This window comes from Bartonella mastomydis (genome assembly GCF_900185775.1).
GTDB lineage: Bacteria > Pseudomonadota > Alphaproteobacteria > Rhizobiales > Rhizobiaceae > Bartonella > Bartonella elizabethae.
The window spans coordinates 520108-577396 of record NZ_LT883138.1 but is presented as its reverse complement, the minus strand read 5'-3'; the positions used below and the strand labels follow the sequence as shown (position 1 = coordinate 577396).

63 protein-coding genes, 1 tRNA gene and 1 pseudogene (1 of these 65 cut by a window edge) are annotated in these 57289 nt (G+C 39.3%); 17 read left to right on the top strand and 48 right to left on the bottom strand.

Annotated features, from left to right (window positions below; all coding sequences use genetic code 11):
- Positions 1 to 170: 170 nt before the first annotated feature.
- The 16 genes from FJG96_RS05675 to FJG96_RS05595 form a co-directional block, all read right to left on the bottom strand.
- Positions 171 to 605 carry a hypothetical protein gene (locus tag FJG96_RS05675; protein ID WP_139413131.1) on the bottom strand — a complete coding sequence of 145 codons (435 nt, stop codon included), beginning with the start codon at positions 603 to 605 and terminating at the stop codon, positions 171 to 173.
- A 9-nt stretch (positions 606 to 614) separates the two neighbouring features.
- Positions 615 to 845 carry a hypothetical protein gene (locus FJG96_RS09060; protein ID WP_139413130.1) on the bottom strand — a complete coding sequence of 77 codons (231 nt, stop codon included), beginning with the start codon at positions 843 to 845 and terminating at the stop codon, positions 615 to 617.
- Between the two features lie 116 nt (positions 846 to 961).
- A complete protein-coding gene (locus tag FJG96_RS05660) occupies positions 962 to 1189 on the bottom strand; it encodes a hypothetical protein (protein ID WP_139412226.1) in 228 nt (75 codons plus the stop codon).
- Positions 1186 to 1848, bottom strand: a complete 663-nt coding sequence (locus tag FJG96_RS05655) for a lysozyme (protein WP_139412227.1) — start codon at positions 1846 to 1848, stop codon at positions 1186 to 1188. The genes FJG96_RS05660 and FJG96_RS05655 overlap by 4 nt, the downstream gene beginning before the upstream one ends.
- A gap of 68 nt (positions 1849 to 1916) precedes the next feature.
- Complete coding sequence (locus tag FJG96_RS05650; RefSeq protein WP_139413128.1) at positions 1917 to 3815, bottom strand: phage major tropism determinant; 1899 nt, start codon at positions 3813 to 3815, stop codon at positions 1917 to 1919.
- Positions 3816 to 3836: 21 nt separating this feature from the next.
- Positions 3837 to 4070, bottom strand: coding sequence for a hypothetical protein (locus FJG96_RS05645; RefSeq protein WP_139413127.1), 234 nt, complete (start codon positions 4068 to 4070; stop codon positions 3837 to 3839).
- Positions 4071 to 4079: 9 nt separating this feature from the next.
- Positions 4080 to 5201 (bottom strand): phage tail protein, encoded by a 1122-nt coding sequence (locus FJG96_RS05640; protein WP_139413126.1) that lies wholly within the window; start codon positions 5199 to 5201, stop codon positions 4080 to 4082.
- 7 nt (positions 5202 to 5208) lie between these two features.
- Positions 5209 to 6222, bottom strand: coding sequence for a phage tail protein (locus tag FJG96_RS05635; RefSeq protein ID WP_139413125.1), 1014 nt, complete (start codon positions 6220 to 6222; stop codon positions 5209 to 5211).
- Between the two features lie 9 nt (positions 6223 to 6231).
- On the bottom strand, positions 6232 to 7233 hold the full coding sequence (locus FJG96_RS05630) for a phage tail protein (protein WP_139413124.1): 1002 nt from the start codon (positions 7231 to 7233) through the stop codon (positions 6232 to 6234).
- A gap of 11 nt (positions 7234 to 7244) precedes the next feature.
- Positions 7245 to 7880 (bottom strand): transglycosylase SLT domain-containing protein, encoded by a 636-nt coding sequence (locus tag FJG96_RS05625; RefSeq protein WP_139413123.1) that lies wholly within the window; start codon positions 7878 to 7880, stop codon positions 7245 to 7247.
- Positions 7873 to 9987: a glycine zipper family protein gene (locus FJG96_RS05620; RefSeq protein ID WP_139413122.1), complete on the bottom strand. Its 2115-nt coding sequence runs from the start codon at positions 9985 to 9987 to the stop codon at positions 7873 to 7875. The genes FJG96_RS05625 and FJG96_RS05620 overlap by 8 nt, the downstream gene beginning before the upstream one ends.
- A 5-nt stretch (positions 9988 to 9992) precedes the next feature.
- Entirely contained in the window at positions 9993 to 11405 is a 1413-nt protein-coding gene (locus tag FJG96_RS05615; protein ID WP_139413121.1) for a hypothetical protein, read from the bottom strand.
- Between the two features lie 24 nt (positions 11406 to 11429).
- Complete coding sequence (locus FJG96_RS05610; RefSeq protein ID WP_139413120.1) at positions 11430 to 12365, bottom strand: hypothetical protein; 936 nt, start codon at positions 12363 to 12365, stop codon at positions 11430 to 11432.
- Position 12366: 1 nt separating this feature from the next.
- Positions 12367 to 12792 carry a hypothetical protein gene (locus tag FJG96_RS05605; RefSeq protein WP_139413119.1) on the bottom strand — a complete coding sequence of 142 codons (426 nt, stop codon included), beginning with the start codon at positions 12790 to 12792 and terminating at the stop codon, positions 12367 to 12369.
- On the bottom strand, positions 12792 to 14252 hold the full coding sequence (locus FJG96_RS05600) for a hypothetical protein (protein WP_139413118.1): 1461 nt from the start codon (positions 14250 to 14252) through the stop codon (positions 12792 to 12794). The genes FJG96_RS05605 and FJG96_RS05600 overlap by 1 nt, the downstream gene beginning before the upstream one ends.
- Before the next feature lies 1 nt (position 14253).
- The gene (locus FJG96_RS05595) at positions 14254 to 14961 is read right to left on the bottom strand and encodes a phage adaptor protein (protein ID WP_139413626.1); all 708 of its coding nucleotides are present in this window, start codon (positions 14959 to 14961) and stop codon (positions 14254 to 14256) included.
- A 64-nt stretch (positions 14962 to 15025) separates the two neighbouring features.
- Between FJG96_RS05595 and FJG96_RS05590 the strand changes: the two genes are divergently transcribed.
- Both FJG96_RS05590 and FJG96_RS05585 read left to right on the top strand, forming a co-directional pair.
- Positions 15026 to 15337: a type II toxin-antitoxin system RelE/ParE family toxin gene (locus FJG96_RS05590; protein WP_139413117.1), complete on the top strand. Its 312-nt coding sequence runs from the start codon at positions 15026 to 15028 to the stop codon at positions 15335 to 15337.
- Complete coding sequence (locus FJG96_RS05585) at positions 15318 to 15602, top strand: addiction module antidote protein (RefSeq protein ID WP_139413116.1); 285 nt, start codon at positions 15318 to 15320, stop codon at positions 15600 to 15602. The genes FJG96_RS05590 and FJG96_RS05585 overlap by 20 nt, the downstream gene beginning before the upstream one ends.
- A gap of 35 nt (positions 15603 to 15637) precedes the next feature.
- Here FJG96_RS05585 and FJG96_RS05580 read toward each other — a convergent pair whose 3' ends face one another.
- The 6 genes from FJG96_RS05580 to FJG96_RS05555 form a co-directional block, all read right to left on the bottom strand.
- Positions 15638 to 16018, bottom strand: coding sequence for a hypothetical protein (locus FJG96_RS05580; protein ID WP_139413115.1), 381 nt, complete (start codon positions 16016 to 16018; stop codon positions 15638 to 15640).
- 23 nt (positions 16019 to 16041) lie between these two features.
- Positions 16042 to 17166: a N4-gp56 family major capsid protein gene (locus FJG96_RS05575; RefSeq protein ID WP_139413114.1), complete on the bottom strand. Its 1125-nt coding sequence runs from the start codon at positions 17164 to 17166 to the stop codon at positions 16042 to 16044.
- A 92-nt stretch (positions 17167 to 17258) separates the two neighbouring features.
- The gene (locus FJG96_RS05570; protein WP_139413113.1) at positions 17259 to 18143 is read right to left on the bottom strand and encodes a hypothetical protein; all 885 of its coding nucleotides are present in this window, start codon (positions 18141 to 18143) and stop codon (positions 17259 to 17261) included.
- A 13-nt stretch (positions 18144 to 18156) separates the two neighbouring features.
- On the bottom strand, positions 18157 to 20175 hold the full coding sequence (locus tag FJG96_RS05565) for a portal protein (protein ID WP_139413112.1): 2019 nt from the start codon (positions 20173 to 20175) through the stop codon (positions 18157 to 18159).
- Positions 20160 to 21488 (bottom strand): PBSX family phage terminase large subunit, encoded by a 1329-nt coding sequence (locus tag FJG96_RS05560; protein WP_139413111.1) that lies wholly within the window; start codon positions 21486 to 21488, stop codon positions 20160 to 20162. The genes FJG96_RS05565 and FJG96_RS05560 overlap by 16 nt, the downstream gene beginning before the upstream one ends.
- Positions 21469 to 21801 carry a hypothetical protein gene (locus FJG96_RS05555; protein WP_139413110.1) on the bottom strand — a complete coding sequence of 111 codons (333 nt, stop codon included), beginning with the start codon at positions 21799 to 21801 and terminating at the stop codon, positions 21469 to 21471. The genes FJG96_RS05560 and FJG96_RS05555 overlap by 20 nt, the downstream gene beginning before the upstream one ends.
- A gap of 212 nt (positions 21802 to 22013) precedes the next feature.
- Here FJG96_RS05555 and FJG96_RS05550 point away from each other — a divergent pair, with 212 nt between their 5' ends.
- Positions 22014 to 22358: a hypothetical protein gene (locus tag FJG96_RS05550; protein WP_139413109.1), complete on the top strand. Its 345-nt coding sequence runs from the start codon at positions 22014 to 22016 to the stop codon at positions 22356 to 22358.
- A 19-nt stretch (positions 22359 to 22377) separates the two neighbouring features.
- Here the strand turns inward: FJG96_RS05550 and FJG96_RS05545 are convergent, their stop codons facing one another.
- The 10 genes and pseudogenes from FJG96_RS05545 to FJG96_RS05500 form a co-directional block, all read right to left on the bottom strand.
- Positions 22378 to 22905 carry a hypothetical protein gene (locus FJG96_RS05545; RefSeq protein WP_139413108.1) on the bottom strand — a complete coding sequence of 176 codons (528 nt, stop codon included), beginning with the start codon at positions 22903 to 22905 and terminating at the stop codon, positions 22378 to 22380.
- Positions 22892 to 23230, bottom strand: coding sequence for a hypothetical protein (locus FJG96_RS05540; RefSeq protein ID WP_139413107.1), 339 nt, complete (start codon positions 23228 to 23230; stop codon positions 22892 to 22894). Before FJG96_RS05540 ends, FJG96_RS05545 begins: the two co-directional genes overlap by 14 nt.
- 12 nt (positions 23231 to 23242) lie before the next feature.
- A complete protein-coding gene (ssb, locus tag FJG96_RS05535; protein ID WP_139413106.1) occupies positions 23243 to 23680 on the bottom strand; it encodes a single-stranded DNA-binding protein in 438 nt (145 codons plus the stop codon).
- A 600-nt stretch (positions 23681 to 24280) separates the two neighbouring features.
- Positions 24281 to 25162, bottom strand: coding sequence for an LbetaH domain-containing protein (locus tag FJG96_RS05530; protein WP_139413105.1), 882 nt, complete (start codon positions 25160 to 25162; stop codon positions 24281 to 24283).
- Between the two features lie 84 nt (positions 25163 to 25246).
- Complete coding sequence (locus tag FJG96_RS05525; protein WP_246046904.1) at positions 25247 to 26044, bottom strand: LbetaH domain-containing protein; 798 nt, start codon at positions 26042 to 26044, stop codon at positions 25247 to 25249.
- A 294-nt stretch (positions 26045 to 26338) separates the two neighbouring features.
- Positions 26339 to 26770, bottom strand: a complete 432-nt coding sequence (locus FJG96_RS05520) for a hypothetical protein (RefSeq protein ID WP_139413104.1) — start codon at positions 26768 to 26770, stop codon at positions 26339 to 26341.
- 201 nt (positions 26771 to 26971) lie between these two features.
- Positions 26972 to 27418 (bottom strand): hypothetical protein, encoded by a 447-nt coding sequence (locus FJG96_RS05515; RefSeq protein ID WP_180338246.1) that lies wholly within the window; start codon positions 27416 to 27418, stop codon positions 26972 to 26974.
- Positions 27378 to 28508: a DUF1376 domain-containing protein gene (locus tag FJG96_RS05510; RefSeq protein WP_139413102.1), complete on the bottom strand. Its 1131-nt coding sequence runs from the start codon at positions 28506 to 28508 to the stop codon at positions 27378 to 27380. The genes FJG96_RS05515 and FJG96_RS05510 overlap by 41 nt, the downstream gene beginning before the upstream one ends.
- Positions 28501 to 28848 (bottom strand): DUF1376 domain-containing protein, encoded by a 348-nt coding sequence (locus tag FJG96_RS05505; protein ID WP_139413101.1) that lies wholly within the window; start codon positions 28846 to 28848, stop codon positions 28501 to 28503. The genes FJG96_RS05510 and FJG96_RS05505 overlap by 8 nt, the downstream gene beginning before the upstream one ends.
- 23 nt (positions 28849 to 28871) lie before the next feature.
- Positions 28872 to 29069, bottom strand: a pseudogene (locus FJG96_RS05500) (hypothetical protein); the annotation flags it as partial.
- A 75-nt stretch (positions 29070 to 29144) separates the two neighbouring features.
- Between FJG96_RS05500 and FJG96_RS05495 the strand changes: the two are divergent.
- Complete coding sequence (locus FJG96_RS05495) at positions 29145 to 29915, top strand: hypothetical protein (protein WP_139413100.1); 771 nt, start codon at positions 29145 to 29147, stop codon at positions 29913 to 29915.
- Here the strand turns inward: FJG96_RS05495 and FJG96_RS05490 are convergent.
- The 3 genes from FJG96_RS05490 to FJG96_RS05480 are packed head-to-tail and all read right to left on the bottom strand — an operon-like array spanning position 29902 to position 31538.
- Positions 29902 to 30513, bottom strand: a complete 612-nt coding sequence (locus FJG96_RS05490) for a hypothetical protein (RefSeq protein WP_139413099.1) — start codon at positions 30511 to 30513, stop codon at positions 29902 to 29904. The genes FJG96_RS05495 and FJG96_RS05490 overlap by 14 nt on opposite strands.
- A gap of 8 nt (positions 30514 to 30521) precedes the next feature.
- Entirely contained in the window at positions 30522 to 31247 is a 726-nt protein-coding gene (locus FJG96_RS05485) for a hypothetical protein (RefSeq protein ID WP_139413098.1), read from the bottom strand.
- 9 nt (positions 31248 to 31256) lie between these two features.
- Positions 31257 to 31538, bottom strand: coding sequence for a hypothetical protein (locus FJG96_RS05480; protein ID WP_139413097.1), 282 nt, complete (start codon positions 31536 to 31538; stop codon positions 31257 to 31259).
- A gap of 112 nt (positions 31539 to 31650) precedes the next feature.
- Between FJG96_RS05480 and FJG96_RS05475 the strand changes: the two genes are divergently transcribed.
- The 9 genes from FJG96_RS05475 to FJG96_RS05435 all read left to right on the top strand — a co-directional run bounded on the left by FJG96_RS05475 (position 31651) and on the right by FJG96_RS05435 (position 36801).
- A complete protein-coding gene (locus FJG96_RS05475; protein ID WP_139413096.1) occupies positions 31651 to 31980 on the top strand; it encodes a helix-turn-helix transcriptional regulator in 330 nt (109 codons plus the stop codon).
- Between the two features lie 262 nt (positions 31981 to 32242).
- Positions 32243 to 32608, top strand: a complete 366-nt coding sequence (locus tag FJG96_RS05470; RefSeq protein WP_139413095.1) for a hypothetical protein — start codon at positions 32243 to 32245, stop codon at positions 32606 to 32608.
- A gap of 126 nt (positions 32609 to 32734) precedes the next feature.
- Positions 32735 to 33367: an LbetaH domain-containing protein gene (locus tag FJG96_RS05465; protein WP_139413094.1), complete on the top strand. Its 633-nt coding sequence runs from the start codon at positions 32735 to 32737 to the stop codon at positions 33365 to 33367.
- A gap of 14 nt (positions 33368 to 33381) precedes the next feature.
- Complete coding sequence (locus FJG96_RS05460; protein ID WP_139413093.1) at positions 33382 to 33864, top strand: hypothetical protein; 483 nt, start codon at positions 33382 to 33384, stop codon at positions 33862 to 33864.
- Between the two features lie 14 nt (positions 33865 to 33878).
- Positions 33879 to 34403: an LbetaH domain-containing protein gene (locus FJG96_RS05455; protein ID WP_139413092.1), complete on the top strand. Its 525-nt coding sequence runs from the start codon at positions 33879 to 33881 to the stop codon at positions 34401 to 34403.
- 77 nt (positions 34404 to 34480) lie between these two features.
- Positions 34481 to 35146: a hypothetical protein gene (locus FJG96_RS05450; RefSeq protein ID WP_139413091.1), complete on the top strand. Its 666-nt coding sequence runs from the start codon at positions 34481 to 34483 to the stop codon at positions 35144 to 35146.
- Between the two features lie 129 nt (positions 35147 to 35275).
- Positions 35276 to 35890 (top strand): lambda exonuclease family protein, encoded by a 615-nt coding sequence (locus FJG96_RS05445; protein WP_139413090.1) that lies wholly within the window; start codon positions 35276 to 35278, stop codon positions 35888 to 35890.
- Between the two features lie 69 nt (positions 35891 to 35959).
- Positions 35960 to 36424, top strand: coding sequence for a DUF488 domain-containing protein (locus FJG96_RS05440; RefSeq protein ID WP_139413089.1), 465 nt, complete (start codon positions 35960 to 35962; stop codon positions 36422 to 36424).
- A 101-nt stretch (positions 36425 to 36525) separates the two neighbouring features.
- Positions 36526 to 36801, top strand: coding sequence for a helix-turn-helix transcriptional regulator (locus tag FJG96_RS05435; RefSeq protein WP_139413088.1), 276 nt, complete (start codon positions 36526 to 36528; stop codon positions 36799 to 36801).
- Between the two features lie 3 nt (positions 36802 to 36804).
- On the opposite strand, the gene FJG96_RS05430 is transcribed toward FJG96_RS05435, so the two are convergent.
- Positions 36805 to 37977 (bottom strand): tyrosine-type recombinase/integrase, encoded by a 1173-nt coding sequence (locus tag FJG96_RS05430; RefSeq protein WP_139413087.1) that lies wholly within the window; start codon positions 37975 to 37977, stop codon positions 36805 to 36807.
- A 161-nt stretch (positions 37978 to 38138) separates the two neighbouring features.
- Positions 38139 to 38221 (bottom strand) — tRNA-Leu (locus tag FJG96_RS05425).
- A gap of 169 nt (positions 38222 to 38390) precedes the next feature.
- Here FJG96_RS05425 and trmFO point away from each other — a divergent pair.
- A complete protein-coding gene (trmFO, locus tag FJG96_RS05420) occupies positions 38391 to 39803 on the top strand; it encodes a methylenetetrahydrofolate--tRNA-(uracil(54)-C(5))-methyltransferase (FADH(2)-oxidizing) TrmFO (RefSeq protein WP_139413086.1) in 1413 nt (470 codons plus the stop codon).
- Positions 39804 to 40946: 1143 nt separating this feature from the next.
- Here the strand turns inward: trmFO and FJG96_RS05415 are convergent.
- The 8 genes from FJG96_RS05415 to FJG96_RS05380 all read right to left on the bottom strand — a co-directional run bounded on the left by FJG96_RS05415 (position 40947) and on the right by FJG96_RS05380 (position 52131).
- A complete protein-coding gene (locus FJG96_RS05415) occupies positions 40947 to 41225 on the bottom strand; it encodes an HU family DNA-binding protein (protein WP_005773674.1) in 279 nt (92 codons plus the stop codon).
- 232 nt (positions 41226 to 41457) lie between these two features.
- The gene (gene lon / locus FJG96_RS05410) at positions 41458 to 43884 is read right to left on the bottom strand and encodes an endopeptidase La (RefSeq protein ID WP_139413085.1); all 2427 of its coding nucleotides are present in this window, start codon (positions 43882 to 43884) and stop codon (positions 41458 to 41460) included.
- Between the two features lie 182 nt (positions 43885 to 44066).
- Entirely contained in the window at positions 44067 to 45341 is a 1275-nt protein-coding gene (clpX, locus tag FJG96_RS05405) for an ATP-dependent Clp protease ATP-binding subunit ClpX (RefSeq protein ID WP_005773676.1), read from the bottom strand.
- A 182-nt stretch (positions 45342 to 45523) separates the two neighbouring features.
- Entirely contained in the window at positions 45524 to 46156 is a 633-nt protein-coding gene (clpP, locus tag FJG96_RS05400) for an ATP-dependent Clp endopeptidase proteolytic subunit ClpP (RefSeq protein ID WP_005773677.1), read from the bottom strand.
- Positions 46157 to 46305: 149 nt separating this feature from the next.
- Complete coding sequence (locus FJG96_RS05395) at positions 46306 to 47115, bottom strand: glycosyltransferase family 32 protein (protein WP_139413084.1); 810 nt, start codon at positions 47113 to 47115, stop codon at positions 46306 to 46308.
- A gap of 10 nt (positions 47116 to 47125) precedes the next feature.
- Entirely contained in the window at positions 47126 to 48502 is a 1377-nt protein-coding gene (gene trkA, locus FJG96_RS05390) for a Trk system potassium transporter TrkA (RefSeq protein WP_120102357.1), read from the bottom strand.
- A gap of 4 nt (positions 48503 to 48506) precedes the next feature.
- Positions 48507 to 49865 carry a nitrogen assimilation response regulator NtrX gene (gene ntrX, locus FJG96_RS05385; protein ID WP_139413083.1) on the bottom strand — a complete coding sequence of 453 codons (1359 nt, stop codon included), beginning with the start codon at positions 49863 to 49865 and terminating at the stop codon, positions 48507 to 48509.
- Position 49866: 1 nt separating this feature from the next.
- The gene (locus tag FJG96_RS05380; RefSeq protein WP_139413624.1) at positions 49867 to 52131 is read right to left on the bottom strand and encodes a sensor histidine kinase NtrY-like; all 2265 of its coding nucleotides are present in this window, start codon (positions 52129 to 52131) and stop codon (positions 49867 to 49869) included.
- 180 nt (positions 52132 to 52311) lie between these two features.
- On the opposite strand from FJG96_RS05380, the gene rirA reads away from it, so the two are divergent.
- Genes rirA through FJG96_RS05365 form a run of 3 tightly spaced genes read left to right on the top strand, consistent with a single transcriptional unit; the run spans position 52312 to position 54451 of the window.
- Positions 52312 to 52746 carry an iron-responsive transcriptional regulator RirA gene (gene rirA, locus FJG96_RS05375; RefSeq protein WP_139413082.1) on the top strand — a complete coding sequence of 145 codons (435 nt, stop codon included), beginning with the start codon at positions 52312 to 52314 and terminating at the stop codon, positions 52744 to 52746.
- 29 nt (positions 52747 to 52775) lie between these two features.
- Positions 52776 to 53966 carry a bifunctional 2-C-methyl-D-erythritol 4-phosphate cytidylyltransferase/2-C-methyl-D-erythritol 2,4-cyclodiphosphate synthase gene (locus FJG96_RS05370; RefSeq protein WP_180338258.1) on the top strand — a complete coding sequence of 397 codons (1191 nt, stop codon included), beginning with the start codon at positions 52776 to 52778 and terminating at the stop codon, positions 53964 to 53966.
- Complete coding sequence (locus tag FJG96_RS05365) at positions 53963 to 54451, top strand: CinA family protein (RefSeq protein WP_005773685.1); 489 nt, start codon at positions 53963 to 53965, stop codon at positions 54449 to 54451. Before FJG96_RS05370 ends, FJG96_RS05365 begins: the two co-directional genes overlap by 4 nt.
- 365 nt (positions 54452 to 54816) lie before the next feature.
- On the opposite strand, the gene FJG96_RS05360 is transcribed toward FJG96_RS05365, so the two are convergent.
- From FJG96_RS05360 to lpdA, 3 genes are all read right to left on the bottom strand, one after another.
- Positions 54817 to 55278 carry a type II toxin-antitoxin system RatA family toxin gene (locus FJG96_RS05360; RefSeq protein ID WP_139413080.1) on the bottom strand — a complete coding sequence of 154 codons (462 nt, stop codon included), beginning with the start codon at positions 55276 to 55278 and terminating at the stop codon, positions 54817 to 54819.
- Between the two features lie 2 nt (positions 55279 to 55280).
- Positions 55281 to 56243, bottom strand: a complete 963-nt coding sequence (gene lipA, locus FJG96_RS05355; RefSeq protein ID WP_139413079.1) for a lipoyl synthase — start codon at positions 56241 to 56243, stop codon at positions 55281 to 55283.
- Positions 56244 to 56311: 68 nt separating this feature from the next.
- A protein-coding gene (lpdA, locus tag FJG96_RS05350) for a dihydrolipoyl dehydrogenase (RefSeq protein ID WP_139413078.1) crosses the window boundary here: on the bottom strand, positions 56312 to 57289 show its 3' portion. 483 nt of this gene lie beyond the right edge of the window; only the last 978 of its 1461 coding nucleotides appear in the window; its start codon lies beyond the right edge, outside the window; it ends in the stop codon at positions 56312 to 56314.

The window sequence follows — 57289 nt, the reverse complement described above, 5'->3', positions numbered from 1 at the left end:
TGGTGCGGATGGAGAGAGCCATTTAATAATAATTCCTCACTATTTTTCAATAAGTTAATAAAAATATTAAAAAATCAAACCACCTTTTGAACCACCTAGCATATAGAATCCACAGCGCTACCAAATAGCATCATCATCTATATATTGCAATTGCGAATCAAAACTTCTTTTTAAGGAGAGGTTGGGATAATTTTAGAACGAAAAACCTTACGGTATTTCTTGTTTCCTAAATGAAGTGGAAAACTAAAACCGTTTATTTTTGCCACGAAATAAAAATCATCAAAACTACCAGAACTATAGCATTTTGTAATATAGCATTCATCAAAATCCTCCTTAAAGAGGTAATCAGACAAATAATAATTAATCAATGCAATACGTTGTTCAATCGCGTCATCATCAGAAAAATCAATCACATCCTTCTGAAAACTAATATCTGGATTTTTTGCTTTATTTTTTTTACGATAATGATAGCTAGCTATGAGAAGATTATTAAAAATTTTTTGCCATTGACGATTCATTGTTGATGTTAAGAGGCAGTCTTGTTCTAAGCTTGCATCTCCATTATGAGTTTTTAAAAATCTAATTCTATGCGGTATATCAAACATAGATTTTCTCTAACTCTTGGTTATCCATTTTTTTAAGTGTGAGAAGCTATTCCCTAGCGCGTCCATGAAACGGGCAAAATCGATTACACACATAAAGACAATAAGGGCTATCCACTTCATGATGCGTGACATCATCTTTAAGCCTTGGTACGTTTCTATCATCTCATGAAGAAGCCGTTGTTCTGTCTCTGAGAGATCTTGTTCCTTCTTATTTCGCTTGCTTCTCATTTTGCCAACCACATAAGCGTGCTCCCTGTTGATTATGCTTCAATATATCTCTTGCTAAATTGGGACTAATCGCGTTCAGATCTTGCTTGTCTAAATAAATTGGCAACCAACCAACACAAGAAACTGTCCTATTTGCCCCGCATCCAACGAGACAAAGCAGAACGCACACCAGCATCAGTTTTTTGATTAACTTCATTTTCCACCTCAAAACGGGTTGTTGCTATTTTAAAAGTATGCTCTTTTTGCTTCTGCCGTTCGCTCTTCTTTCCAAGATGAAAAGCCTTGGCTAATGCCATAAAAAAAACGGCTAAAGCCGCTAACAAAAAAGACAGATTTCTTTTGAACCAAAAAATCATAAGCGCTGTTCCTTAAACCGCTTGGCAACAATCACCAGTCCTGTACAAGCCGCTAGAACCATAATCCCTGCTAACGCCCACTGAATTGGTCCATTACCAACCAAAAAGCCTCCAAACCCTGAACAAGACCCTATAATCGGGGCTAGCGCTTCTACCTTTAAAAGTCCTCTTGCCTCACGTGTTTCTACCCTGTGATAGTTCGAAGCAATGTAAGATCCTTTCGCCCACAAACCGGATTCGGCTGCTCGACGGTTGGATAATCCCACAAAAGGCTTGCCACCCACTTTATTCCATTTCTGTAATTCACTAGGAACAGCTTCATAATCCCCTTGATTAAGCTTCTTCAACAATGTTGACTTGCAAAAAGCTTTCGTTCCTACGTTATAGCAAAACGACACCAATGCCGCGAATTGATTATCCGTTAACGAAACCCTCACCGATTCCTCAACCGTCTTCTCAAATTGCTTTAAGTCTTCACAAAGGATTTCTTCTGCTTGCTCTTGTGTGATACGCAGGCCTTTTTTGACAAACGGTTGACCAGCATTGTTGGTGTGACCATAACCAATGGTCCAAATGCATGCCACATCTCTATATGCCTCTAAACGCAACCCTTCCCATTGTTTGATAAGCTCTAATCCTTCCTTTGATATCTTTCTCATCTGATCCTCCATAAAAAAAGCCCCACAAACGCGGGGCTGGATTAAATAATGTTATAATCAATTTAGCACTAATTATAATAAAAGGGCTCACTACATCCGCGAGCGCCTATTTTTTCATCTTTGTCATAACGAGAATACGCAAAATTCCGCGCAAGATGATGATTGTTAGAGCCACCAGACCAATCGCCTCCCCCCAACATAACATTTATGTCTACACGTAAACTGCTTCCTTGTTCCGCTGTATGCCATTTAGTCACCGGATAACAACCAGACAAAAATTGCCACACATAACCGCATCCATCCTCACAACCAATATCAGATATCATGCGTCTATTGTCTGTATCAACGTGTCCTCCAGACGTCTTAGGAGAAGGCGGTTGATTGCCTGTGATACTGGTTTGTGCATTGCTTCCAGCCATGCATGACGAGAACTCATCACTCGTCAAAAATCTCTTATTAACAGACAAAAAATCAGCTAAATGCTCCGCATAGCTATAATTAGTCGTAATCGGAACACCATATGCCGATTTCGTATTTTTACCTATCCCTGATTGAAGATAAATATCAACCCAAATATTCTTCCACGAATCGTAAACCATTCCCTCTGGATCACTCCTCGGACGGTGATTTAAACTCCAAACAGACTCAGGGAGAATATCCCCCGCTTGATAACCCGATAACGGATGATCTTCAATCTCACCAACATCTGCACAAAGCGTATGAAATCCACCGATTTTTTCAGAATTATGCTCTGTATAGCCATCAGGAGCTGTCGGGTTAGTCGAAAATTCATAGGATAGATCATTATCCCCAGATTTTAGGATAAGATATATATAATAATCTTTTCCAGCTTCAAGAGTTTCTGAAAAAGTCATAGTCCCACGCCCTGGAACACGGTGCACAAGGTACCTACCCCCATGCTCGCCACCATGATAAAAGCGAAAAAATGCGCCGTTGTTGATCACAAGACCTTTTCTATTTGCCGGATCCGCTTCCAGAATTTTGTGGGGCTGTACAAAACGTACATTCTCTAAAAAATAAGTGGAAAGAGAATTCACATTGACCTGAAGTTTAGAAATACTATCACTGTTACTCTCTGCCTTCTCTTGCACTTGTGTCAATGCATTTTTCGCTTCTTCCGCAGCTGTCTTCGCAAGATTTGCCTCTTGTTTGGCTTCTTCTGATAAATTTTTAGAGCTAGAGGCGGTTTGGTTTGCCTGATCACTCGTAGATTTTGCTTCATCAACTATTGTTTCTAAGCCTTCCGCTTTAGATTTCGCATCATTAGCTTCTTTTAGCGCTTGCTCTACTTTCTCTGTTACACTATCTGCTGCACTTTTCGCAGATTCCGCCAAACCCTTAGCTTCTGAAGCTGTTTGCAATGCTTGTTCGCCTGTGCCTTTTGCTTCTTCTAATTTCTCCTTGGCTTCTCTTGCTTCTGTTAAAGCTGTCTCTACTGACTTTTCTACTTGGGATACTGTTTTCGTTAGTTCTGTAACTGAAGAAGTTGCCTGTTCCGATAATCCTTTTGCCCCTTCCGCCATATCCTTAGCATCATCAGCTGTCTGTTTGGCGCCATCCGCCTTAAGACTGGCTTGAGTCGCTATTGTCTTTACTTCATGACTCGTCGCTACCGCTGTTGCGGCTACTTGGGTCGTCTCTGTTGCTGTTTGAGAAGCATCTCTTGCTGTTTGTTCTGCACGTTCAGCAATCGTTTTCGATTCATCGGCTAACTTCTTAGCTTCTTCTGAAACCTGTTGCGCACCGTTCGCACGCGCCATCGCTTTTTCTGCCTCTTGCCTTGCATTGACAACCTGTTCTAACGGTGCAAAAGTTTCATACGAATACAAAGAAGCTGTCCCTAAAATCTTCGGAACAACAACGCTACTTTGCGAAGTGCCTTCTCTGATTTCATCTTCAGTCGCTACCGGTATCAAATACTCATGACTATGATCGGGGATCTTCATCTGCTTTCCTCCTTACTCCCTCTAAAGTCCTTCATCCAAAGAACACTCTTTCAAATCTTCAAACTCTTCTCTTAAGGCTTGCAAGCGCTGCTCTATATCTTTCAGAGAGCCATCAAACTCTGTTTTCAAAATGCCTCTCATCAACTCTAAAACGCCATTAAGAGGCGCATGTACAAAACCTCCCCCTGAATACAAAACGACCCGTACTTGGGACGGGTCGCTAAGCTCTGATATCGCAAACGGTTTTAAGGTCATTTCAACTCCTCATGTTTTAATCCCATAAATTACACTCACATTAACGGGGCGCGTTTCAGCGCCACCAACCCTCTCTGCCATAAGGTGATGTTCATGATGCGCTGCGTCATGGATACCCTCTTTGATTGGCATCGAATAATATAAAATGTTTGCAAAAGGGCTCCGGATAAACCAAGGCAAGCGAGGCGGCTTATCTTTATCGGTAAACCAAAAAGGAACCTCTACTTGTGAACTTCCTGCTATTTGGTCAAATTCTTGATTACACCTTTCCAAGGCATCCCCACTCAAGCCTAAACACTCTTCATCCAGAGATCTCTTTCGCCTGCTAAAAGAACCTTCAGAAGAAGAAACATCCCGTTTCTTTCGATCTGAAGATGTTGAACCTATTAAATGTTCATGCGCTTTTAAAGAACACGCTTGCTGACTGGCAAAGGAACGCCAAGGATCTAGACCACGTTCATAATCCATGCCGCGTAAAAACATCCCACGAAAATCCGGAACATTAAACGTCGAAACGCCATCTCCCGCGCCCCATGTCGTTCCTATCGCGTCAAACAATGCTCTATACGTTCTTCGCGAATATGCTCCCCCATCACAAGGCAACCAGCCTTCTGGCAAGCGTTCCATTGCAAAAGGACCAATAAAACCTGACGGTAAACGCTTTAAAGAAGACGCTTTTCCCCTTGTTGGATTGAGAATTTGCCAACCGCTTATCTCTTCATCATACATAACAGTATAAAGACAGCCCTCTTGAATCTCGTCTCCCGATAAGGCTAATAAGCCGCTCTCCGTTGCCTTATAAACGGGCTTGCCGGCTAAATTATTCAAAGCAATCGTGGTCGCCCCAACGTTTTTACCTTTCGCTTTAAAACAAACCGATATCCCATTCTGATATTTCAAAAAATCCGAGGGACTTTGAAGACGTATCGCACTCGTCTTTTGTTTATTATCAACCGTAACAATGCCCTCAATCACTCCCCCCGTATCCGATAAATACTCGCTGACCCTTTGCATCATAAAACGCGCGCTATTATTGACCGTGGTAGGGTGTTGTCCCTCTGACCAATTAATCAAGCTATCTGCTCCACCATTCTCAGATGCCGTTAAGGACCAATCATAGATCGTTGACATCGTGACCTCACGTCTTAATCCCAAACACAACACTCATATTAATCGGGCGTGTCTCACTGACACCTGAACTAACCAATTCAACATCACGCATCTGAAGATGAGAATGGGGAAAGGCAAGCCCATGATGCACCCGTATATCCTTTGCACGCACACCCAAACGTTCGGCAAGCTTTTCCCTTTGCTGTTCATTCAGAACATACCCCCAGATAATCGTCATATCTCCATACCAACTCTCTTCCTCATTGGCATCATTCAAAATCGTAACCGATTGTCCGCCATGATCATGCTTTCTCATCGCGTCATGCTGTAATGTGCCAAGATAACGCCAACGGTCTATCTCGCGGTCATCATCAACACCACGCAAAAAAACGCCTCGCAAATCGGGAACATTAAACTTCGTCCAACTATCACTACCACCCCACCGTGTTCTTATTGCTTCATAAAGAGCAGGATAATCACTGCGCAAATAAGCAGCCCCATCACAGACTAACCAGCCTGCTGGCAAAACCTGCATCCCAAAAATCCCTATCGTACCAGTAGGATAAACCGAAGTCTTCGAATCTTGTAATAAAGGCAAGGGGGTAGGATTTAAAACATGCCAAGCATCATCCCTATAAACCAAATGATAAATACACCCCTTTTGAAGTTCTCCTCCTATCAAAGGACTGATGCCTAACTCCGTTGCCTTATAAACCGGCTTTCCTCCTAACGCATTCAAAGCAATTGTTGTCGCACCTACATTCTTTCCCTTCGCTTTAAAACAAACCGATATCCCATTCTGATATTTCAAAAAATGTGATGAGATTTGAAGGCGTATCAACGTCGTCTGTTCTTCCGCATTAACCAAAAAGGTGCTTTCAATCAAACCACTCGTATCCGATAAATATTCACTTACCCGTTGCATCATCACACGCGCGCTATTATTCACGCTGCTTGGACGTTGCCCTTTCGACCAATCAATCAAATCATCACAATAGGCGTTCTCAGACGCATTTAAAGACCAATCATAAATCGTCGACATCGTGAAACCTCATGTCTTAATCGCAAACAGAACAGAAACATTCACTGGGCGCGTCTCACCTTCACCAGAGCTTCTCAAGGCAACCTCTTGATCTTCATCAAGAGCATAGGGACTTGCAATATAGCCCCCTAAATTCTCACGCTCTATACCCATAAAATTCGCTAAAGAGCCACCCCCAAACAACCCCATACGATACCCCAAAACAGCCGTCGTATTCCCATCCCAAAAATCTTCATTGCTGGTAAAATGTGACATCGAAAGTCTCTGTCCTTCATGCTGATGTGACTCGATTAAATCTGTTTGCACACTTGCAAAAGAACGCCCTTCATCAATATGACGACCGCTATCAACACCGCGTAAAAACATTCCCCGAAAATCCGGAACATTAAACGTCGTAACACTATTCCCTTCTCCCCAAACCGTCCCTATCGTCGCGAACAAATCACTATAATCAGTCCGCGAATAAGCCTTCCCATCACAAAGCAACCAACCTTTTGGAATTTCACGCATCGCAAACGTTCCGATAAAACCAGTAGGATAAAGACTGAGTTCTTCTTCTAAAGGGATAGAGGTTGGATTAACAAGGTGCCAACCATCTCCATTATAGACTAATGTATAAATGCATCCCTGTTGGATTTCGCCGCCCGATAAAGGACCAATCCCTAAGGCGGTCGCTTTATAAACCGGCTTGCCCTCTAAAGCATTCAGAAAAACTGTTGTCGCTCCAATATTTTTATCCTTAGCCATAAAGCGTAAAACGATACCATTCTTGTATTCTAAAAATGCCGATTGGCTTTCAAGACGTATTGTACTTATTTGTTGGCCATGATCATTCGTCACAATCCCTTCAAGCGTTCCACCCACATCTAACAAGTATTCCTTGACACGCTGCATCATCACACGGGCGCTTTTATTTACGCTACTAGGGTGCTGTCCTTCGGACCAATCAATCAAAGCATCCGCGCGCGTGTTATCCGCTGCTCTTAGCGACCAATCATAAATCGTTGACATATCCTAGAACCCTAAACTCCGTAAAATGTCCGCATGAATTGCGTCATCAAAGGATTATCATCTTCACGCTCTTCTTCTTCCAAAGGCTCTTCCTGTGACCCTAATAATGCCCGTAAAACCTCCAGCAAGTTCTCTCTATTGCCAACGCCCCCTCGCGCGATAGGGCTTGCTCTATAAGGCTGTCCACCATACATTTGAAATACACGATTAACAAAATCACTTGCGCGCATTGCGTTATTGCCTGCATTCAAACCAACCGCATTGCTGCCAACCAATTGCGCTGCATTGGCATGGGGATTTTGCAAAAGACGCGCGGCACCCCCTGCCCCCTGTTGATGTGCTAAATACAGTTCCGCATCTGTAGGCGCCCTTCCCAACAAACGGCTTAAATGGTTGCGATTATCAAGCGTAAACCGCCCCATAGCATCGGCTGCCTGCATAGGGTCAAAACGGTCTTGTAAGCCATATTGTTTCGCGGTGCTGTCTATAAACTGATATACCCCACCCGCAGAAGAACGTGGATTCCTTGCATTGGGATTACCTCCACTTTCAACTTGCGCAACACGGTATAAATAGCTTTCCGGCAAACCATATCGCACCGCTGCTTGACGGATCGCTTGATCAACTGAAGGGTTATATCTAGCCATAGATTTTGCTCCTTGCAAATCTGCCAGCTTCCCCCATCAATGCCGAAGAAACAAAGTGCCAGAAACGTTCATTACCAATTCCTGCTTTATGTAATCGTATAAATCTTTGTAACATTTGAGCAACTTCTTGCTGGGTCATACCTTTAACGCCAAAAGTTGTTAATTTTGCTATATCCCGTTCAAATATTTGTCTTTCTTTTTGAGGCAATTTTCTAATCGTATCAGATAAAATATTTTGAGTAATTTTTGCTCCAGCACGTGCTGTACTAACTTTTCCGTACGGAATATTAACACCTGTTAAAGGAGAAACCTCTGGTGTTCCTTGAAATGGCTTTAGTGCTCTTTGCGCCGCATCTTCATAAAATCTTTCATCATCTACAGCTTTCCTAAACGCCTTAATGTTTTTAGAATTTAAAGACCTGCTAAGATTTTTAGACATGCTACCTGTTTGTAAAATATCCGAAAGTCTATTAATAGGGCGGAATTGTTCTAATATGTCATCGATATAATCTCTCATCCCCACATGATAAGTATTGAGACCATCCGGCATTGCTCCTTTCCGAAAACCTTCTGCAATTCCTGCTCCAGATACATCTCTTTCTGCAATTTTTTTGCCTTGGTTTATAGCTTCTTCAAAACCTGCATATTTTGCCGCACTACCACGCGCTGCTTTATAAGTATGGGAGATTTCGTCCGTTATTTTTACCAAATTGTTCTTAATCAATTGGTATCCAGAGCTCTTTTGCTTATCACCAAAATTTCTATATTTTTCAATTAATTCATCTAGACTTTTCTTAGTTTGATCTAATAACTCCATTGTAGGCTTATAGTTAAGATGGCTAAAATTTTTATCATAAAATCGTTGAGCAATTGCTTTGCGTGGATCGCCTTCTAAGATACTAACTGCTTCTTTAAGGGCATCTTGAAACCATTTATTTTTGAAAAGCCTATTAAGAGCTGGATAATGTCTTTTCGCGATTGGAGTTTGCATCGCTTGTGCATAAAGATGTTTATACTCTCTTTCTCCTTGCTCTTGAAGAGACCTTTTTAAAACTTTCGTATCTTGGAGAGGGGTAATGTTTTCATCTGCCGATTGACCAATACGGCGGATAGCGTTCTGTACCCTTTCCCCATGAGCATGTTTCAAAAGTTCAGAAACGCGCGTATTTGTTTTTCCAATATTAGCAAGCGATACTTCTAAATTCGGACTAATATCTGTCAAAAATGCGTGACGCGGCGCACTTGCAAGGCGTTCTGCAACATTCTCAACACCATCATCATATAATGTTTTTGCAACTTCCCTAACCGCTTTGGTTTGAATGTCTTTATAAGCAGGATTTAAATCCCCTCTTAAAAAAGGAACATGTTGCAATCCATGTCCCGCTTTTCTTACTCCCCAAGAAGCTCCTGTACCAGCAAGAGAACCAATAGGACCAGCAACAGCTCCAATACCACCACCAATCCCTGCCGAAGTAAGGCGGTCATAAAGACCATCTCCTGCACCAGAGCCATGCAAAGCACCAGAACCCGCTCCTAAAACTGCCGCCTTACCAAGATTTCCAAATGTTGATAGCGCAGAACCTACTCTCAAAAATCCAAGCGGAGGGATAAATGAAAGTGCTGTTGGTACAAGCGAACCAGCAATATAACCAATAGAAGACAACACTGGATGTTTTTCTTCCAAGGCTTTTTGGTAAGCACGTTCCTTAGCTACCCGTCTATTATAGATCTCTTCTGCTCGTTTATCGCCTCTCCAATAATCCTTAAATCCCGCTTCATTCGCCGCTTGTATCTCATCACTATATCCTGCAGTCAAACCAGACGCACCATGACTTCTAAGTGCATCCCACCACGTAAGATCTTTATCATCAAATGAAAAATCATCTGTTGTAGCTTGTTTTCCTTGATTATCTTCAACTTCTACAAAAGATGAAGTATTCGGAATGGTGTCAATTAATTTGTATTTTGTTAGCCAATCCGGTATAGGCTGAGTTTTATTGTCACCCAAATCTGTAGCATTTGAAGTATTTGGAATAGTATCGATTAATTTATATTTTTTAAGCCAATTCGGTATCTGGTTACTGTGTTCTTTTGGAAAAGACGTCATACAGCTTACCTTTCATAAATTCTTATGCCGTCGTGAGTACGAACGGCAAATTTTGATCCTTTAGGAAGTTTTTGTATCTCTTCATTTGTAGTAATAAACGATACACCTGCATACTTTCCCGTAAGAGTTGACGAACCTATAGAATGCTGCGCGCTACTTCCAAATGCTTCATCCACATCCGCAGCTGTTATGTTATCATTCATCAAAATAGCTATTTGAGCATCTGTCGCTTTGTTATAAATCTCCTGTAAACGTTGCAAATTCTTTATAAGATCCTCAGGAGATGAACTCTGTTGCAAAGCACCATAAACACTTTCTAAAGTCTTACCTTCCCTATCAGTCAAATTACCCAATCCTGAAGCGCCATTAGGTGATAGTGCCTTAATCCTCTCTAATTTATGAAGCATCACTCCGCCCCTGATAGCTTCAAGATGATTTTTTAAACGTGATGCTGGTGTATTCCACAAATACTGTAAAAATTGACCAATTGCACCAGTAGATGCTTTAGGATTTTTCTTAAGTATCTCAAGTGCTTCGTTTATCGTATACGCTGTACTCTCTCTCATAATTTTGGCATCTACTATTTGTAATTTTTTCAACTCTTCACGCTGTTGTATCTCTTGATATGCCTTAGATCCCTTAATAACCTTTGCTTCCAACTCTCCAGTTTCAGGATTGTAAACATGCTGGTAATCAGGAGAAAGTGTAGGTTTATCACCACCTTTTAGCAATGCACTAAGCATTTGAGGATTACGTGCCATGACAGCAGCTTCTTCTTCACTGTAACCTTTAGATTTCAGATACTCGACGGTTTGATTAACCTGCCCTCTTTGTTTATCGCCTTCATTAAGATGCTTCACACCACTTGCAAGCGCATCCCATCCAGAACCACCGGACGGTGCTGCCGACATGCCTGCAAAAAGATCTTGAAGCTTTTTATAAGCATCTGATTGAAAGAACTTATAACTATTGGATTGTAAAAACTTTTCTAAATCTGTTGGTTCAGAAGGCGGTGTTTGTGATGTAGGTGGCAATGGTTGTGTTTGGGGAACATCAACTTTAGGTGTAAGTTCTTGTAGGGATTCCTCCAGTGGATTTGGCATAGGTGGATGATTTCCTACACCAAGAGGCATTTCAGTTTTAGGTGCCGTAGAAGGCATAAATGGTCCATATGGCTGCTGCATATTCTGTAAATAGGGATTGGAGGGGGCTTGAACTTCCTCTGGTGCCATCAAAGGGGCGAGAGTCATCCCCGCAGCAGTAGATATAGCACTCTTTGGATTTGCTTTCATGAATTGTCCCAATCTTTGCGCCCCTGTAACCGCTTTTGGAGCCAATCTGGGATAAAGATATCGCATAATATGTGGTGCAAATCTTGCTCCTGCCACTAAAGCCATTGGGATTATCGGTGCAACCATAACGCTCTCCTACAAAACTATTGTTTAATTATTCTTCAGTTGTTGTTGCTTAGTAAGAAAGTCGATGACTTCTTTCGACATTCCTGCTGCTGCTGCCGCTCCTGCTGGACCACCCATCATGTAACCAAAAGCCATTGGTGCTGCTTGAAGGGCTAGAGAACCTACAGTTCCTACATTCCTCCAAGGATTATTGCCTTGCACCAGAGAATTCGTACTGTTATTCGTTGTCGTTCCGTAATTTCTTGCAAAACCATGGCCAGCATTCATCAACATGTTCAGTCTGTTCCAACCGCTATTGTCTTGCTCCAGCCAACGTTCGCGATTGGCATCAACAAGCCGTTGATTATAGTCATTAAGAACAGATGAACCCTGCAACATATTGGAATAGGCATTGTTGTAAGAGGGAAATAGGTTGCCTACCATGCCTAAGCGGTTCTCATTCAATTGATCAATCATCGAATTTGCTTGCATCATATGCTGTAAATCCCTATCACGCCGGTTATACTTGATGCGGGCTAATTCATCACTGAGCCCCCTCTGTAACTCATTTTTATGAGCACTAGAGCCATAAAGACCGCTACCCAAAAATTGCCTATTAATACTATTTCTTATCTCACTTAAGCCCTCTTTAAGTTCTTCATCAAAATGAGAATTCGGTCCCATCAAACCACCAGACGCAATCCATCCAAGGTTCTTCGCAGCTGCCGTTGGCGTATTCATCAAATGATTCATATAGCTTTGATATTGATGAGGAACACTTCCAAGCCCTCCAATGGCTTGATAAGTTGGAGCACTTAACGGCGCAACGCGCGGTCCACCATAAACATTGCCACCAATCCCTGTGTTATACATTTGATAGGCGTCTGCACCACCACGCTTAAAAACCCTCTCCATCCAAGCAGGCGGAGCGCTCGTTTGTACCTGTTTTTGTTGTGTTGTTGATGGTGTTTCGCTCCCCATGTCACAATTCCTTCCTGTAATAAAGCATCGTTATGCCATAACCTTGCTTGTCTAAGGCGCGCTTCCAACCAAGACGCCCTAAAATCTCTATCTCAAAAGCGCCATTCTCACGCGCCCAATCCTCTGCGACTTTCAAATTGTCAATCTGATCAAGAACGCCTTTGCCACTACATTCACAAATCAAAGCACGCTTCTTTCCCAAAACGGTCTGTTGTATCTGGGTCGTAACAGCCGCTAAAAATCGTTCATCATCATCCAAAACAAGCCATAACTGTTTCTTGCCCGTACAAATGGCTTCAATCAGTTCTTGCAACGTAACTTCATGTTTAAAACGCTCTACATACGCGCTTAATGACGCAAGGATATCTTCAAAATACGGGGCTATGCGCTCCAGATCCCAAGAACTGGTCAAATAGACTTTTGCCATTATCCCCTGCCTAAAGGACGTAAATCCACATTAAAGCCCGTAATCATCGTCCAAGGTTCATGTTCTGGAATACGTAATTTAAAGCGGTGATAACGATTGCGTGAGCGACCATGGTAAGCACCCGTGACATAAGAACATATCCTCTCCCTATGCCATGTGATCGGCATATCATGATTGCGCAATCTTCTTTCCCCAATACTTAAAAGACCTTGCGTCGTGTCAACCTCTGCAAACATCTTCGTGATAAAGCTAAAACTGCCATCCGGTGCCCCCAACTCTTGTGAAATAACCGTTGCCTCCATTGGGGCTCCTGTAAACATAACAAGATGATTTTGATCATCAAAAGCACCAAGGATAGGCGCACCACTTTGCCAACGGGGGCTGTCTAAAGAAGCCGGCAAGCTCTCAAGATTGATCGAGATCTCATCCAACTGTTCTAAAGTATAACCTGTCGTAAACACTGGAAAGAATGTGAAAGGCTTTCCTTGTATCGTCGACCATTTCTGCAAACCCCAATCATAAACAAAGGTGGTTTGCTCGTTGTTACCTCTCTTTAAAGACCAGTAAATTCGGTTATCAACGGGGTCTATAATCCCTTGCATCTCATCAAGAGCAAACTTATCAAATGTTTTAAAGACCGTTCTATCAACTTTCTCAAAGCCTATTGGCAAAAGTTGTCCATCAGCAGTCATCTGATAAAAGCCACCATCACTCGCAAAAAAGGCGTCACTGCCGCGACAAGCTATAGAGGCTGCACTGCGCGCGCCTCGCTTGTCTTGAATCTTTTGAAAAGCAAACGGGCTCTTGGAACCTAACATCAAAGAACCAGCATAAATAGCAGAACGAAGAAAAATGAGAGGATTAGTCGTTTCTGTCGCCCCCTGCACATATTCTCCATCTTGGAAATCCATATAACCACTAACGTTATATTGAGTCTCCCATAAAGTTTCATCGCCCTCTCCTGACCAATGAATCCGATTGGGATTATCTGTCAATTGCATCAAACAAACAAAAGGTCCCCAAACCTTGACCAATCCCGCTTTCGGTGGATTGCCCCCTAAATCTTCAAATCGTTCGGAACTGAGTAGCTTAAAAACTTGTGGTTTATCATTTCTATTCACAGCAATGACCATGTTTTTAAAAAGAGCAAACGACCATTTGTTCTCTTCATTTGCTTTATAGGTCACACCAGTTTGGCTAATATCTTTCCAACCCTGCGTTTGACTGTCATAACTATAAAGCTTTTGCTTACCTCCAACAATAATCTTAACACCATTGCCACTTCTAAAAGCTATGCAACCCAACGGTTTTTCTTCCAAAGGAACCTTAGAAACAACCATTGCACTAGACATAGGAATGTAACCGCCATCTGCCGGTAAAACATTCACAAGGCTGTCTGTAAAACTGCCGTTGACAACCGAAACGTCCGGTCTGTAATCAGCTATAGGAAAATAAACCATGTTAGAAATCCGTTGGAATTATGCGGGTGACGTTATGGCGTTGAGAGGTCTCTGCACGCAATTCATGCAACTGCTCGTTAAAGTCATTGTAAGCTGCCGTTGCACAATCGGGTTCTTTAAGGATATTCTTGTACAACTCATATTTTGCACGCGCCTTAATCAAATCAAACGCGTGCACAAACCATAGATGCTCTTCATCAACACTCTCTATCTCCGATAACCGCTGTGGAGAGAGAATGAGTTGAATTTGATAGGCTCTGTCCGGTGTAGGATAAAGATGCAATTTCCTATCAAAGTAACTGTAACAAACCGGCGTTCCTTGCTGTTCTGATCGCAACAAAGGCTCTAAGGAAACATGGTCCTTACACTCCAATGCAAACTTATGATGTTGATTAGAACTCAAATAAACGCTTTTGATTTTAACAGCGGTTTCAATATGGCGGGTATCGGTTGCGTCATAAGCCCCTTGCCCCGCCCTTGTTCGAAACACCACATCACGGCTTTCGTTAAAGTAAAAAGTTTCCCTCTCACAAAAACGAATAGCAGCGAAAATACTTTCTTGGATTTGAGATACATATTCATCCGCAACATCATCAATCTCATCTTGAATGACTGACACCAAGTGTGAAAGCGTTCTCCTATGACGATAAACATTTTGACCAGCAGGTATCGGTCCGCCCGTCCTAACCCGAATATAATGACGCGCCATTAAAATACCTTTCCCTAATTGAAACGAACTTGACACTCCATACCATGTGTACTATAGTGCTCATATGGTAGCGATAATAAAAACAACAGATGAATTCGATAAATGGTTAGAAAAACTTAAAGATAGAAAAGCTGCCAATATGATTCTTGAAAGACTTCGTAGAATTCGTTCAGGACTTTTGGGTGATGTTAAATTCTTTAATGGCATAGGTGAATTACGTATCCACTATGGGGCTGGTTATCGAATTTATTTTGTAAAAAAAGGTGATAAAATCATTATATTGCTTTGGGGCGGTGACAAATCCACACAATCCAATGATATTCAAAAAGCCTTATCTCTTTTAGAGGATCTTAAAAATGAAATTGAAAACCTTTAACTTCGAAAAACACCTCACAAAACCAGAAGATCAACAAATTTTTCTCAATGAAGCTCTTAAAACCGGTGATGCTGCTCATATCGCAGATGCTATTGGTATCGTTGCCAGAGCCCAAAATATGAGTGCCTTAGCAAAAGAAACCAATCGCGAACGCAGTGGATTATATCGCTCCTTAAGTAAAACGGGGGACCCCAAGCTTTCTACCTTAATGGCTGTCTTATCTGCTCTTAATTTGCAACTCTCTGTACAATCTTGCAATTCATGAATATAAGGGGAGTTAAGTGATTTCTCCCCTTAATTTCAGTGATCAGTCACGAATTGCACAACCACAACACATTCACCAGCTGCTGTTGTTTTGTCACGGGTTGCATAAAGAGTTAACTCCTCATCATAGGGAACAAACTCTTTTTGACTGGTTGATGTAAATTCTTGTGTTCCTTGAGCTTTTATATCCTTTTCACTGAAATCATTGCCACCACGGGTACTTCCAATCTTCAACTTCGCTTCCGAAAATGCTGTTTTAACATGGGCTTTTATGGAAGTGATCAAAGCGCCTCGAGGTAAGGTGCCTATTTTCATTGTAAGATTCTTATCTTTATGCGAGATGTTCAAACGTAAGAAACTCACCTGCTGCGTAACTAAATTTCTTCCTTGTAGGGTTTGTGGTAATCCTTCTACCATGTTTTATTTCCTTTCCTTGAAAATTAAGAGGGGTTTTCTCCAGAGCAAGTTGAAATAACAACTGTTCCGAAATCTTGCGCGTTTTGTCCTCTTCCAGGCATTTGGAAACGTGTTTTTTTCATCCCTATGATTGTTTTAGCTGCAACACCATATATTCGTTGATAATCATCAAGCTCTTCAACCAACTTATAGCGCGTATCTTGATTTTCTGCTCCAAAGGCAAGCATCACGCTTTGTGCTCCTAATAAAACAGCACGACGAACATTATCTGCAACACTACCATCGGATTTAACACCATGAGTCACATGCTCTGATTCACGTAAAATCACACCGTTATACATTCCTAGTGAACCATCAAAGATCGGATTCTTAGCACGTGAACCTGAATAAACCGCCTTTTGGATATCAAGCCACTGACCCGTATCGGTATTCGTCCTCAACTGCATAACTTGTATAGGGTGAAGATACATCACGTAAACATTGGAACCACCAACCCGTACTGGTCTGATTTTAGGGTTAGCCAGCTTTGCAACTTTTACGGCTTCATCGATAAGCTTCAAACTAAAGCTATGTTTGCCTAACTCTTTTACATCTTCATCCTTGCTTTTCCCATCTGGACGTACAATGCGCTTGCTACTTGGTGCTAATGGCGCATTAAAACCATAATACAATTCGTCAATGTCAATCTCACGCCCTTCAAATTTCATTGTAGATGCTGTGTATCCGCAAACTTGAAGAAAAAACATTAAACTCAAACGGTCGGCATACCAATCAACCAATGCTTTGTGCGCTTCATCACGTAAACTAAACAAAATACGTTGTTGATCAATCGTACCTTTATTCTTTGTCTTAACTGCATTATTAAGTTCATTGATATATAATTTATCATGAAGGAATTGGAGGGCTTCTTCATTACCTTTAAGCGTTTCACCCTCGCTTACACCACGCCCCATAATTTGCGCTCGTAAGCTAAACGTAACACAATCTCCGCCTTCTTTCCTAAGTTCATTCTTAACTTGAATGATACTATTGGAACCTTCTCCCATTAAGGGTTCTATATCAAGCGCTTTAGACGCCTCATAATTTAATCTCCTTGACCAAGCCTTCACCGCTTGAGCATCATTTATAGGTATACGTGTTATTGCCATTTATTTTGCCTTTCTTTGCTATAAAAAAACCGGCTTAAAGCCGGCAAAAAATCCGCATCAAAGGCGGATTACATTATGCGCGTAGACTATAATCAGCCATCGCGCCCCATTAACTTATCATAAATGATTTGATTTTTAGGATTGCTATACCATTCTCCAAATTCTTTATCAGACATATTTCCAATATCTTTTAAAGTTATAGGACCAACACTGCCCCCACCACCTGATGCCGTTAAGGTTCTCGCAGAATTCTGTCGACTTTGAAGCGCTGCAATCTGATCATTGGCTTGCACCGCTTGGTTTTGGTAACCTAGATTTTGCGCTATCCTATAAATCTCTTCTGCTGGATTGAGGTCTCTTTGTGCACAAGTCGCTACAAGCGCATGCAATTGATCTTTTATAATCGCATCTATTGTACTCTTTTGCGCATACTCTGGATAAAGTGACGACCAAGAACTTAATTCCTTTGCACGTGCCTCATAAAGAAAATTTGCCGCAGCATCAAAATCACGGGTTTTATCTTGAAACGACTGAACAGAACTGTTGAAAAACTCACCAAGACGCATATCATGTTGATGCTGTTCCTCAGCTTGTCTTATCGCTTCCTTCTGTTCCCGAATATACGCATCTTGCTTTTGAATCCTATCTAACATCCACGACACTAAACGGACAGGGTCCTCACGTAGATCTGGAGGGGCGCTGTCCCCTTCAGCCATTGGCGCTTGGGGTTGCTGTTCATAAAACTTAACAAGGGCTTCACGGGCTTGATTGGCTTGTTCTACAGCACGCTGCCGATCTATAGGAACGGTTTCTGAAGGCTGTTCAACGGGCTCTGCAACCGGCTCTTGAGACGTGACATCATCATGGCTCTCAACCGTTTCGACCTCGTGATCAACATCAAAAGAGCCCTCATCATCAAAGGCTGGTGCTCCAACTCTGTAATCCTCATTTAATCCTTCATTCATTTCTGCATTCATTCTTTCACCTTTCTCAAATGTTTTTTCCTCGATACATGATCGCTCTTTCTCGCCTGATCCGATTTTCTTCTCGCTCATTGGCAATACGCTGCCGTTCAAGCTCATGTTTATCTTGCATGATCTCTGCGTCCATTTGTGCCCTCTGATGACGCATGTACAATTCAATCTGCTTTCCTTGTAAATCCATCTGTTGCATTTGGCTTTTCGCTGCTATGTCCTGCTGCTTTTCTTGCAACTTCATTTCTTGTTCTGGTGTCATCTGTTGCTGCGCTTGTTGCGCCATTTGCTGTTGTTGTTGTACCTTCTCACTGACACGATTAAGCAGTGACGCAGGCAATGGGGAATAACGCATAAAATCAAGCATAATATCCGGTGTAATCACATTTTGAAGCAACGGTAAAAATTCCATGATAATGCCAAAAGTCCGCTCTTTCTCATTCGGACTGGTTGGCGCATCATCGACCACAATATCGTAATCAACACTCATCACCGCTTCACGCGTCAACGGAATATATTGCGCATTCTCTTCTCCAGAAATCCGTACCAAACGACCATCAGACAGATAATTCTGGATCAAGTGTAAAATAAGCTTGCCTTGCCTTTTGCGATACAAACGCAAGCCATCAAACAAACAAGCAAGCAAGTTTAGACTGGACTGACGTCGTTGTGCCTCCAAAACCCCTGCTTGTGAGACTTCTCTCGTCCCTATAAACTCTGGCGATAATCCCGTGACCTGATTAATTGCTTCTTTCGCCTCATTAAACAGCTGGAAAAAACCCGTTGGAAATTGTGCTACGGGCTTGGGTTGTATCTTTTTATTAGCTAAAGCATTGAGTTTTGTCCACGTAATACCATCTGTCCTGCTCCAACTTTTTACTGCTTCTCTTTCATCTTCAAAAGCCCCTCGTTCTGCCATAATCCCGCCTTTGGATTGGCTATTGAGAATATGCATGACTTGACTAAAATATTTATTCGCCCACCGTTGTGGATCTTTTGTAGGACGTACAACCCCATAAAATTGACGTTCTACCTTGTCAAAATACCCCGTGATACATTCCCACCCCAATTGACCAGCAGGAACCATCGGTTGATCGGGGCATAGTAAAACTTTTCTGCCTAAAAAAGCGCGCTTGACCACCTTTTTATTGAAAGCCGCCCCTTGGATATCGGGCATCATGCATTGGAGTTGCTTAAATTCCTCTTTGCTATAATCACGAAGTTCTCCAGTGCTTAAATCGGGTGCTTTGTAATATGGCTCGTTTTCAAACCAACGACATTCAACGAGCGTGACCATTCGGCGACCGTTTTCAACATCAATGCCCCTCTCATCATCATAAGCCTCTGAGTTGTTATGATGAACCCCTTCATAAATATTCCCATCCTTCGCCCAATCTGCACTCAGTTCACTCCAATGGGATTTTGGAAACATTTGCCTTGCAACTTCCAAAGGTTTGCGGTCCACATACCACATACGTTGTGCATCCGTTAAATTCGGTTGCACTGCCGCGCTATCCCAAACCATCTTCAATGGATCTAAACGCCTAATAACCGGTTCACCATCAAGACTGTTCTCATAATCAAGTCGCGTATCCGTCCAGCCCATACCGCAAATGACAGCATCTTGAAAAGCATCGGAATCCGCATATTCGGCTTGTGCCATATCGCGAAACCATTCTGCCGCCCCTGTAAGCAATTCACTTGGCAACGCTTTCCCTATTTGACGGGGGATAAACTGCACTTCACGTTTATTATTACGCTCTGACCCCACAACCGCATTGACCAGCGGGGCAATACGATTAAATGTCATCACGGGGCGGCGTTGCTCTTTTAATGCCGCTAAATCCTGTTCATTCCACTGATCTCCATTGTAAAAACGAAAATCTTCACGCGCATGCTCACGCCATTTGTTCACATGCTCAACATCTTCTTTATACCAACTCACAAGCTTGCGAAACAAGCCTTCTGTCGACAGATCTGAAGCGTTGCTATCTTTGTCTAAATGCTCTTCATCATGCATCATTCTGCCATCCATGACGTACTCTCATAAGCTTCTCTACCGCTGTAAGCTTGTCTCTTATGTTTCTGCACCGGTTGCTCATAACCCACACACATTAATCCAAAAGCATCCGCCCCATGACTCGACCAATCATGCTCTGCCCCTAACCCTATATTCCGCTTCTCATCCCATTTTTCATGATACCAACTGAGTGCCTTACGACCCGCTACGGTCGTTTCCTCATTAAACCAAACAGAAGGTAAAATACGCCGCACTGCCTCTATCCGCATTTTGACAGCACCAGCCCCTTGATTGGGAATGACTTGCGTTTCAAAACCCGCATCATTAAGAGCACTTTCAAAACTTACATTGTGCACACGGTCTCTGGTCGCACCATCATGCGGCAAAACCATCAGTGCCTTCTCATAACCATTTTGCCGTAACCAGCCGATATGTTCCGATAATGGCTGCCCTTGTGCCTCGTAATAATCCAGCACTCTGATCTCTCTGCCAACAAACTGTGCTATCCAAATCGCTGTGGCATCTGCCTTAGCACCCGTCCCCCCAATATCCCAAAAGGCGCGTATCTGCATTAAAGGGTCACGTGCAACACGCCCTATCCGCCCTTCTTGCTCGGCTGCCAACATCTCCTTTTGGTAGTAAGCCCCTTGAACTGCTGTAAGATAAGCCCCCTCCCATATATGCTTATAGGTCTCGGGGCGGGATCTCAAATCATCAAGCCGCGCTTCATTCAAGATCTTGGGAAACTTCGGATTATCGGACCAGTTGATCTCAACACGTTTAATGGCTTCATTATCCGAAAAGCGAAATCGTTTCTCAACTGGTGCATTATCCCGTAACGGATTCCATGTTACCCATAACTCGGCTCTCCAACCCTCTCCTTCTTCACGCAATGTTGGAATAAGCGTCTGCCAAGCTGTCTCTGTAACCGGCTCTGCCTCATCAACCCAACAGAGTAAAATACGCCCCATGGACTTGATACTTGCAATATTACGGTCTAGTCCACAAAACTGAAAGGCTATACGACCATCAATCGACTTAATTGAAGCCTCTCCTACCTTGTAATAACCCTTTAAAAAGTCATGGGCTTCAATGGCGCGCTTAATTTCCTCCAATGAACTCTCTGCTAGCGAATTTTGAAACTGACGCGCACAAAGGATAGTCCCCGATATCCCTTGCATGCCAAATTGATAGCCTTTTAAAGCCGCCATCAAAGCAAAAGATCTTGTCTTGCCAGACCCCCGTCCACCCCAAGCTGCTCGAACCAAAGCATCCCCTGCAAAAAGTGGAATAAGCTTTGGTACGATCTTAATCTGTCTTGTCGTCATTCATTAAAGGCGCTATTTCCACACGCCCTATCATGTTAATAGCGCCCCCATTCTCACCCGTCACTTGCAAAGGCAACACTTTACCAAGCAATGCTAAATAAGCAGCAGGGCATTTGACTGCTTGCTTTTTTAGATAAGAAACCAAACCTTCATTTCCATATTCATTACCTGCCAATTCAGCTGCTTTAATAATTGCCTCTTTAAGAAGACGTGTATTCTTGTTTTGAACCCCTTTCACACGCCCTTTTCCAGCATTGGGAGGCATAGGCTTTTTTGTCGCTTGTAAAACCTGTTCTGTATTTTCGCATGTCATAAAATACGCCCTCCAGATAATAAAAAACCCCGCATTTGCGGGGCTTTAAACTGTATCCTACCCTCATTTAGATACAATACGACTAGTGCCGTAATTGTCATTAAATACGATTTGCATCAATTTGTCAACATGAAAATGATACGTATTGATACAATAATGAAATTAATATAGAGATGTGAAATTTTCAATTTTCCCTAACACAGAGAGAAAAGATGTTTTTAGTAATATTACTAGTTTGGTATTTCGATATCATCAGCTTATGGACTGCTTTTATAATAGCAATTATTGCTCTTGCTTGTTATGAATATAGTCTTTTACAAGCAAAGAAAGAACTTAGGATGTTAAAAAATGATTCAGAATATCAAATTGGGGGGTTAAAAAATGCAATTTATCATTCAGAAGCTGAAATTGAAAAGCTAAAAGATGAAATTTATGATTCAGAAGCTGAAATTGAAAAGCTAAAAGATGAAATTAAGGAGGCAAAAAATACAATCAACTATTTAAGATCTACAATATATTTTTCAGAAAAAAAATATAAAAAATATGAAGAAGATTAGAATCTGATTGCCAGTAAACCTAACGATCAAAGTACTTCTGAAGAGCATTAAGAGCAATCTCTAGTGAACCCACCAGATGCGGTAATTCTTGATCTTCTATAACGATGCACTGTAGCGCAGAATGAAGATTGTACTGTCTATAGAGATGTTGCGCTTCTTTTATTGCCTCTTGCATGGCTTGATAATGACGGGTCGCTTTTTCAACCCACTGTTCAAAGCTATTAGGATCTGAATTAGTTGAAACATCATCATAAATCGCGTTTGGAAATCCTTTTGCACAAAGGTAATTATTTCTTATCTGTAGGTACTGTTGCGCGGTATCATAGTGCTCTTGTGTAAGTACACCTTGCAAGCAAAGCCGCCCTATGTAAGTACCAGCGAGTGGATTTTTTGCGTCATATAAGGTTAAACCGAAGCGTTTTGCACGCATTTCTATAGCTAATTTATCAATGGCTTCACGCGGTTCTTTTGCACGTGATATACGACCATTTGCTTCTCTTATCTGCCCTGTGATTCTAGGGCGTCCCCTCTTTTTATTTTTTTTCACATATAACCTCAGACACCTGTTTAACGTTTTCCCAAATTTCCTTTGAATTTGACGATGTTTCTATACTCAAATGCACTACAAATATCAGCAACAAGCCCACTATTGAAAAGATTGTAAATTTTTTCCAATCATCACCATCATTCAACACCCATATGATGACAAGTATCATTATTCCAACTAGAAAGCCTGCCACTACATAACAACCTCCTATAATACTAGCATTATGTTGTAATGATTTTATCTCTTGCTCTGTAATAGTGTAGTAATGAACTGGCTTAGTTTTACAGATTTCACTAAAGCTATGAAGCGGCTGCTTATCGGACATTTACACACCACCTTAAAAAGGAACATCATCATTTAAAGCGTTTGTAGGCATATCAAGAGGTCTGTGAATGCTTGCATAAGCAGATGACGGCTCTTGATCATCATTATTTTTGCTGTCTAAAAGCTGTAATTCGCCTTTGTAAGGAGGCAATACGATTTCTGTTACATACCGTTCACTACCGTTTTTATCTTGCCATTTACGGGTTTGTAAGCGCCCCTCGATATAAACTTTGCTACCCTTCTTAAGATACTGAAGAGCTACTTTTGCAAGATGTGGATTAAACACCACAATGGAATGCCACTCTGTTTTGTCTATTCTCTTATTGGTTGCCTTGTCTGTATAGCTTTCAAACGTTGCCATTCGAAAATTGACCACCTCGCCACCGGAAGGCATTGTTTTACTTTCGGGATTTGCACCTAAATGACCAATTAACATCACTTTATTAAGCATTTGCTTTGCTGTCCTTTTTATGGGAAATGGCACTTAGAAACGAAAATAACTGATACATAACAACAATATAACACATTATGCTATATTATTACAAGCAAAAATGGTTTTAATAAACTGAATCTAAAGAATGAATCATGTTTTTATTTTACTTATTTGCTTGTGTTTTGATACGTAATGTGTAATAAAAGAGGTGTTCGTAAACTTACGAATAACGATAACAGAAACGCATCGCAAAACAGAAGCCGCGTTCATAAAGAGCGCGGCTTTATCATATGAACAATCATCATCAAATATTTGAAATAAACTTGTGTTTATACACAAAGTATGTATTTTAGTAGTGAAAAGATTTTTTAATTCCCCTTATTCTTTTCAATTTTATTTTATTTGATTCATTAGCTATAAAAGCCGTATCAATTCATTTTGATGCGGTTTTTATGTATTAAGGCTTGCGATTTTGCACGTTTTGTGTAATAAGGAGGTATTTTCCTCTTTTTGTTTGTATCTATCAAAAAGTAGTTTTGGATTGGTTTTGGAATCAAAAGCCGTGTCTTAAAGGACGCGGCTTTCTTTTTTGCTATAAACCAGCCCCCCGCCCCTTATTTACGCTGCTTTGTTTTCACTCTTGTCATTACTACAAACATCATGACAAATCCTTTGCTTGCCATTAATAACGGCATTGCCATAAATTTTTACACCCTCTGCAATAATAGACCTTTTGGAAACGCACGCATCATCATAAATTTCTACTTTTTCATAAATACGAGCATTCTCATAAACACGGGCATTCCCATAAATCTTGACATCTTTATAAACAGCCGCTTTCCCATAAACCCTAGCATTATTAAAAATATGAACATTCTCATCTATATAAGCAGACCCTGATACTTTTGCATTCCCATAAACAAAGCCCTTTACATAAGCACTATGCCAAACCTTTGCATCGTCATAAATTTTTGCCTCTATAGAAATAAAGGCTTTGCCATAAACCACGGCATTGTCACAAACTTGACCACAAATTTTTGCGTTCCCATAGACCCTAGCATTATCACTAACTACGCACTTGCCATAAACCCACCCCTTGCCACGAAACCACATGCTACCACTCACACTAGCATTATCATAAATATGGACATTGCCATAAACATGGGTATCACTCCCGTAAACTTTAGCTTTATCACGAACTATAGCATTCCCATAAACTTTAGCATTTTGAGCAACAATGGCTTCATTACGTACCTTTGCATTTTCACTAACAACAGCATTCATAGCAACTATAGCATCATCATAAACCCAGCAATTGCCTTCATGAGAGAGATTGCTTTCCTTTTCGATAAAGCCCCCTAAATCCCCCGCCTTTATATCATCAAAATCCCTTAAAGCACGAATGCGATAAAAGTTTCTAGGTTGATGAGTTTCAGTATCCTTAACTTCTTTTGTTTCATCTGTAAGTTCATATTTTTTAGATACAGTTGTCGTGGTCATAGGTAGCTCCTAATCTAATATTCGATTAATTTGTAAATGAAATGAGATGTTTTAAAGAGGCGCCCCCGCCGCGCCGCTGCTGTTTTAAGCTGCTTTTTCTAAAGTATTATTCGAGTTATATATGACTTTATTGCCACTATAAACCTCGCCTTCCTTATGAACAAAATCGCACTCTCTTAATTTTGCTTTTCCTGAAACTTTACCATAAATTTTTGAATAGCCTGAAATTTTTGCATTACCATCAATAATTCCGTGAATTTCAGCATGCCCTTCAATAACAGCATTCCCATAAACTTGCGCATTTTTATAAAGTTTTGAAAAGCCTAGAATCTTTGCATTGCCATAAATTTTTACATCAGAATAAATACAAGCATATCCTGAAAGTTTAGCATTGCCAAAAATATGGGTATCATTAAAAACCCAAGCATTATAATGAACATGAGCATTCCCATAAATTCTTGCACATGGATAAATACGTGCAAAGCCATAGACCTCTGCATTGCCGTAAACAAAGCCACCCACAACAGCCTTGCCATAAACACGGGCGTTTTCATAAATACAAGCTTCTACATTAACATGAGCATACCCACTTACAACGGCATTATCGTAAACCCGCGCATTGCTATAAACCTTGGCTTTACCTCCAACCCAGCAATTGCCATGATGTGATAAATTGTATTCACTACCTATATACCCCCCAAGGTCACCTTTTTTCACATCACCAAAATCTCTTAATGCTCTAATTCTATGAAGTGTATTAAAGCCAACCTCGATTGTTTCACCTGTAAATTCGTATTTTTTTGCGAACTCTCTATTTTTAAAAGAGCCATTATCATCTGTAATAAAAAAAGAAGATTCTTGTTTTTTAACTGTAGCATTCATGCTTGTTTTCCTAGTTATTTAGAGTTTTTAATTGAAACCCCATAAGGGCGTCGGGTGCTAAAAACACGGTAACTAGTCCGTTGCTTATACTTTTCCCTCGCGAAGGGTATTGTATGGTATAAGCACACCCGACAAAATCGTTATACGCTACTTAAAGCATAAAAGACAGCCAGTATTTTAAGAAATGGGAGAAACCTTATCGTGGTTTACCCGCTAGTTATTAGTGGTTTTTAAGCACTTGTCGACTTTCTAAACCAGCCATTCCTTAAAGTCAATACGTATTTTTTATTTTTTTTACTTTTTTTCATTTTGATGCTTACATAATTGAATATCGAGCGCTTTTTCTAGCTCTCTATCCATCTCATCACAAGACAATGGATAACCTCTCTTCAAATCATTCGTTATCTCACTAATCAACTGATCATCTTTTGTACGTTTTTTGATTTGAACATTTACCTCGTCTATTAATGCTTCATAACTCAATACGCTTTTTGGCAAATTACCACCGTATATCCACGCTTTCACTTGCGCCTTCGTGCTGAAATCCGCATTCGCGGGCGTCTCATGATACTGACCGCCTTCAAATTCTTCATATTCCCTCATTCCATCATCATATTCGTAAAGATTATAAAAATACTCTGCTACCCCTAATCCCCATGGTGCATATCCAACCGCCGTTGCAATAAATTTCTTTTGCTGTCTTGATTTACGATTTCTTAAAAACATTTGATTTAATATCCCCTAGTCTAAATCCATAACTTTACCTATGGGTTTATTTGCCTCATATTGGACCGTACAGTAGCGTTTTTATTTTCAATGTGGTTTTTATCATAAAAATCTAAAATCGCTCTGTACGGTACTTTTTTAGCTGTTTAAACCCATATCTATTCTCAAAACAATCAGCACTTTTCACTATTTTGCTGTTTTTCACTCAATGCCCTTTAAAACTTCTTCAAGTTCTTTTGAACGCTTTTCAATGCGTTCTGATGATATCGTCACCTCTTGATTTTTGCTCTTGATTTCTGGCTTTTGAAGGTTCTTAAGAATGCGATTAGCTTGCAAACGAATACCATTTTCAAGCTTTTCGCAGTAACGATAAAAATCTGCTGTTGAGGGCATAAAGGTCGCATTTAAACCCTCTGCTTTGCCTTTCAAAGCGTTCTTTGTCGCTGTTTGCAATATCCAACTGCTTATGCCGTTAAGAGCGTAAAAATACGCAAGTGCTGTTGCTTTCTCATCTGATCCCATGGGGCTTTTGAGACCATTTGAAAGGACAAGATACGCTGTTTGGATTTCTTCTTCCGTCGCTTTTTTTTCAAGCTTTTGCAACGCATCAGTAACCAATGCTGTAACTCTCTCCGCTTCTGCACTCAATGGCTTTTGCTCCGTTTTCCAATGGAATGGTGGTTGTGTTGTCATCCTCGAATAAAAATCTGTAAGCACTATCTGAATTTTTGATATTGGACATGAGCTGTGCAACTCGATAACTCCGGCCGCGCTGTTGTTCTGTTTGAAAATTGGTTTGTTTTCCATATTGTTTTTCCCTTTCTAATTTTTCTCGTTTCTTGGCTAGAAATCCATATTCTTGGTGTGTAATCCACTTGTACCAAGCCTTTTGCCAATCACTTTTTTTAGCATTTCGATTTGGATTATCTTGCCAATGAAGTTTAAATCTTTCGAATTCTAATAACGCTTCCTCATGCGTTAACCCTTTATCGATTGCGTATTGCAAGTTAGGTTCGAAATCAGCAGGCAATCGAAACTCTCGATTAGCTTTCGCTCGTTTTGCTTTCTTAGGAACGCTTTTTTGCTCGTGAATGGGAGGTTGGTTTTCTGATGATGTTTCGATTTGTTCTGATTGGCTATCAACATCATCACACTCGATTGGCTCGTCAACCAAATCGGTTGTTTCTAAATCTTCAAACTCAGTTTCTTTTTTTGATAAAACGATAGTTTTATTTTTTTTATATATATTATTCTTATTCTTTATAGCTTGATTTTGCTTGTCGTTTGCTTCAGCAAAAAAAACGTTTTGCTTAATTTTTGCTTCAGCAAAATCATTATTTTGCTTAACGTTTGCTTCAGCAAAATTATCAACGTGTTGTTTTATATTACTTTTCGCTTGTGCACCTTTTTTACCAGCTTCACTACGAACTTGTGATATGTGATCCTTTTTATCCGAAAAATCTTTTAGCTCTTCTTCAACACGCGTATTCCATAATCCATCATCTGTCTCAATAAGTTTATCATTCCTTATGAGATACTCGACAGTCGTTGAGAATTTTTTTTGTGAACAATGACAAACGCGTGCAAGCGTTTGAAAGTCTGTTTTAAGTGGTGCTTTTTTTTCATACATAAGAACAAGAAGGGTTATATAAATCCCCCGTTGTTCAGATGTCATTCCATTTGTACCACTTATCCAGTCATACAAATTAAATCGTATCCACGGCATCCCATTAGACATGCCTTACCTCCATTTCTTCATTATTATTGCAAGTGAAATTATCTAGCTCTTCATTTGAGTTATTGAGTTCTTTTTCAACTTCTAAATTCCACAAACGACCATCGTCTAAACGTATGATGACTCCATCTTCAATCAAGGAATTCAAAGCTGCTTCAAACTCTTTTACTGGATAACCAACCACAAGAGCCAATTCCCTTAAGTCATTTGAAATAGGCTCACCAATATGGAGCATTAGAAGTCGCAACATGACATAGATACATTTCTCGGTCGGCGACAAACAAAAAAGAGTCAAAAGCCATTTGTATGCAAAAAGCCTCGTCCATGGTAATTTACTGGACATACCCCAATTCCCTTTCTTTAATTAAATGTAAAATCGCTAATGTTACCTGCTGTATGCTTTATCTCTGTAAGCCATCTTTTAAAGCGTAAATAACGCATCCCACCGCCTTCAAAACGGCGTGATTTAAAGTCAACGGTGCCACTAAATATGTCACCACTCCCTCCACACATCGCCCACCCCGTCTTCGTACCTAGATCAAAACAAAGAATCGTGCTAATCACCGCGCCGCTCCATACATAGTGTGTTTTATAAGATTGTTTTTTTCTAAAAATGAAGGAAAGAAGGGTGTAAGAAGTATGCAAGCGGTTTTAAATTGGATAGAACAACACCCTACACTATTTTCTGCACTTTCTTCGGTTGGTGCTTTATTATCAGCAATTTTTGCTTTTCGTTCTATTAAACAGACATTGAAATTAAGAAATGAAGACCGAATGGAAGCTGAAAGATTGAGAAAAGAGGATAAAAAAAACTTTGAAAAAACATTAGCTAATGCCATGGACATAGCCAAAGCAACTAAACAACAAGCAGAAGCGCTAGAAAAGCTTACCAACGTTCTAGAAAAACATACAGAAATTTTAGAGCAGAGAAAACTTAATGTTCTTGTACAACGTACAGCGATGTATAATGATCCTGATAACAAATCACAATTATTAATTGATATATTATTAACCATTGTAAATCCTACAAAACAAATAATTAAAATTAATTCCATAAGTATAGATAACGACAGAGGTTATAAGTTTATTCGCGCAGTCTATCGTGGAGTTACTGATTCAACCATTCTTCCCTTCGGAGATATATACTTCATCCAGCCCCAAAGTCCCAAATACCTCTGTTTTAAACAACCCAAAACAGAGCCTCTAATACATGGAAATATTGATCCATTTAGCCTCATAGCTTTTGGCTCATTAGAACTAATTCTTACCATTTCGCTTCTAAATAAAAATCCATTAATTTATTTAATATTTACTATGGAACACACTGCTATAGATCCTGAAAATCCACCAGAACAATTGAATTTTTTCGCTCACTGTATTCGCTTAGACAATGCCTTCAATCCACAATAGTTTTCCCAGGTATTAAATAACGCTGTTGTTCCTCAGGACTTTTTTTAGCCAGTTCTTCAAATGTAATTGGCTTTAACTCCAACAAATGCCTCAGTAATTCTTGAGATCTTGACCAATAGTCTAATTGTGAAAATGTAACGGTATTTCGCGGTATAAACCATTCTTCAAAGGCTCTAATAACTTTAATTGCTTCATTCTTTGTCTGTTCATCCCTCATGAATTGTTGCAATAATTCCTGCGATCTACCTTCTTGTTCATCTGTAGAGGGATTTAGTTCTAAAAACTCTCTTACAAGCGCACAAACATCTTCAGAGACTTGAACATTGTCATAAATATTTTCATATGATGTTACACATTCTCGCCCTTGTGGATTCTTCGGTAAACGTTTTTTCTTTTCTTCTTGAAATTCTTGTAAATGTTTAATTTTTTTCTCATTCTCTGCTAATTGTCCATCAATCAACGCCCGCTGTGACGCAATTAACTCATCTCGTTTATCCACCGCTTGTCTAAGCATTTTTATGATTTTAGAATCAGAATAAAACACATAACATGAACACAAATTAGCAATACAAGATATAATCAGTGCAACTGAAACCATCTCCCACCTCACTTACTTTTCTTCTTATTCTTCTGAGACTTTTCTTTTACAGATGCATCACGCTGCTTAAGCTCTTGTGTAAGCTTTTCAATCTTTTTATTAAGAGATATATTTTCTTCAAATTGACAGCATAGAGCTATATCTTTCCGTTCAAGCGCTTCTTTATGCTCGTCTTTAAGCTTCTCTATTTCTTCATCACGCTGCTTAAGCTCGTCTTTAAGCGTCTCTATTTCTTCATCACGCGATTGAATTTCTGCTATGAGTTCATACATAGATTTGATGTTCTTACCGAACGTTTCATCATACGCATCCAGCTTTCGCTTTAGTAAGTCAATTTCCTCATCACGCGATTGAACCTCTGTTCCATCCTCTGGATTCAGTTCATTCTGTTGGTTCAATTTCTCTATTTCCTCATCACGCGATTGAATTTTTGCTTTTAAGTCATCTATAATTTCGTTTTTCTGTTGAAACGTTTCGTCATACTCTTCTATTTTTTGTTCCAATCTCGCAATGTATGCATCATACTTTCGTATATCCCCATCACACTCATAAATTATATTCCTATCCCCTAATATAAAATCAGTATTTATTTTTTTAATTCTTTCCCTAAGAGATTGAATCTCCTCTTTAAGCGCCTTAACTTGGTTGCGATAATACAAAGCAAAACCCAACATCACGACATCGATAAGTAACATTGCAAAAATTGCTATTGATAAAATTTCATTTAAACTCATTTTGATCTCCTAAGGCTGCAAAGTCTCGCCGATGTTCTCAACACCGCTGCTCTTGCAAATTTTCGTAATTGGGGGGCGCTGCTCTTGCATTAATGTCTGCAAGCGCTCTGGATAAAAAAAATCTTCTGGACGTAAATCTATCCCATGTTCACGCGCGTAATTTAATAATTTTTGTTGGTGCTTTGCTGGTATAAGAGTACGCCATCTAGAAACAGATGACACATCTCTTTGCACTATGGCTGCTACAGTTTTTAAACCGCCTAAATATTTTATAATTAATCTTGAAGCCATATGTAATCTCCATAACAGCGCAATAAATAATTGCGTTTTATGCACAAGTCAAGACAGTTATGCCTTTTTAGCATTTTTGCATAAAAGTATATTTTCAAGGATTATATGAGTCATGAAACAAGATATTCAGTCCCAACTTAAGCTATGGATTAAAGAGCGGCTTAAAGAACGTGGACACGGTGCACAAACATTATTAGCTTCACATCTAGAGCTGCACCCGTCAGCAGTGAATCGCATGCTTAATACCTATCAAAATGGGAAAACTCGCGATATAACCATAGATGAGTTAGTAAAAATCTCTGAGTTTTTTAATGAACCTCCACCTAGCTTTTATAAAGAAGTGGATTTAGACTTCATGAAAATGTGCGCTTCTCTCGAACCTGCCGATAAAGAAGCCGTACTTGATTTTCTTGAATTATTAAGAAAATTAAAAACAAAATAAGCAACAATTGATTGCTCCTTTTCATTAAATAACGAAAAAATAGCCTCTATTTTTTTATCTATATTACTCATAACACCTCCTAAATTGTGGATAGAGTATAAATTAATTGCATTTTTTAAGAATAATTTTTTGCGTTTTATGCAAAATTTTAATTGACTTGTGCATAAAACACAATTATCAATGCACCATACCCTGAAAAAAAAATCCTATGTCAAGGCATTTTTTTCAAAATGTATTTAAATATTTTGATATGGAGGTAGTTGTGAACAAACCAGTGCTTATAAATTCTCATGAAATTTTATTAGTTGTCTGTGAAGATGAAGAGCAAAATCTCGCGAAATATGGACCTTTCTTTGAAGAAAAGGAAATCATCAACTTTATCGACCAAGCCGATAATGCGGTGCAAATCTTCCGTATAGAACCAACAAATAACCGGTGCGAAGATATCTCTGAAGATACCGCTGAATTATACCTTAAAAAGTATGAAGAAGAGCTTTTTGAAGAAGATATCACCCATGATTTTGTTCTACATAGCTCCGCATACGGTTTTTTCTTAGATGATATCAAACGGCGTGAATGTGAAGATAAAAGGTACGGTACTTATGAAGAACAGCACCGTTATCCTTGAGATGTGCTTTAAAAACTATGAAGGGCGTTTCTAAGAGCCCCCCTTTTTCAAAAAAATTACAACACAAACCAATGCCGTTCTTTTCAAGAGCGACAAAGGAATACTCTAACTTAAAGGAAATAAATCATGGAAAAAAAATACGAACTTACTGATGAGAAAATTCAACCTAGCTTTAAGAAACTTCATAGAATTAGAGCATTGAGAGATTTTGGAGATGTTAAAGCTGGTGATATCGGCGGTTTTATAGAAAAAGAAGATAACCTATCCCATGAAGGCAATTGCTGGATTGGTGATAATGCTCGTGTTTATGGTCATGCACAGATTTTTGGTGATGCCTTGGTTTATGATGATGTCAATGTTTGTCGTCATGCCAAGGTTTTTGATAATGCCCGTGTTTATGGGAACGCATGGGTTTTTGATGATGCACATGTTTGTGGTAATGCCGAGGTTTATGACCATGCCGAGGTTTATGGTGATGCCAAGGTTTATGGTGATGCTAAAGTTTTTGATAAGGCAAAGGTTCTTGATGATGCCAAGGTTTATGAAAATGCATGGGTTTATAGCAATGCCAAAGTTTTTGGCAATGCCAATATTTATGGCAATGCGCGAGTTTTCGGTAAAGCAAATGTTTCCGGTAATACGAAGATTTACGACAAAGCTAACATTTTGGGGAATGCCGAAGTTTATGGCAACAGCTGTATTTATGGTGATGCACAAGTAACTGGAAATACAGAAGAATCCGAAAACGACACTGTTTAAGGTAGGGGGTAATCATGGAAAAGAAGTACGAACTGACTGATGAGACAATCAAAGTTGATGATCACATTCTCCACCGTATCCGCGCCTTAAGAAACTTTGGAGATATTAAGACTGGTGATCTAGGGGGGTGGATAGAAAAAGAAGACAACTTAAGTCATGAAGGCAACTGTTGGGTTGGTGATAATGCTAGGGTTCATGGTCAGGCACAGATTTTTGGTGATGCCATGGTTAATGGCAATGCCAAGGTTTCTGGTGATGCCAAAGTTTTTAATAAAGCTTGGGTTTTTGGCAATGCAAAGATTTTTGATGAAGCGCTAGTTTTTGAAGAAGCTAAGGTTTTTGGTCGTGCCAATGTTTATCATAAAGCGTGGCTTCGTGGAAAAACTGCTATTTTTGGTCGTACCGAGATTTTTGCCCTTATGTCTGGTAATAACATCATTTGTGACAGCGACCAAGTACCCAGAAATACAGAAGAATCCGGTAACAATACTGTTTAAGGTAGGGGGTAATCATGGAAAAGAAGTACGAACTTACTGATGAGACAATCAAAGTTGGTAGAAAAACACTTCACCGAATTAGAGCATTGAGAGACTTTGGAGATGTTAAAAAAGGTGATCTAGGTGGATTTATTGAAAATGAAGACAACCTAAGCCATGAGGGCAATTGTTGGGTAGCGGGTTCGCATAGACCCTTTGACAGTGGATATGTTTTTGATCATGCCAAGGTTTTTGGCAATGCCGTGATTTCTGATAATGCCATGGTTTATGGTGATGCCATGGTTTATGACAATGCAAAGGTTTTTGGCGGCGCCAAGGTTTATGGTGATGCACGTATTTATGGAAATGCCAAGATTTATGAGACCGCCTTCGTTTTGGGTCGTGCATGGGTTTATGATCATGCCAAGGTTTATGGTTGTGCCGTGGTTCGTGGTCGTGCCAAAGTTTATGACCATGCAAAGGTTTATGGTTTTGCTAACATTTATGGGAAAGCCCACATTCGCGACAGAACAAGAATTCTTCAAGATATAAAAATTTAACAATCAAACCAAACAACTTTTAACACATGCGTGACTCACGCCACCGGTGAGTTGCGCAAAAAATAAGGAAATAAATCATGGAAAAAAAATACGAACTAACTGATGAGACAATCGAGGTTTGTGAACGTACGCTTCATAGAATTAGAGCATTGAGAGACTTTGGAGATGTTAAAGCTGGTGATATCGGCGGTTTTATAGAAAAAGAAGAGAACTTAAGCCATGAGGGTAACTGTTGGGTTGGGGATGATGCCTATGTTTGTGCTTGTGCACAGATTTTTGGCGATGCCAAGGTCTATGGCAATGCCAAGGTTGGTCGTGATGCCAAGGTTTCTAATGATGCCCGTGTTTATGGGAACGCATGGGTTATTGATCGTGCACATGTTTGTGGTAATGCCGAGGTTTATGGCAATGCACGTGTTTATGACAATGCAGAGGCTTCTGGCGGCGCCAAGATTTATGAGAATGCTAAGGTTTATGGCAATGCACGTGTTGGTAGCAAGTTTGATGTTTCTAGAAATGCCGAAGTTTATGGTGATGCCATGGTTTATGACAATGCAGAGGCTTTTGGCGGCACCAAGATTTATGAGAATGCTAAGGTTTATGGCAATGCACGTGTTGGTAGCAGGGCTCGTGTTTTTGGAAATGCTAAGATTTTTGGTGACGCAAGGATTTTTGGTGACGCCGAAATAACTGGAAATACAAAAATATCCATAATGGACCCTCTTTTAATGGAGGAGGAATAATCATGGAAAAGAAATACGAACTTACTAATGAGACAATCGAAGTTGATGGATACATTAATCTTTTCCGTATACGTGCGTTAAAAGATTTTGGAGATGTTAAAAAAGGTGATCTTGGCGGTTGGGTAGAGAGTGAATATAACCTATCNTCAAGCTCGTTTAGGTAAAGTCACCGCATCAAACGTTTATAACGTTATCAGTAAAACAGCAAAGGGAACTCCTACAAGCAAATATGAAGACTACAAAATAAAACTCATTACAGAGCGTTTAACGGGTCAAACAAGCCCCTATTATGAAACCGAAGACATGAGATGGGGTATTGAAAATGAAGAAGATGCCTTGAGAGAATATGCATTCATTTATGATACTGACGTTACTCAATGCGGCTTTATCCAACACCCCACAATAAAAATGGCGGGGGCAAGCCCTGATGGTCTGATTGATGAAGATGGTCTAATCGAAATCAAATGCCCTAGATCAACTAATCATATGCGTTTCATTATCGATAACGAAATCAAACCTGAATATCTTGCACAAATGCAATTCCAAATGGCTTGTACGGGGCGCAAATGGTGTGATTTTATCAGTTATGACCCACGTTTTACGGGCGATTCATCTCTCTTTCGTATGAAAATCAAACGCATCCACCGTGATGAAAAGAAAATTGAAGAGATTAATCAAGCGGTTGAAAGCTTTTTAGCAGAAATAGAACGAGAGATACAAAGAATCTCAACTAAAGCCGCCTGAACTTTTGGGGGGCTTTGTTTTAGGTTCTAGCATATTTTATAGCCCCCCACCCATATAAGGAAATTAAACATGTGTAATACCAAAGATGAGAAGCCTTGTTTTTTTACCATTGGTTATGAAGGAAAATCATTAGACCATTATCTGAATTGTCTTATAGAAAATAATATCAAAGTTTTGTGTGATGTTCGTAAAAATCCAATAAGTAGAAAACATGGTTTTTCAAAAAGACAATTAGATAAAGCTGTAAGCAACATTGGCATTGAATATATACACTTGCCTGAACTTGGAATCGCCTCTGAAAAAAGACGCAATCTGAAAACACGAGAAGATTATGAACATCTTTTTAAAAATTACCAAAATACAACTCTTAGGGATAATCTTCATGCAATAGAAAAATTATACCAGCTTTTTTTAGATAAAAAATATGTTGCAATTACTTGCTTTGAATCTGATGTGTGCATGTGTCATCGGGGAGAAATTACGAAGGCTCTTACACAACTCAAAGATTGGAAATATGAAATTAAACACATCTAATAAATAACTTACAACTTTAAAAAATGAAGGTGTTCTATAACACCTTTGTCCCCACCCATTTGTAATTATTCTCAACACTTAGATAATAAGGAAAGTTTTAAATGAAAGAAGAAAAATTAATAGATTCAATAAAAAAAGTAAGTTTATTTGAACAAGCTTTATTATCAATGCGCATACAAAGGCTGGTCAGTATACAAGATCTCTCAATTTATCTTGGAATGTCTATGACCTCTATTAGAGATCTTGTAAAAGCTGGATCTTTTCCTAAACCAATACAAGAAGGACGATACTTAAAATGGGATATCGTTGAAATCGACCACTATATTGAAAGCAAAAAAGCCGAAAGAGATGCTATAGAATTACCATCACTATCGTAATAATCAACGCCCCGTTATAAAAGACGCCCACTGCTCTAAAAGAACACGGCGCTGCTCTAAAAAATCAGTCCTCATATAAGCTTTTGTGACTGAATTCCCCACTGAATGAGACAACGTAAATTCCGCAATTTCAAATGGTGTTGACGTTGTCTCTGCTATCCAATCACGAAGACTAGATCTGAAACCGTGTGGACGATAAGTAATCCCTCTATCTTTCATAAATTTAGAAAGCGTCATATCAGATATAGGCTTTCCAGAATTTCCAACAAATAAAAATCCATTTTTTTCGATTGTTTTTGCTTTTTCAATAATAGCAAGCGCTTCATCTGTAAGCGGTACGCGAAAATCAAAAACCTTTCCAACTATTCCCTTCATATTCTCTTTAGGAATCGTCCATATGGATTGATTAATTTCCTCCAACCGTATATGCCGAATTGGCATTGAACGAACACCGGTTAAAATTAAAAGCTTTAAGGCTAAGTTTGATACAATATTATCATTTAAAGATTGATAAAAAGCCGGAACTTCTTGCCATGGCATAGCGGGAATATTTTGAACATTTTGGATAAACTTTCCCAATAAAGCTTTTGCTTTTGGTACCAATTGCATATCCACATCTATACCACGTGCTGCCGCATGTTTTACAGCAATATTCAAACGCGATAAAGCTTTGCTTGCCGTTTCATTTTTTGTTTTCCAAATAGGCGATAAGCACTCTTTTATATCAATCTGCGTCAATTCAGTAATTGCTATATCTCCAAGCTTTGGAAAAACATGCAATGTAAGAGGCGTTAACCACCTTGCGGCTGTACCTTCATTTTTCAATTCGCTTTTTTTGGCTTCAAAGGCGCTTAAAACAATTTCTCGTAAAGAAATACTATCAATCGACCGCTGTAATTTTTCATTATTCCTTTTACGAATCGGGTCAATACCTTGGTGCAAAAGATCACGGCAAGCAGTAGCTTTAAGTCTTGCTTCTTTCAACGATACAACGCTACAAGAGCCTAATCCCATTTCACGACGTTTTTTATTGAAATCGAATCGAAAAACCCAACGTCCTTGATTCTGTGCTGTTTTAATAAGCCATAGCCCAGCTCCATCCGCATATTTCCCTTTAGGTAAATTTTTTACAGATAATGCGGTCAATCTATCACGTGTTCTTGTTTTCCTAGTCACTTTTTAAACCACCTTTTGAACCACCTTTTGAATTGCGCTTTTGGCGGATTCATCAGATATCAAAATCGTATAAAAAAAACAATTAAGGAAATAAAAACAATCATTTATAAATGAAATTAAATAAACAACGATATCAAGTGATATTGTAGAGAATCTATAAGTGGTGCGGATGGAGGGACTCGAACCCCCACGGTCTCCCGCCAGAACCTAAATCTGGTGCGTCTACCAATTTCGCCACATCCGCTTAAACTTAGCAAGCTAATAACCTTATACAAGCGGCGTTTCTATACCATTAATTATAGAAAAAAAGCAAACAAATATATTAAAAAAAACTCAATATACCTCTTTCTTACAAAGAACAAAAACAAAATCTATGCTTTTCATACACGGCGACTTACGCTAATAAGTCGACTATGTTAAAGACATTTGATACTCCAATTCATATTATCGGTGGCGGTCTTGCGGGGTGTGAAGCAAGCTGGCAAATCGCTCAATCAGGAATTCCTGTTATTTTGCATGAAATGCGTCCCGAAAAAAAATCAGATGCCCATAAAACCGATAAATTGGCAGAACTGGTTTGTTCAAATTCCTTTCGTTCTGATGATTCATCAACAAATGCCGTAGGACTTTTACATGCTGAAATGCGATTAGCAAAATCGTTAATTATGAAAGCAGCTGATGCCAACAAAGTCCCCGCTGGGAGTGCTCTTGCTGTTGACCGCGATGGATTTTCAAAAACCGTGACATCAGCCCTTGAAAACCATTCGCTTATAACGATCAAACGTGAAGAAGTTCAAGAGATTCCTAAAGATTGGAAACATGTTGTCATTGCAACGGGCCCCCTGACCTCGCCTGCACTTGCTCAAGAGTTACAAGCAATAACCGGTATAAAAGCCCTTTCTTTTTATGATGCTATTGCACCTATTATCCATACCGATAGTATTGATATGAATATTTGTTGGTATCAGTCTCGCTACGATAAAATTGGTCCTGAGGGAACAGGAAAAGATTATCTTAATTGTCCCCTTAATAAGGAACAATATGAAACATTCGTTGAAGCACTAAAAAATGCAGAGAAAATAGAGTTTCGTGACTTTGAAAAAACACCCTATTTTGATGGTTGCCTCCCCATCGAAATTATGGCTGAGCGCGGACTTGAAACTTTAAGACACGGTCCTATGAAGCCTATGGGCTTAACCAATGCCCATAGTCCCACCATTAAACCCTACGCTGTCGTTCAATTACGCCAAGATAATAAACTCGGAACGCTTTACAATATGGTTGGGTTTCAAACAAAATTGAAATATGGTGAACAAATTCGCATTTTTAGAATGATTCCTGGTCTTGAAAAAGCAGAATTTGCACGTCTTGGTGGTCTTCACCGCAATACCTATCTCAACTCTCCAATCATTCTTGATCAAACCCTTCGTTTAAAACAAAAAAAACAACTACGCTTTGCAGGGCAAATTACCGGATGTGAAGGTTATGTAGAATCAGCCGCTATAGGGCTTCTTGCTGGGCGTTTTGCTGCTGCCGAATATCATCATAATTGCCCTTGCCTTCCCCCACTAACCACGGCATTCGGAGCTCTTTTGAATCATATTACGGGGGGCCATATTATAGATGAGGAAGCAGAAAGACTGTCTTTTCAACCAATGAATATCAATTTTGGACTCTTTCCCCCTATTGTTTCTCTTAAACACTCAGGAAAACGCTTGCCAAGTAAAGAAAAAAAATTAGCAAAAAAACAAGTTATAACAGCAAGGGCTCTCAATGATTGTATTCAGTGGTTAATGGATGAAGAATCAAAAAGCTCCTGTTTATAAAAAACACACGATTCGTCATTCATCCCATCTAATGAAAAATCTCTATAACTGTCGTGAAAAATCATTCTAAAGCCTTGTTAAAAATACTCTCTCAATCAATAGAGGCTGCTTTACACTTCATCATTTATTTAAAAATGTAGGAGTAAAATATTTTGTGTCTATAGAAAAAACTTTATTCTTATACACAGTTTAATATATTATCAACGATAAAAATGAAATAACAAGTAAACATATTATAAGAAACAATTAAAGAATACTTTAATTTTTATTACTATTAATATTTTATACTCTATATATTATTTAATCGTAAGATTTTTTTAATTACTTAATATTTATGATAGTCTCTTATTTTTAATTTTTGTATTATGAAGAAAAAATATTCTCTTGCATATCAGAAGTGAAATAAAGATATGAACCTAAAATATTTAAAACAGAACTGAATATATCTCTTCTATCTCAAATGCCACGAAAAATCACAATATTGAAATGACGAAGCCGCTTTATAACGTTACAATGCATTCATTCATCATAACAATTTATGTCTTTCTATAGTGAATGAGAAACTTAAATATCGTAAAATTCTTTATTTCAGACTCTCTTATAGTCAATCAATAAAGGTGATTTGCTTAGTCAGTTAAGCACTGGCTCACACAAGCAAAGTTAGTGTTGTAAGTTAAGAGAATTATTAAAAAAGGAATAAAACTGTCCTTTATGCGCCTGCCTCAAATGCCGCGAGCTGATCGAACCATTATAAAACTAAGAAAATAATATGATGGCGTTAATATACACTTCTATTAAACAAAAAAAGTGGTTTAGTAGGTTTTGTACATTTTACAGCATTTTTTTGTTTTATATTGATAAGTACTGTTTTTGAATAAAAACTTTAGCCCTTCCACATAACAAAAGCTAACGCCATATTTTATAAGCTATATAATGACTTATTATTAAAGTGGAATATTTATTGAAACGGCTAAAAATATATATTTCACGCCTATGGCATTTTATGCAATTTATGAAATGAGAAAAATGGTACGAAGACTCAAAATTCTTATATGAAAAACGTGTGTAATATCCCTGTCTAAAAAATATCTGTAAAAAAAACCCGCTTATAAATAAATCGGGTTTTTTTTAATGTTGTTTAAATTATTTTTTATTAACTGCTTCTTTAAGGCTTTTTCCTGCAGAAAATTTGGGTACAGAACGTGCTGGAATATCAATTTCAGCGCCAGTTGAAGGATTACGTCCCTTTGTTGCAGCACGATGAGAAACTTCAAAAGTGCCAAAACCTGGAAGACGCACATCCCCCCCTGAAGCTAAAGCTTCTGTTACAGAAGCCATAAAAGCATCAACAACAGCACCAGCTTGCACTTTCGAAACACCTGCCTTTTCAGCAACGGAACTAACCAATTCACTTTTATTCATGAGATATTTCCTTTCCCTATATTAGCTGACAACATGAGTTAATCATGTTATTGGTCAGTTTATTGAAAAGTACAGCAAACAGAAGTCTTATTTTTATCCAATACATTGTTTTTTTAGCAATAATCACAGTTATTCACGGAATTTTTCACTTTTTTTCAATAAAAAACAAAATAATAACCGTCACATCACCTTCTACACCTAAAAAAATGCTGTTATAAGTGAAATGAGTGAATCAGTGCGCAATCTGTATTCCTTCACTATCGCTGTTCTCTGAACAGATAGGAACAGCCACTGTAGAAGGTTCTTTCCATTCAATAGTGTCAGGAAAACGAACCAAAGCGTGTTTCAAAACTTCACTCACATGATTTACCGGAATAATTTCCATGTTATTTTTGACATCGTCAGGAATATCAACCAGATCTTTTGCATTTTCTTCAGGAATAAGTACTTTTTTTATCCCTCCTCGAAGTGCAGCTAAGAGTTTCTCTTTTAATCCACCAATTGGTAAAACACGTCCACGTAAAGTAATTTCACCAGTCATTGCAATATCTTTATGTACAGCAATCCCTGTAAGGACGGAAACAATTGCTGTCACCATTGCAATCCCAGCAGATGGACCATCTTTTGGTGTCGCTCCCTCTGGAACATGAACATGGATATCGCGTTTTTCAAAAAGTGGAGGTTCAATCCCAAAATCAACAGCACGAGAACGCACATAAGATGCTGCCGCGGAAATAGACTCTTTCATAATATCACGCAAATTTCCAGTTACAGTCATCTTGCCTTTGCCGGGCATCATCACACCTTCAATGGTCAATAACTCTCCACCCACTTCTGTCCACGCAAGGCCTGTCACAACACCAATGTGATTTTCTCCTTCAATCTGATTATAGTGATAGCGTTTAACACCCAAGAAATCATCGAGATTACTTTCCGTAACTTTTACAGATTTTTGATGCGTTTTGAGAATTTTTGTAACAGATTTACGGGCAATTTTCATGAGTTCACGTTCAAGATTACGAACACCTGCTTCACGTGTGTAAAACTGAATAATCGATCTTAGTGCTCCATCAGAAATGCTGAGTTCTTTTTTAGATAAACAGTGGTCTTTGAGTGCCTTTGGTAAAAGATGCTGCTTAACAATTTCCATCTTTTCACATTCAGTATAACCAGCAATACGAATAATTTCCATTCGATCCATTAACGGACCTGGAATATTAAGCGTATTGGCAGTTGTGATAAACATGACATCAGAAAGATCATATTCAACTTCCAAATAATGGTCAATGAATGTACCATTTTGTTCAGGATCAAGAACCTCTAATAAAGCAGAGGAAGGATCTCCACGAAAATCTTGTCCCATTTTATCAATTTCATCAAGCAAGAAAAGCGGATTAGATTTTTTTGCTTTTTTCATAGACTGAATAATTTTTCCAGGCATCGAACCAATATAGGTGCGGCGATGTCCACGAATTTCCGCTTCATCCCGTACACCTCCCAATGAGATACGAACATATTCACGCCCTGTTGCTTTTGCAATAGAGCGTGCTAATGATGTTTTTCCAACACCAGGAGGGCCTAACAAACAAATAATGGGACCTTTTATCTTTGACGCACGACTTTGTACAGCCAAATACTCAATAATTCTCTCCTTAACTTTTTCAAGACCAAAATGTTCATTATTCATGACCTTTTCAGCAAAATCTAAATTGTTTTTAATCTTAGATTTTTTACCCCAAGGCATTGCTAATAACCAATCAAGATAGTTACGGACAACTGTCGCTTCCGCAGACATAGGAGACATATTCCGTAATTTTCTCAATTCTGCTCCAGCTTTTTCCTGTGCTTCCTTGGAAAGTTTTGTACTCTTAATACGGTCTTCTAGTTCAGAGAGTTCATCGCGACTATCATCTCCTGCCCCTAACTCTTTTTGAATAGCCTTCATTTGCTCATTGAGATAATATTCCCGTTGGTTTTTTTCCATTTGCCGTTTAACGTGCGAACGAATACGTTTTTCAACCTGCAAAACAGAAATTTCTCCTTCCATGAAAGACAGAACACGTTCAAGACGAGCTCGTACAGGTAAGAGCTCTAATATTTCCTGCTTTTCTGCAAGTTTAATCATCAAATGAGAGGCAATCGTATCAGCAAGCTTAGAAGGATTATCAATCTGGCCAATCGCATTGACAACTTCAGGAGAGATTTTTTTATTAAGCTTTACATAGTTTTCAAAATAAGCAATCACCGACCTTGAAAGAGCTTCAATCTCAACATCGCTCTCTCTAGGTTCTTCTGTAACCGTTGCAAAAGCCTGATGATAACCATCATTTAAAGAAAATTGACTAATTTTTGCACGTGCAGTCCCTTCAACCAAAACCTTTACAGTGCCATCAGGAAGCTTTAAAAGTTGGAGAATATTTGCAAATGTACCAATATGATAAATATCCTCGGACTTTGGATCATCGTCAGACGCATTTTTTTGTGTCACCAAGAGTATTTGCTTATCAACCGCCATTGTTTCTTCAAGGGCACGAATTGATTTTTCGCGGCCCACAAAGAGTGGAACAATCATATGGGGGAAGACAACAATATCACGAAGAGGTAAAACAGCATAAACCCCATCTCTTAACTCATCTGTCTTTTCATCAATATATTGCATAACTCTCCTTTCTGGAGCCTATGAGCTATCTACAACACCAAGCCCACCCTTAGAAAATCTCAGCTCTCCACAATACATGAAGTGGTAATTGCTAATACATAAATCAAGCATTATAATGATATTATTAGAAATGCCTATTAAATACCGTTTTACCCACTTTTTATATTGTATATCATACAATATCATGCTGATACATTTTCTTTATCTTCTGTACGTTCTGAGTAAATATAAAGAGGACGCGCTTTCCCATCGACAACATCGCTCGAAATAACCACTTCTTGAACCCCTTCAAGAGCCGGTAATTCAAACATTGTCTCAAGAAGGATCTTCTCCATAATTGAACGTAAACCACGTGCACCAGTTTTACGTTCAATAGCTTTCTTCGCAATAGCGCGTAAAGCATCTTCGTGAAATGCTAACTCAACATTTTCCATTTCAAAAAGACGCTGATATTGCTTTACCAATGCATTTTTAGGCTGTGATAAAATTTGTACGAGAGCGTTAATGTCTAAATCTTCTAAGGTAGCGACTATAGGAAGACGCCCAATAAATTCTGGTATTAAACCAAACTTTATAAGATCTTCAGGCTCTAAATCACGAAAAATCTCACCAACACAACGTTCATCAGGGGCCTTAACAGTCGCAGAAAAACCAATAGAAGTTTTTTCACCACGCCCTGAAATAATCCGCTCTAAACCCGCAAAAGCTCCTCCACAAATGAATAAAATATTTGTAGTATCAACCTGAAGAAACTCTTGTTGCGGATGTTTACGTCCACCTTGTGGAGGAACAGAAGCAATCGTTCCTTCCATAATTTTTAGCAATGCCTGCTGAACCCCTTCTCCAGAAACATCTCTTGTAATAGAAGGATTGTCAGCCTTACGAGAAATCTTATCGACCTCATCAATATAAACGATACCACGCTGTGCACGCTCAACATTATAATCCGCCGCTTGAAGAAGCTTTAAAATAATATTTTCAACATCTTCACCCACATAACCCGCTTCAGTCAAAGTGGTCGCATCCGCCATCGTAAAAGGGACATCAATAATACGTGCTAATGTTTGCGCAAGATAAGTTTTACCACAGCCCGTTGGACCAACAAGAAGAATATTTGATTTAGCCAACTCAATATCACTGCTTTTAGACTGATGCGCCAACCGTTTATAATGATTATGAACTGCGACAGAAAGAACACGCTTTGCATGCTGCTGACCAATAACATAATCATCAAGAACAGATATAATTTCTTGTGGAGTAGGGACTCCATCACGCACCTTAACGCCAGAAGACTTATTTTCTTCCCGAATAATATCCATGCAAAGCTCTACACATTCATCACAGATAAATACAGTAGGCCCCGCAATGAGCTTACGCACCTCATGCTGACTCTTGCCGCAGAACGAGCAATAGAGAGTATTTTTTGATTCGTTCCCGCTATTGCTAATTTTGCTCATTTTTCTTTCCTTTCACCACGATATATGAATACTTCGCCTTTTCAAAGGAAGCTTTTCATCATGAAAACTAAAAGACATATAGAAAACCATGGATGTCTCAATATTTTTAGGTGTTTCTCTTAATTTTTGCGATATTTTATAAAACTCTTTAATTAAAGTAGCTGTTTTTTCTATAAAAACTCTTAATCTTTTTCTTCTTTTTCAGTTTCTGCACGATACTGTATAACGTCATCAACTAAACCAAACGCTTTTGCTTCTTCTGCTGTCATAAAATGATCGCGATCAAGCGTTCTCTCAATAACCTCGTAATCTTGACCTGTATGTTGAACATAAATTTCATTTAAGCGCCGTTTCATCTTTATAATATCTTGTGCATGTCGCTCAATATCTGAAGCTTGACCTTGAAAACCACCAGATGGCTGATGCACCATAATACGCGCATTGGGCAATGTAAAACGATGACCTTTTGCTCCAGCTGTGAGCAATAATGATCCCATAGATGCCGCCTGCCCCATACAAAGCGTAGAAACAGGAGGGCGAATGAACTGCATCGTATCATAAATAGCCATACCAGATGTCACGACACCTCCTGGCGAATTAATATAAAGACTAATTTCTTTTTTAGGATTTTCCGCTTCCAAGAAAAGTAATTGTGCACAAACAAGCATTGCCATACCATCTTCAACAGGACCATTAATAAAAATAATCCGCTCCTTTAAAAGACGGGAAAAAATATCATAGGCCCGTTCACCACGATTGGTTTGCTCAATAACCATAGGTACAAGGCTTAATGCTGTTTTCATTGGATCACTCATATTTTTATTTTCCTTGTCATATACCAATCGCTTTTTACACATTCAATATTTTTATCCATAGGCTCTCATATTACTCTCTTGTGCAAGAAACAATCAAGAGCCCTTTAGGATAGACTAAAATCCCAATGGTTAAAATAGCGATAATAATTCTACCTAAACAAATTATGAACTTCAGGAATGCGAGAAACTGCCCAATGGTAAAAACTTCCTTCCTGAGGTCTTTGTGTGGTCTTGGTTTTTCTGTGAATATGAAATCCTATCAAGCGTGAATCTGTAAGCGGTTTTATGCCAAAAGCTGGTTCAAAGATGTACTCAGTTTTTCGCCCAGTCCAATAATAAAAAGTTTCCTTTTCTTTTGCCTCGTGAAAAAAACCATATTGCTTTGCTAACCGTGAAATACCGTCATTGCCAAATATCGTAACACCAAGATTTCCCGGTAAAATTGGTATCTTTTTTCTCTTTAACCAGAATGGTCTCCAAACACGACGCTTAAACCCAAGCCAATGAGGAATCATTTCTGTGCCTGCCCAATAATCTTCAAACACTTTTATAATAGGGTTATCTGGAGGAAAATAAAGGGCAGAAACGCCTACCCTTCTCTTATTTTCTTTTGCCAACCAAACCTTATTCGCATCTGGATGAAACTGTTTAACGAGATAAACATCTGTATCTAACCACACACCTTGTTGATATTTCATCAGCATAACACGAAAAAAATCCGAGAACTGAACAATTGTACATCCTGGTTTATCATCAGAAAAATGGGGATCAAGGCGATAAATTGCTGAACGTGGTAAAATTGATTCGGCTTTATGCAACTCAACACCAGCAGGGAGATTATCTATTTCTTTATCATAACTAAAAAGCCTAACGCGCTGTCCAGTTTTGACCATTGAGGACAAACAAAGCCTATCCACCAATCTTAACTGTCCACTATACCAAAAAGTACAAATATCCATCAATAATATATCAAAAATATTCCAAACTTACACGAAAAAGTTGTTCAACATCACGAACTCTATCAGCAAGAGCAAAAATCACTATTCTATCACCAGACAAAATACGCGTCTCTGCTGAGAGCTGTATAATTGTCTTATTACGATAAATTGCTCCAATTCTCAAACCATCTGATAAATTAAGCTCTGATAATGATTTACCAACCAATGAAGATGTTTGCATCACTTCAGCTTCAATGATTTCTGCTCGACCATTAAAAACTGAATGAACAGAACGAATACGCCCACGGCGCATTTGTTGCAAAATTTTCGATATTGTAACGCTATGGGGATTAAGATAGGCATCCACACCAACGGCGCGGCTAAACTCTTGGTAAGCAACATTATTAATCAACACCATATTAGCTTTACAGCCCAATCTTTTCGCAATGATAGCACTTAAGAGATTAACCTGATCCTGATTGGTCAAGGTAATCATTAAATCGGCCTGATCAATTCCCGCATCTTGAAGAATCACTGGATCTAATACGTTACCATATAAAACGGTTGTTTTTTCAAGCTGATCAGCAATTGTGAGGGCTCTTTCTCTCTGCGATTCTATAATCTTTAATTTTAATTTATGGAGACGCTTTTCAATCGCCTGAGCAACATAAAGGCCAATGTGCCCGCCTCCTGCAATAATCATGCGGTGGGCATCTTGTTCTTTATGACCAAAAAGCCCAACAGCACGACGCATCTGCTCACGGGCAACAACAAGATAGGTTATATCACCAACGCGTAATTGCGTTTCTGAATGTGCAATCAATAATTCCGAGCCACGTTTAATAGCGGTAACCGTCGTGTGAAGATCTGGAAAAAGCTCTGTTAATTGACGCAAAGGTGTATTAATAACGGGACAATCTTCCATACACTCCAAAGCGAGCGCAACAATATCATCATTACAAAAATAAAGAACATCTATTGCACCAGGCAGAGCAATACGACGTAAAACCATTTCCCCGACTTCAACTTCTGGCGAAATAACCACATCAATGGGAATGTTCTCTCTGGAAAAAAGCGTCTTATAGCGAGGTTCTAAATAAGATTGTGAGCGAATACGAGCAATTTTTGTGGGAACATCAAATAATGAATGAGCAACCTGACAAGCGACCATATTCACTTCATCAAACAAAGTGACAGCAATCAACATATCAGCTTTGTCTGCATCTGCAGCCAAAAGAACTTCAGGACGAGAACCGTGACCAACAAAACCTCTCACATCCAATGTATCGCGAATTTTTTCAATTAACCTCGTTTCAATATCAATAACAGTAACATCGTGATTTTCAGCAGCAAGACGCTCTGCTATTCCATAACCAACCTGTCCTGCACCGCAAATAATAACACGCATTGTTTTAAGAAACTCCAAGTGCTTTCAGCTTACGGTGTAAAGCTGAACGCTCCATGCCTATAAATTCAGCGGTGCGCGATATATTTCCACCCAAACGCCCAATCTGCGCCACTAAATATCTCTTTTCAAACAATTCTCGTGCTTCACGCAACGGTAAATCCATGATACTTTCATCTGAATCCATTTGAAGACGTGGCAAAGGATCACTCACTTCACTTGGAAGAAAATCCGCTGTTATAGGACCATCACCATCCCGCACAAGAATAAGAAGACGCTCAATATTATTGCGTAATTGCCGTACATTACCCGGCCAAGCATGTGTTTGCAAAATAGCGATCGCATCATCACTGATTTCACGTGGCTTAATTCCAACCTGCTGTGATATTGTTTTCACAAAATGATGCACAAGTTCTGGAATATCTTCACGACGGGCTGAAAGAGGCGGAACAGTGATAGGAACAACAGAAAGTCGGTGGAAAAGATCTTCTCTAAAGCGCCCGTCAGAAATGAGATTTTCAAGATTTTGCGCTGTTGAAGAAATGATACGAACATCCACCTTAACACGTTTTGTACCACCAACTCTCTCAAATGTCTGCCCTGTTAATACCCGAAGAATCTTACCTTGAGTTTCACGCGGCATATCAGCAATTTCATCAAGATAGAGTATTCCACCATGGGCTTCTTCTAAAGCACCGATCTTGCGCTCTCTTCCCTCCATTTCGCTGCCAAACAACTCTATTTCCATTCTGTCCGGCGTAATCGTTGCTGCATTTATTGTAACAAATGGCCCATTCGAACGTGTTGAGAGCGCATGAATCGTTCGAGCAACTGTCTCTTTCCCCGCCCCTGAAGGACCTGTTATCATAATGCGACTATTGGTTGGCGCTACTTTTTCTATGATGTGACGCAAATTTCTTATAACGGTTGATTTTCCCAGCAACTCCAATGTCTCATTTGAACGTTTTCGCAATTCTGAAAGCTCACGTTTTAAATTTGAGTTTTCAAGTGTTCTTTCTGCAACCAATACAAGTCTATCAGCTTTAAAAGGTTTTTCAATGAAATCATAGGCTCCGCGCTTTATAGCTGAAACAGCCGTCTCAATATTACCATGACCAGAGATCATAACCACCGGAAGAGCTGGATATTGTGTTTTAATTTCATCAAGCAGTGCTAAACCATCGAGGCGACTCCCTTGTAACCAAATATCTAAAAAAATGAGTTTTGGAATACGCTCACTAATTTGCGCTAATGCTTCATCAGAGTTACAAGCAATACGCGTTTCATAACCTTCATCATCTAAAATACCGGCAACAAGCTCACGAATATCTGCTTCATCATCAACAATCAAGATATCTGATACCATACTATTCCCCTATCTTATGATTTATGGCTTGTATAATACTACCCTGCTTCCCCCCATCTGAGGGAAATATCAAACGGATCATCGCACCACGACCTTCATAAAAACTCTCTGGTGCATCATGGAGCTCCATGGAGCCTCCGTGATCTTCAATAACTTTGCGCACAATGGCTAGGCCTAGTCCTGTTCCTTTCTCCCGTGTTGTTATATAGGGTTCTAATAACTTTTGTCTTTGCTCTTTAGGAAGTCCTTTCCCGTTATCAACAACATCCACAACCACCCATTCTTCTTGCCGGTAAGAACGGACAAGAATATGACCGTGAATATTTTCCTCTCGCATGACCGAATCAATGGATTCGCTCGCATTTTTGATCACGTTGCAAAAAGCCTGGACAATAAGACGATTATCAAATGCACCCATAAGGGGCAGACTTCCTAAGTCTTGCTCAAATTGAATATCATGTCGCGTCACTTCTATCAAGAAACATGCTTCACGCAATAATTCACGTATATCTAAAACATGCATTTGTGGTTTTGGCATACGTGCAAAAGAAGAAAACTCATCAACCATACGCCCAATATCTCCAACTTGGCGAATGATTGTGTCAATACACCGCTCAAAAACTTCTCTATCTTGTATAATAACTTTGTTATAACGTTTACGAATACGTTCAGCCGATAACTGAATAGGCGTGAGGGGATTTTTAATTTCGTGTGCAATACGTCGTGCAATATCCGCCCACGCCGCTGTACGTTGCGCTGCAACGAGGTCTGTAATATCATCAATTGTTAGAACCCAAGATTGCCCCTGTCCATCATTCTCTTCCATTGTAACTTGAACATTACAGACGCGCTCTTTTCCTGCAACGTTTAAAGTGACCTGTTCACGATGATTTTTACGGCCTAATGAACGCGCAAACTGAAAAACCTGCCAAATTTCAGCGCTTAAAGATAAAAGACTTTGTCCAACAACCTGTTCAAAGCGAATATCAAACATCGTTTCAATAGATCGATTGATAATTGTAATATCACCATTATCATCGATACCTGCAACTCCCGCTGTTACACCCGATAACACGGCTTCAGAGAAACGCCGTCTCTCATCAATTTGATCACGTACTGCAATCAACTCATTGCGCCGACTTTTCAATTCACTGACCATGTAATTAAAAGTTTTGGATAATTGCCCAATATCCCCATCTTTTGCTCGCACTGGCACAAAAATCTCCATATTCCCAGACGCAACATCATCAGCAGCACTAATGAGAAGACGAATAGGACGAACTAAGCGGTCAGCAACAGCAATAGCCGCCCAAATAGCTGATAAGAATAAACTAAAAAAAAGACATAAATAAAGCATACCAAATGCAATTTGTGTCAGCAGGCGGTTTTCATTTAAATCACGGTAACGATCTGTGTTAACTTCTGTCAAACGCAAAGCCGATAAAACGCCTTTATCAACGTCACGCACCAAATATAAAAATGTGTTTGGAATATTATTAAATTTTAAAATAATACCAAAATAATCGTGAACGCCTGGTTGAAAAGAAAAAGGTCTCGCACTGGTTGCACGCTCGATAAGGTGCGAAGGAGGAATTGGGAGTTTATCCTCATCCCCAAGAGCACTTGATACAAAAATCGTTCCGCTAGAACTTAACAAAAATGCACCACGCAAATTGCGTCCTAGGGCATGACGCGTTAATTGCATCCGATATTCAGCGGGATTACGCTCTAAAAGTTTTTTGTTATCAAGTGCAAATGCCATCGCGTAGGATAAATTTTTTAAATTTTGAAGCATTTCATCTGCATAAGCATTTGCTAAATCAATAGAAGAACCTACAATTTGCCGCGTTGTGGTATCAAACCATCGATCAAGACCTAAATTTAGGGCTGGACCCGATACAAGAGCGACAGCAACAGCTGGCATGGTCGCAACAAGTGCAAACAATGAAATAAGGCGCACATGAAGACGCGAGCCTGCACGCCTTGAACGCCAAGCTCGAATGATGGGAATCATCTCATAAAAAACGATGACAACAAGCCCTAAAACCCAAAAACTATTAATCCCTATAAGAATAAGGGTGACTGTTCTACTCGGAACAACAGGGGTCAATCCAATAAGAATAATAAACGAAATAGAGGCTGTAAATAAAGCCAATACAATAATTGCAATCCCTAAAAAGATATATACCTTACTTAAACGATACAACTCATCGTTATAAGTATTCTTATCAATATCTTGAGAATTTGTCACAGATGTTGCATTCATCATAAGCTTACAGACCCTTACCTTATTATTCTCATATAACCTTTTGTGACAAAAATTGACAATAATAATACTCCATTTAAAATAGAGCAAATAAATATAATCAATAAGGAAGAACTTCTGCATTTTGCAAAATATCTTTAAAATAAACTGCGCTCAATGATACATTACAAAGGAAATGAGATGCGATTAACAAAACAAACAAATTATGCTCTTCGAATGCTCATGTATTGTGCAGATAATCAGGGATCACTCAGTCGTGTTCCAGAAATTGCTAAAACATATGCTGTTTCAGAACTTTTTTTATTTAAAATCCTTCAACCGCTTGTTCAAGCAGGTTTTATACAAACAGTGCGTGGACGTAATGGTGGTGTTAAATTGGCTAAACCCGCAGAAGAGATTTCTGTTGCTGATGTTTTGAAAGTAACAGAAGATAACTTTTCCCTCGCAGAATGTTTCGATAATGCAGAACCCAATTGTCCATTGATCGATTTTTGTGGTTTAAATATCGCACTTCAAAAAGCATTAAATGCTTTTTTTGAGGTGTTATCCGTGATATCCCTTGCTGATCTAAAACGGCCATCCTTTCAAAATCATTTAAAAATGAATGAATCATAAACTAAAGTTATAATATAAGGAGATTCAGTATTTCTATTGCAGCAATCATATTAGCCGCTGGACGTGGTGAAAGAGCAGGATCTCCCCATGAAATTCCAAAACAATATCGGCTTCTAGGACAAAAGCCGATTATTTATCATACCGTACATTGTTTTTTGCAACATCCAGCGATCACAACAATTATTCTCGTTATTCATCCAGAAGATCATCAAATCTGTGAACAAGTACTCGCCGAATTTAAAGAACGCCTTATTATCGTTGAAGGAGGCAATACACGTCAAATCTCTACCTTACATGGACTTCAGGCACTTAAAAAATTCAATCCCCAATACGTGCATATTCATGATGGTGCACGACCCTTTATCGAAAAGAAGCTTCTTGATAACATTCATAACACACTCACACCTCAAGAAGGCGTTCTTCCTGTTCTCCCCATTTCTGATACCCTTAAACGCGTCAATCATCAGCATGTTTTAGAAACAATTCCCCGTTCCCATCTTTATCGTGCACAAACACCACAGTGTTTTCCCTTTGAACATATCTTAGCGGCCCATAAACAAGCAAAAAAAGTTTGTAAAGAAGACTTCACTGATGACTGTGCAATTGCCGAATGGTTCGGGATTCCTATGCTTACTGTTCTAGGGGATCCTCATAATATAAAAATCACATGGAATGAAGATTTTGATACCGCCCATTTATATCTCCAGAAAAAAATGCAAATGTTTCCTGATATCCGTACTGGCAATGGGTATGATGTTCATTCTTTCGAAAAAGGAGATTGTCTTATATTATGTGGTATAAAAATTCCTTTTCATAAAAAATTAAATGGGCATTCCGATGCAGATGTTGCTTTTCATGCATTAACAGATGCTCTTCTTGCAACTCAAGGTGCAGGAGATATTGGTACACATTTTCCTCCCTCTGATCCTCAATGGAAAAATGTATCATCAGAAATCTTTCTTCGTCATGCTCTTGATCTTGTTACACAAGCAGGTGGTCGTATTGCTAATGTGGATATCACCTTGATCGCTGAAGAACCTAAAATCGGTCCTTATCGTCAAACAATGACGGAAAATCTTATGCGCATTCTCACAATTTCATCCGATCGAATTTCCATCAAAGCAACAACGAACGAAAAGCTTGGATTTATTGGTCGTGGTGAAGGCATTGCGGCTTTGGCAACAGCGAGTATTCTTTATCCAGGAGAAATTCCCAAATGACATATTTTTGTGAAAAACAAGCGCGTGAAGTTCTTAATACCTGTCGCCAAAAGGGTTTACTTTTAACAACTGTAGAGTCTTGTACAGGAGGACTCATCGCTGCAAGCCTTACAAATATTGCAGGATCATCAGATGTTCTCGATTGTGGATTTGTTGTCTATTCAAATGAATCCAAAACACGCCTTGTTAGCGTGTGTGCTAAACTTATAAAAACCTATGGTGCCGTTTCAAAGGAAGTTGCTCTTGCAATGGCTGAGGGCGGATTAAAACATTCACAAGCTGATATTGCAGTTTCTGTAACAGGAATTGCAGGTCCAGGAGGTGCAAGTCTGAACAAACCTGTAGGACTTGTGCATTGTGCCGTTGCTTACAAAAATCACTCCCCTCTGCACAAAGAAATGCACTTTGGTCATCTTGATCGCGAAGCTATCCGCCATGCAACTGTTGAAAATGCTTTTCAAATGATTCTGAAACGACTTCACTGAATTCCCATACCAATTTCAAAACTCTCTATTTTACATTGGAGTTCATAATCATCAAATATCTTGAAAAATAATTTATTGTCTCCCAACTTAAGAATGAAAGATCTGAATATCACCAAATCATCTCCAGCTCTGTTTTATAATGGATCAAACGAATTTGGAACGAGAAAAACCTACATAAAAATTTTAATTCAATATAAATAACACTAAATTATCATTATGAATCAATATGTTGTCTAATAATATTGTGATGCTCGGTTTAAAAGATGTGCCCCTAAAAAAGAAAAAAATTATAAAAATGGACATCGATTCTCATCTTTACGCCTTCATAAGCAGCAATGGGTATTGCTCAAAAATAACGGAATAGATCATATGACCGTAGAACCATAAATCTGATGGGCACGCTTCTCAAAAGCATCGGTAAATTTACGAAATGCAATATCAAACATGGAGCCCATCAAACGTCCGAGTATTTTACTTTTAAATTCATAATCAATAAAAAACTCTACATTACAGGTATTGGTATTTTCAATATTATGAAAGCCCCAACGATTTTCAAGATATTTAAATGGCCCATCAATATAGTTAACCTCTATCAAACCTTTCTTTGGCTGAAGAAAAACTTGGGTCGTAAATGTTTCTCGAATAACCTTATAGCCAACGGTCATATCTGCAAGAAGCAATGTCTTTTCCTCACATTCCTTGCGAGAACGTATTATTAAAGCCTCACACATGGGTAAAAACTCAGGATAACGTTCAATATCTGACACAAGGTCAAACATTTCACGAGCACTATGGGCAACTTGCCGATGTGTTGAAAAAGTTGGCATTATTATCTCTGTAAGGCAAATTTTTCTTCACGCGCTTTTTGCAAAATGGCAAAATCATCTCCTGCATGATGAGATGAACGCGTCAAAGGATTGGAAGCCATATGTAAAAATCCTTTTACTTTACCAATTTTGGCAAAAGATTCAAACTCTTCAGGAGGCACAAAACGAATAACGGGATGATGTTTTCGCGTAGGTTGCAAATATTGTCCAATTGTCATAAAGTCCACATCAGCAGAGCGTAAATCATCCATCAATTGCAGAATTTCATTTCGTTCTTCCCCAAGGCCAACCATAATTCCCGATTTTGTAAAAATTGTTGGATCCAGTTCCTTAACACGTTGTAATAAACGAATTGAATGAAAATAACGTGCTCCTGGACGGACCTTTAAATATTTAGAAGGAACTGTTTCTAAATTATGATTAAAAACATCAGGCTTAGCAGCAACAACAATTTCTAAAGCACCATCTTTATGACGAAAATCAGGTGTAAGAACTTCAATTGTTGTTTTAGGTGCTTTTCGACGAATCGCATAAATAACTTTTGCAAAATGCTCAGCGCCACCATCCGCAAGATCATCACGATCAACCGATGTAATGACGACATGTTTTAATTCCATCCGCGCAACAGCATCGGCGACACGTTCTGGCTCGTTATCATCAACGGCAAGTGGAATGCCTGTTGCAACGTTACAAAAAGCACACGCACGCGTACATATCTCCCCTAAAATCATAAAGCTGGCATGCCGCTGACTCCAACATTCGCCAATATTAGGGCAACCTGCTTCTTCACAGACAGTCACTAATTTATGGGTGCGGACAATACCATGCGTTTCCTTATAGATCGGAGATGTTGGCGCTTTTACACGAATCCAATCTGGCTTTTTCTGAACGCTTGTATCCGGACGATGAGCCTTTTCAGGATGACGCAAACGTCTATTCGTAACTCTATCAACAACCGTAACCATTTAAGCCTTTGCCTTATCAATACGAAGGAGCAATGAAAAATTTAAGATTCTTCACGCAAACCCAATCATCAAGCATTTAAAACTTGACCATAAGCATCCAATACACTTTCTTTCATCATTTCCGATAAAGTCGGATGTGGAAAGACAGTATGCATCAATTCTTCCTCTGTTGTTTCAAGATTCATGGCAATAACAAAACCCTGTATCAGTTCTGTTACCTCTGCCCCTACCATATGGGCGCCAAGAAGCTGTCCTGTTTTTTTATCAAAAATGGTTTTTACTAACCCCTGATCTTCACCCAAAGCAATCGCCTTGCCATTGGCAGAAAAAGAATAACGACCAATACGTATATCATACCCTGCTTCTTTTGCTGCTGCTTCTGAAAGTCCTACAGACGCAACTTGCGGTGTGCAATAGGTGCACCCCGGAATTTTTCTCTTATCAAGCGGATGAACACTCTTTAAACCAGCAAGACGTTCAATGCATATCACGCCTTCTTCTTCTGCTTTATGAGCTAACATAGGAGGACCTGCCACATCACCGATAGCATAAATACCTGCAACCCCCGTCCAACTCCACTCATCGGTTACAATGCACCCACGATCGGTTTTTATACCCAACGCCTCTAACCCAAGATTCTCAATATTACCCTGTACCCCAACAGCGGAAATCACCCGATCAACCGTCATTGTCTCTGTTTTTCCCTCAACATCAAGATGTACCGTCACGGAATTGGAAGCTTTTTCAACCTTTGTTACTTTTGCTTGGCAAAGAATACGTAAACCTTTTTTTTCCAACTGTTTACGAGCAAATGTTGAAATTTCAGTATCTTCAGCGGGCATGATATGGGGCATCATTTCAACGACAGTAACCTCAGCTCCCATATCACGATAAAAGGAAGCAAATTCAATACCAATAGCCCCAGACCCTATGACCAAAAGCGACTTCGGCATTTCTGTCGGTATCATCGCTTCAAAGTAAGTCCAAATGAGCTTTCCATCTGGCTCAATACCAGGAAGGACACGAGGACGTGCACCCGTTGCAAT

What these genes read in the sequence shown, in the direction of transcription:
- FJG96_RS05360 (WP_139413080.1), bottom strand. Translation starts at nt 55,278, where the DNA reads ATGCCAACTTTTTCAACACATCGGCAAGTTGCCCATAGTGCTCGTGAA.
- FJG96_RS05505 (WP_139413101.1), bottom strand. Translation starts at nt 28,848, where the DNA reads ATGTCCAGTAAATTACCATGGACGAGGCTTTTTGCATACAAATGGCTT.
- FJG96_RS05645 (WP_139413127.1), bottom strand. Translation starts at nt 4,070, where the DNA reads ATGACCTTAAAACCGTTTGCGATATCAGAGCTTAGCGACCCGTCCCAA.
- FJG96_RS05525 (WP_246046904.1), bottom strand. Translation starts at nt 26,044, where the DNA reads ATGAATGCTACAGTTAAAAAACAAGAATCTTCTTTTTTTATTACAGAT.
- FJG96_RS05560 (WP_139413111.1), bottom strand. Translation starts at nt 21,488, where the DNA reads ATGACGACAAGACAGATTAAGATCGTACCAAAGCTTATTCCACTTTTT.
- FJG96_RS05640 (WP_139413126.1), bottom strand. Translation starts at nt 5,201, where the DNA reads ATGTCAACGATCTATGATTGGTCCTTAACGGCATCTGAGAATGGTGGA.
- FJG96_RS05520 (WP_139413104.1), bottom strand. Translation starts at nt 26,770, where the DNA reads ATGTTTTTAAGAAATCGTAAATCAAGACAGCAAAAGAAATTTATTGCA.
- FJG96_RS05455 (WP_139413092.1), top strand. Translation starts at nt 33,879, where the DNA reads ATGGAAAAGAAGTACGAACTTACTGATGAGACAATCAAAGTTGGTAGA.
- clpX (WP_005773676.1), bottom strand. Translation starts at nt 45,341, where the DNA reads ATGAGCAAAATTAGCAATAGCGGGAACGAATCAAAAAATACTCTCTAT.
- FJG96_RS05630 (WP_139413124.1), bottom strand. Translation starts at nt 7,233, where the DNA reads ATGTCAACGATTTATGATTGGTCGCTAAGAGCAGCGGATAACACGCGC.
- FJG96_RS05460 (WP_139413093.1), top strand. Translation starts at nt 33,382, where the DNA reads ATGGAAAAGAAGTACGAACTGACTGATGAGACAATCAAAGTTGATGAT.
- FJG96_RS05530 (WP_139413105.1), bottom strand. Translation starts at nt 25,162, where the DNA reads ATGACCACGACAACTGTATCTAAAAAATATGAACTTACAGATGAAACA.
- FJG96_RS05480 (WP_139413097.1), bottom strand. Translation starts at nt 31,538, where the DNA reads ATGGCTTCAAGATTAATTATAAAATATTTAGGCGGTTTAAAAACTGTA.
- FJG96_RS05485 (WP_139413098.1), bottom strand. Translation starts at nt 31,247, where the DNA reads ATGAGTTTAAATGAAATTTTATCAATAGCAATTTTTGCAATGTTACTT.
- FJG96_RS05625 (WP_139413123.1), bottom strand. Translation starts at nt 7,880, where the DNA reads ATGGCTAGATATAACCCTTCAGTTGATCAAGCGATCCGTCAAGCAGCG.
- FJG96_RS05495 (WP_139413100.1), top strand. Translation starts at nt 29,145, where the DNA reads ATGCAAGCGGTTTTAAATTGGATAGAACAACACCCTACACTATTTTCT.
- FJG96_RS05600 (WP_139413118.1), bottom strand. Translation starts at nt 14,252, where the DNA reads ATGGTTTATTTTCCTATAGCTGATTACAGACCGGACGTTTCGGTTGTC.
- FJG96_RS05465 (WP_139413094.1), top strand. Translation starts at nt 32,735, where the DNA reads ATGGAAAAAAAATACGAACTTACTGATGAGAAAATTCAACCTAGCTTT.
- FJG96_RS05635 (WP_139413125.1), bottom strand. Translation starts at nt 6,222, where the DNA reads ATGTCGACGATTTATGATTGGTCTTTAAATGCGTCTGAGAACGCCTAT.
- FJG96_RS05490 (WP_139413099.1), bottom strand. Translation starts at nt 30,513, where the DNA reads ATGGTTTCAGTTGCACTGATTATATCTTGTATTGCTAATTTGTGTTCA.
- rirA (WP_139413082.1), top strand. Translation starts at nt 52,312, where the DNA reads ATGCGATTAACAAAACAAACAAATTATGCTCTTCGAATGCTCATGTAT.
- ntrX (WP_139413083.1), bottom strand. Translation starts at nt 49,865, where the DNA reads ATGGTATCAGATATCTTGATTGTTGATGATGAAGCAGATATTCGTGAG.
- FJG96_RS05565 (WP_139413112.1), bottom strand. Translation starts at nt 20,175, where the DNA reads ATGGATGGCAGAATGATGCATGATGAAGAGCATTTAGACAAAGATAGC.
- FJG96_RS05435 (WP_139413088.1), top strand. Translation starts at nt 36,526, where the DNA reads ATGAAAGAAGAAAAATTAATAGATTCAATAAAAAAAGTAAGTTTATTT.
- FJG96_RS05660 (WP_139412226.1), bottom strand. Translation starts at nt 1,189, where the DNA reads ATGATTTTTTGGTTCAAAAGAAATCTGTCTTTTTTGTTAGCGGCTTTA.
- FJG96_RS05415 (WP_005773674.1), bottom strand. Translation starts at nt 41,225, where the DNA reads ATGAATAAAAGTGAATTGGTTAGTTCCGTTGCTGAAAAGGCAGGTGTT.
- FJG96_RS05585 (WP_139413116.1), top strand. Translation starts at nt 15,318, where the DNA reads ATGAAATTGAAAACCTTTAACTTCGAAAAACACCTCACAAAACCAGAA.
- trmFO (WP_139413086.1), top strand. Translation starts at nt 38,391, where the DNA reads ATGTTAAAGACATTTGATACTCCAATTCATATTATCGGTGGCGGTCTT.
- FJG96_RS05580 (WP_139413115.1), bottom strand. Translation starts at nt 16,018, where the DNA reads ATGGTAGAAGGATTACCACAAACCCTACAAGGAAGAAATTTAGTTACG.
- ssb (WP_139413106.1), bottom strand. Translation starts at nt 23,680, where the DNA reads ATGCTTAATAAAGTGATGTTAATTGGTCATTTAGGTGCAAATCCCGAA.
- FJG96_RS05615 (WP_139413121.1), bottom strand. Translation starts at nt 11,405, where the DNA reads ATGGTTGCACCGATAATCCCAATGGCTTTAGTGGCAGGAGCAAGATTT.
- FJG96_RS05575 (WP_139413114.1), bottom strand. Translation starts at nt 17,166, where the DNA reads ATGGCAATAACACGTATACCTATAAATGATGCTCAAGCGGTGAAGGCT.
- FJG96_RS05450 (WP_139413091.1), top strand. Translation starts at nt 34,481, where the DNA reads ATGGAAAAAAAATACGAACTAACTGATGAGACAATCGAGGTTTGTGAA.
- FJG96_RS05605 (WP_139413119.1), bottom strand. Translation starts at nt 12,792, where the DNA reads ATGGCAAAAGTCTATTTGACCAGTTCTTGGGATCTGGAGCGCATAGCC.
- FJG96_RS05510 (WP_139413102.1), bottom strand. Translation starts at nt 28,508, where the DNA reads ATGTCTAATGGGATGCCGTGGATACGATTTAATTTGTATGACTGGATA.
- FJG96_RS05620 (WP_139413122.1), bottom strand. Translation starts at nt 9,987, where the DNA reads ATGACGTCTTTTCCAAAAGAACACAGTAACCAGATACCGAATTGGCTT.
- FJG96_RS05590 (WP_139413117.1), top strand. Translation starts at nt 15,026, where the DNA reads ATGGTAGCGATAATAAAAACAACAGATGAATTCGATAAATGGTTAGAA.
- FJG96_RS05395 (WP_139413084.1), bottom strand. Translation starts at nt 47,115, where the DNA reads ATGGATATTTGTACTTTTTGGTATAGTGGACAGTTAAGATTGGTGGAT.
- FJG96_RS05655 (WP_139412227.1), bottom strand. Translation starts at nt 1,848, where the DNA reads ATGAGAAAGATATCAAAGGAAGGATTAGAGCTTATCAAACAATGGGAA.
- FJG96_RS05475 (WP_139413096.1), top strand. Translation starts at nt 31,651, where the DNA reads ATGAAACAAGATATTCAGTCCCAACTTAAGCTATGGATTAAAGAGCGG.
- FJG96_RS05675 (WP_139413131.1), bottom strand. Translation starts at nt 605, where the DNA reads ATGTTTGATATACCGCATAGAATTAGATTTTTAAAAACTCATAATGGA.
- clpP (WP_005773677.1), bottom strand. Translation starts at nt 46,156, where the DNA reads ATGAGTGATCCAATGAAAACAGCATTAAGCCTTGTACCTATGGTTATT.
- FJG96_RS05595 (WP_139413626.1), bottom strand. Translation starts at nt 14,961, where the DNA reads ATGGCGCGTCATTATATTCGGGTTAGGACGGGCGGACCGATACCTGCT.
- FJG96_RS05570 (WP_139413113.1), bottom strand. Translation starts at nt 18,143, where the DNA reads ATGAATGCAGAAATGAATGAAGGATTAAATGAGGATTACAGAGTTGGA.
- lipA (WP_139413079.1), bottom strand. Translation starts at nt 56,243, where the DNA reads ATGGTTACGGTTGTTGATAGAGTTACGAATAGACGTTTGCGTCATCCT.
- FJG96_RS05610 (WP_139413120.1), bottom strand. Translation starts at nt 12,365, where the DNA reads ATGGGGAGCGAAACACCATCAACAACACAACAAAAACAGGTACAAACG.
- FJG96_RS05440 (WP_139413089.1), top strand. Translation starts at nt 35,960, where the DNA reads ATGTGTAATACCAAAGATGAGAAGCCTTGTTTTTTTACCATTGGTTAT.
- FJG96_RS05650 (WP_139413128.1), bottom strand. Translation starts at nt 3,815, where the DNA reads ATGAAGATCCCCGATCATAGTCATGAGTATTTGATACCGGTAGCGACT.
- lon (WP_139413085.1), bottom strand. Translation starts at nt 43,884, where the DNA reads ATGCAATATATTGATGAAAAGACAGATGAGTTAAGAGATGGGGTTTAT.
- FJG96_RS05380 (WP_139413624.1), bottom strand. Translation starts at nt 52,131, where the DNA reads ATGAATGCAACATCTGTGACAAATTCTCAAGATATTGATAAGAATACT.
- FJG96_RS05555 (WP_139413110.1), bottom strand. Translation starts at nt 21,801, where the DNA reads ATGACATGCGAAAATACAGAACAGGTTTTACAAGCGACAAAAAAGCCT.
- trkA (WP_120102357.1), bottom strand. Translation starts at nt 48,502, where the DNA reads ATGCGTGTTATTATTTGCGGTGCAGGACAGGTTGGTTATGGAATAGCA.
- FJG96_RS05365 (WP_005773685.1), top strand. Translation starts at nt 53,963, where the DNA reads ATGACATATTTTTGTGAAAAACAAGCGCGTGAAGTTCTTAATACCTGT.
- FJG96_RS05550 (WP_139413109.1), top strand. Translation starts at nt 22,014, where the DNA reads ATGTTTTTAGTAATATTACTAGTTTGGTATTTCGATATCATCAGCTTA.
- FJG96_RS05540 (WP_139413107.1), bottom strand. Translation starts at nt 23,230, where the DNA reads ATGTCCGATAAGCAGCCGCTTCATAGCTTTAGTGAAATCTGTAAAACT.